The sequence below is a fragment of the Zhihengliuella salsuginis genome (assembly GCF_014651715.1).
Classification (GTDB): domain Bacteria; phylum Actinomycetota; class Actinomycetes; order Actinomycetales; family Micrococcaceae; genus Zhihengliuella; species Zhihengliuella salsuginis.
In genome coordinates this window covers 115,344-166,927 of the sequence record NZ_BMXK01000010.1, presented here as the reverse complement: position 1 = coordinate 166,927, position 51,584 = coordinate 115,344, and the positions used below count along the sequence as shown (strand labels likewise).

Annotated in this window: 43 protein-coding genes, 3 tRNA genes, 1 rRNA gene, 1 pseudogene and 2 riboswitches (1 of these 50 only partly in view); of the genes and pseudogenes, 33 read left to right on the top strand and 15 right to left on the bottom strand. The window is 69.4% G+C overall.

Annotation, left to right across the window (positions count from 1 at the left end):
• The first annotated feature begins 280 nt into the window (after nt 1-280).
• The 5 genes and pseudogenes from rrf to IE069_RS15795 all read left to right on the top strand — a co-directional run.
• A 5S ribosomal RNA gene (gene rrf, locus IE069_RS12420) occupies nt 281-397 on the top strand.
• Between the two features lie 134 nt (nt 398-531).
• On the top strand, nt 532-1,014 hold the full coding sequence (locus IE069_RS12415; RefSeq protein WP_189350880.1) for an SRPBCC domain-containing protein: 483 nt from the start codon (nt 532-534) through the stop codon (nt 1,012-1,014).
• A gap of 4 nt (nt 1,015-1,018) precedes the next feature.
• Nucleotides 1,019-2,419, top strand: a complete 1,401-nt coding sequence (locus IE069_RS12410; RefSeq protein WP_189350879.1) for an FAD-binding oxidoreductase — start codon at nt 1,019-1,021, stop codon at nt 2,417-2,419.
• Between the two features lie 94 nt (nt 2,420-2,513).
• Nucleotides 2,514-2,590 (top strand) — tRNA-Pro (locus tag IE069_RS12405).
• A 298-nt stretch (nt 2,591-2,888) separates the two neighbouring features.
• Nucleotides 2,889-3,020 (top strand): annotated as a pseudogene (locus IE069_RS15795) (hypothetical protein); the annotation flags it as partial.
• Between the two features lie 44 nt (nt 3,021-3,064).
• On the opposite strand, the gene IE069_RS12395 reads toward IE069_RS15795, so the two are convergent.
• Both IE069_RS12395 and IE069_RS12390 read right to left on the bottom strand, forming a co-directional pair.
• The gene (locus IE069_RS12395; RefSeq protein WP_189350878.1) at nt 3,065-4,081 is read right to left on the bottom strand and encodes a LacI family DNA-binding transcriptional regulator; all 1,017 of its coding nucleotides are present in this window, start codon (nt 4,079-4,081) and stop codon (nt 3,065-3,067) included.
• A 6-nt stretch (nt 4,082-4,087) separates the two neighbouring features.
• Nucleotides 4,088-5,836, bottom strand: coding sequence for a glycoside hydrolase family 13 protein (locus tag IE069_RS12390; protein WP_189350877.1), 1,749 nt, complete (start codon nt 5,834-5,836; stop codon nt 4,088-4,090).
• A 181-nt stretch (nt 5,837-6,017) separates the two neighbouring features.
• On the opposite strand from IE069_RS12390, the gene IE069_RS12385 reads away from it, so the two are divergent.
• From IE069_RS12385 to IE069_RS12370, 4 genes are read left to right on the top strand one after another with little or no spacing between them, the layout of a single operon-like run.
• Nucleotides 6,018-7,292, top strand: a complete 1,275-nt coding sequence (locus IE069_RS12385) for a sugar ABC transporter substrate-binding protein (protein ID WP_189350876.1) — start codon at nt 6,018-6,020, stop codon at nt 7,290-7,292.
• A 9-nt stretch (nt 7,293-7,301) separates the two neighbouring features.
• On the top strand, nt 7,302-8,927 hold the full coding sequence (locus IE069_RS12380; RefSeq protein ID WP_373287820.1) for an ABC transporter permease subunit: 1,626 nt from the start codon (nt 7,302-7,304) through the stop codon (nt 8,925-8,927).
• Nucleotides 8,928-8,983: 56 nt separating this feature from the next.
• Nucleotides 8,984-9,841, top strand: coding sequence for a sugar ABC transporter permease (locus IE069_RS12375; protein ID WP_229791132.1), 858 nt, complete (start codon nt 8,984-8,986; stop codon nt 9,839-9,841).
• 27 nt (nt 9,842-9,868) lie between these two features.
• Nucleotides 9,869-11,791, top strand: coding sequence for a glycoside hydrolase family 13 protein (locus tag IE069_RS12370; protein WP_189350874.1), 1,923 nt, complete (start codon nt 9,869-9,871; stop codon nt 11,789-11,791).
• Between the two features lie 166 nt (nt 11,792-11,957).
• On the opposite strand, the gene IE069_RS12365 is transcribed toward IE069_RS12370, so the two are convergent.
• The 3 genes from IE069_RS12365 to IE069_RS12355 are packed head-to-tail and all read right to left on the bottom strand — an operon-like array spanning nt 11,958 to nt 15,357.
• Complete coding sequence (locus IE069_RS12365) at nt 11,958-12,977, bottom strand: ABC transporter ATP-binding protein (protein WP_189350873.1); 1,020 nt, start codon at nt 12,975-12,977, stop codon at nt 11,958-11,960.
• A gap of 59 nt (nt 12,978-13,036) precedes the next feature.
• Nucleotides 13,037-13,822, bottom strand: a complete 786-nt coding sequence (gene otsB, locus IE069_RS12360; protein ID WP_229791130.1) for a trehalose-phosphatase — start codon at nt 13,820-13,822, stop codon at nt 13,037-13,039.
• An 8-nt stretch (nt 13,823-13,830) separates the two neighbouring features.
• Nucleotides 13,831-15,357 carry an alpha,alpha-trehalose-phosphate synthase (UDP-forming) gene (locus IE069_RS12355; protein ID WP_189350872.1) on the bottom strand — a complete coding sequence of 509 codons (1,527 nt, stop codon included), beginning with the start codon at nt 15,355-15,357 and terminating at the stop codon, nt 13,831-13,833.
• Nucleotides 15,358-15,466: 109 nt separating this feature from the next.
• Between IE069_RS12355 and IE069_RS12350 the strand changes: the two genes are divergently transcribed.
• Nucleotides 15,467-16,336, top strand: coding sequence for a DsbA family protein (locus IE069_RS12350; RefSeq protein WP_189350871.1), 870 nt, complete (start codon nt 15,467-15,469; stop codon nt 16,334-16,336).
• A gap of 71 nt (nt 16,337-16,407) precedes the next feature.
• Nucleotides 16,408-16,481: transfer RNA gene (locus tag IE069_RS12345), tRNA-Thr, on the top strand.
• Nucleotides 16,482-16,614: 133 nt separating this feature from the next.
• Here the strand turns inward: IE069_RS12345 and IE069_RS12340 are convergent.
• Both IE069_RS12340 and IE069_RS12335 read right to left on the bottom strand, forming a co-directional pair.
• Entirely contained in the window at nt 16,615-17,310 is a 696-nt protein-coding gene (locus tag IE069_RS12340; protein ID WP_189350870.1) for a potassium channel family protein, read from the bottom strand.
• The gene (locus tag IE069_RS12335; RefSeq protein ID WP_189350869.1) at nt 17,303-18,733 is read right to left on the bottom strand and encodes a TrkH family potassium uptake protein; all 1,431 of its coding nucleotides are present in this window, start codon (nt 18,731-18,733) and stop codon (nt 17,303-17,305) included. Before IE069_RS12335 ends, IE069_RS12340 begins: the two co-directional genes overlap by 8 nt.
• 152 nt (nt 18,734-18,885) lie before the next feature.
• Between IE069_RS12335 and IE069_RS12330 the strand changes: the two genes are divergently transcribed.
• A tRNA-Val gene (locus tag IE069_RS12330) sits at nt 18,886-18,962 on the top strand.
• Nucleotides 18,963-19,002: 40 nt separating this feature from the next.
• Here the strand turns inward: IE069_RS12330 and IE069_RS12325 are convergent.
• On the bottom strand, nt 19,003-20,046 hold the full coding sequence (locus IE069_RS12325) for an LLM class flavin-dependent oxidoreductase (protein WP_189350868.1): 1,044 nt from the start codon (nt 20,044-20,046) through the stop codon (nt 19,003-19,005).
• A gap of 130 nt (nt 20,047-20,176) precedes the next feature.
• Between IE069_RS12325 and IE069_RS12320 the strand changes: the two genes are divergently transcribed.
• Complete coding sequence (locus tag IE069_RS12320; RefSeq protein ID WP_189350867.1) at nt 20,177-22,207, top strand: threonine/serine exporter family protein; 2,031 nt, start codon at nt 20,177-20,179, stop codon at nt 22,205-22,207.
• Between the two features lie 5 nt (nt 22,208-22,212).
• Here the strand turns inward: IE069_RS12320 and IE069_RS12315 are convergent, their stop codons facing one another.
• Nucleotides 22,213-22,938, bottom strand: coding sequence for a uracil-DNA glycosylase (locus IE069_RS12315; protein ID WP_308425390.1), 726 nt, complete (start codon nt 22,936-22,938; stop codon nt 22,213-22,215).
• A 96-nt stretch (nt 22,939-23,034) separates the two neighbouring features.
• Here IE069_RS12315 and IE069_RS12310 point away from each other — a divergent pair, with 96 nt between their 5' ends.
• The 9 genes from IE069_RS12310 (at nt 23,035) to groL (ending at nt 33,534) form a co-directional block, all read left to right on the top strand.
• Nucleotides 23,035-23,382 carry a DUF3263 domain-containing protein gene (locus tag IE069_RS12310; RefSeq protein ID WP_189350865.1) on the top strand — a complete coding sequence of 116 codons (348 nt, stop codon included), beginning with the start codon at nt 23,035-23,037 and terminating at the stop codon, nt 23,380-23,382.
• Nucleotides 23,375-24,079 carry a LytR C-terminal domain-containing protein gene (locus tag IE069_RS12305; protein ID WP_189350864.1) on the top strand — a complete coding sequence of 235 codons (705 nt, stop codon included), beginning with the start codon at nt 23,375-23,377 and terminating at the stop codon, nt 24,077-24,079. Before IE069_RS12310 ends, IE069_RS12305 begins: the two co-directional genes overlap by 8 nt.
• Before the next feature lie 100 nt (nt 24,080-24,179).
• The gene (locus IE069_RS12300; protein WP_189350863.1) at nt 24,180-25,193 is read left to right on the top strand and encodes a LacI family DNA-binding transcriptional regulator; all 1,014 of its coding nucleotides are present in this window, start codon (nt 24,180-24,182) and stop codon (nt 25,191-25,193) included.
• 180 nt (nt 25,194-25,373) lie between these two features.
• On the top strand, nt 25,374-26,708 hold the full coding sequence (locus IE069_RS12295; protein ID WP_189350862.1) for an ABC transporter substrate-binding protein: 1,335 nt from the start codon (nt 25,374-25,376) through the stop codon (nt 26,706-26,708).
• 75 nt (nt 26,709-26,783) lie between these two features.
• Nucleotides 26,784-27,725, top strand: coding sequence for a carbohydrate ABC transporter permease (locus IE069_RS12290; protein ID WP_189350861.1), 942 nt, complete (start codon nt 26,784-26,786; stop codon nt 27,723-27,725).
• Entirely contained in the window at nt 27,725-28,603 is an 879-nt protein-coding gene (locus IE069_RS12285; protein ID WP_189350860.1) for a carbohydrate ABC transporter permease, read from the top strand. The genes IE069_RS12290 and IE069_RS12285 overlap by 1 nt, the downstream gene beginning before the upstream one ends.
• A gap of 95 nt (nt 28,604-28,698) precedes the next feature.
• The gene (arfA, locus tag IE069_RS12280; protein WP_189350859.1) at nt 28,699-30,210 is read left to right on the top strand and encodes an arabinosylfuranosidase ArfA; all 1,512 of its coding nucleotides are present in this window, start codon (nt 28,699-28,701) and stop codon (nt 30,208-30,210) included.
• A 174-nt stretch (nt 30,211-30,384) separates the two neighbouring features.
• Nucleotides 30,385-31,635 carry a D-arabinono-1,4-lactone oxidase gene (locus IE069_RS12275; protein ID WP_189350858.1) on the top strand — a complete coding sequence of 417 codons (1,251 nt, stop codon included), beginning with the start codon at nt 30,385-30,387 and terminating at the stop codon, nt 31,633-31,635.
• Between the two features lie 255 nt (nt 31,636-31,890).
• Nucleotides 31,891-33,534, top strand: a complete 1,644-nt coding sequence (gene groL / locus IE069_RS12270) for a chaperonin GroEL (RefSeq protein WP_189350857.1) — start codon at nt 31,891-31,893, stop codon at nt 33,532-33,534.
• Between the two features lie 106 nt (nt 33,535-33,640).
• Here groL and IE069_RS12265 read toward each other — a convergent pair whose 3' ends face one another.
• From IE069_RS12265 to IE069_RS12245, 5 genes are all read right to left on the bottom strand, one after another.
• Nucleotides 33,641-34,531 carry a DUF4031 domain-containing protein gene (locus IE069_RS12265; protein ID WP_189350856.1) on the bottom strand — a complete coding sequence of 297 codons (891 nt, stop codon included), beginning with the start codon at nt 34,529-34,531 and terminating at the stop codon, nt 33,641-33,643.
• Nucleotides 34,532-34,577: 46 nt separating this feature from the next.
• Nucleotides 34,578-34,868 (bottom strand): WXG100 family type VII secretion target, encoded by a 291-nt coding sequence (locus IE069_RS12260; protein WP_189350855.1) that lies wholly within the window; start codon nt 34,866-34,868, stop codon nt 34,578-34,580.
• Between the two features lie 120 nt (nt 34,869-34,988).
• Nucleotides 34,989-36,506, bottom strand: a complete 1,518-nt coding sequence (locus IE069_RS12255; RefSeq protein ID WP_308425389.1) for a sensor histidine kinase — start codon at nt 36,504-36,506, stop codon at nt 34,989-34,991.
• A gap of 24 nt (nt 36,507-36,530) precedes the next feature.
• Nucleotides 36,531-37,241 carry a response regulator transcription factor gene (locus IE069_RS12250; protein ID WP_189350853.1) on the bottom strand — a complete coding sequence of 237 codons (711 nt, stop codon included), beginning with the start codon at nt 37,239-37,241 and terminating at the stop codon, nt 36,531-36,533.
• Nucleotides 37,242-37,359: 118 nt separating this feature from the next.
• Nucleotides 37,360-37,587 (bottom strand): hypothetical protein, encoded by a 228-nt coding sequence (locus IE069_RS12245; protein WP_189350852.1) that lies wholly within the window; start codon nt 37,585-37,587, stop codon nt 37,360-37,362.
• Between the two features lie 192 nt (nt 37,588-37,779).
• Between IE069_RS12245 and IE069_RS12240 the strand changes: the two genes are divergently transcribed.
• Together IE069_RS12240 and IE069_RS12235 are read left to right on the top strand one after the other, a co-directional pair.
• Entirely contained in the window at nt 37,780-38,163 is a 384-nt protein-coding gene (locus IE069_RS12240; protein ID WP_189350851.1) for a cold-shock protein, read from the top strand.
• Nucleotides 38,164-38,166: 3 nt separating this feature from the next.
• Nucleotides 38,167-38,748: a DUF3027 domain-containing protein gene (locus IE069_RS12235; RefSeq protein WP_189350850.1), complete on the top strand. Its 582-nt coding sequence runs from the start codon at nt 38,167-38,169 to the stop codon at nt 38,746-38,748.
• A gap of 83 nt (nt 38,749-38,831) precedes the next feature.
• Here IE069_RS12235 and serC read toward each other — a convergent pair whose 3' ends face one another.
• Nucleotides 38,832-39,953 (bottom strand): phosphoserine transaminase, encoded by a 1,122-nt coding sequence (serC, locus tag IE069_RS12230; RefSeq protein ID WP_189350849.1) that lies wholly within the window; start codon nt 39,951-39,953, stop codon nt 38,832-38,834.
• Nucleotides 39,954-40,159: 206 nt separating this feature from the next.
• Between serC and IE069_RS12225 the strand changes: the two genes are divergently transcribed.
• From IE069_RS12225 to IE069_RS12185, 9 genes are all read left to right on the top strand, one after another.
• A complete protein-coding gene (locus IE069_RS12225; RefSeq protein WP_189350848.1) occupies nt 40,160-40,855 on the top strand; it encodes an iron-dependent transcriptional repressor DtxR in 696 nt (231 codons plus the stop codon).
• Between the two features lie 123 nt (nt 40,856-40,978).
• Nucleotides 40,979-41,171, top strand: a riboswitch (cyclic di-AMP (ydaO/yuaA leader).
• 1 nt (nt 41,172) lies between these two features.
• Complete coding sequence (locus tag IE069_RS12220) at nt 41,173-42,132, top strand: M23 family metallopeptidase (protein WP_229791129.1); 960 nt, start codon at nt 41,173-41,175, stop codon at nt 42,130-42,132.
• A gap of 146 nt (nt 42,133-42,278) precedes the next feature.
• Nucleotides 42,279-42,449: riboswitch (cyclic di-AMP (ydaO/yuaA leader) on the top strand.
• A gap of 3 nt (nt 42,450-42,452) precedes the next feature.
• Nucleotides 42,453-43,292 carry a C40 family peptidase gene (locus IE069_RS12215; RefSeq protein ID WP_189350847.1) on the top strand — a complete coding sequence of 280 codons (840 nt, stop codon included), beginning with the start codon at nt 42,453-42,455 and terminating at the stop codon, nt 43,290-43,292.
• 335 nt (nt 43,293-43,627) lie between these two features.
• Complete coding sequence (locus IE069_RS12210) at nt 43,628-44,125, top strand: HNH endonuclease (protein WP_189350846.1); 498 nt, start codon at nt 43,628-43,630, stop codon at nt 44,123-44,125.
• Nucleotides 44,092-45,195, top strand: a complete 1,104-nt coding sequence (locus IE069_RS12205; RefSeq protein WP_189350845.1) for a DUF6457 domain-containing protein — start codon at nt 44,092-44,094, stop codon at nt 45,193-45,195. The genes IE069_RS12210 and IE069_RS12205 overlap by 34 nt, the downstream gene beginning before the upstream one ends.
• Nucleotides 45,196-45,202: 7 nt before the next feature.
• Complete coding sequence (locus tag IE069_RS12200; protein WP_189350844.1) at nt 45,203-46,462, top strand: molybdopterin molybdotransferase MoeA; 1,260 nt, start codon at nt 45,203-45,205, stop codon at nt 46,460-46,462.
• Between the two features lie 36 nt (nt 46,463-46,498).
• The gene (gene fdhD / locus IE069_RS12195; RefSeq protein WP_189350843.1) at nt 46,499-47,386 is read left to right on the top strand and encodes a formate dehydrogenase accessory sulfurtransferase FdhD; all 888 of its coding nucleotides are present in this window, start codon (nt 46,499-46,501) and stop codon (nt 47,384-47,386) included.
• Nucleotides 47,379-49,706 (top strand): FdhF/YdeP family oxidoreductase, encoded by a 2,328-nt coding sequence (locus tag IE069_RS12190; RefSeq protein ID WP_189350842.1) that lies wholly within the window; start codon nt 47,379-47,381, stop codon nt 49,704-49,706. Before fdhD ends, IE069_RS12190 begins: the two co-directional genes overlap by 8 nt.
• 44 nt (nt 49,707-49,750) lie before the next feature.
• Nucleotides 49,751-51,584: the 5' portion of an ABC transporter ATP-binding protein gene (locus IE069_RS12185; protein ID WP_189350841.1), read on the top strand. Its footprint extends 17 nt past the window's final position; the window shows 1,834 of its 1,851 coding nt (coding positions 1-1,834); it begins with the start codon at nt 49,751-49,753; its stop codon lies beyond the right edge, outside the window.

The window sequence follows — 51,584 nt, the reverse complement described above, 5'->3', positions numbered from 1 at the left end:
CTCGTGAAGCTGACCCGTACTAATAGGCCGACAACTTACACCACAAACACCACTGCCCCACGCTTCAACTGTGGGGGTCACTGGTGGCAGGAATGCTACGCGTCCACTATGCGGTACCGAAACAACAACCATTGTTTCAGTGCGATAATTGAATAACCGTCACCACGGTCCCACCCATGATCATTGGGTTCGGGGTGTGGTGGCACCACAGTCACGACAAACGTGACCCATGGATTTCCCACCCCCGGCATGATGTGTCGGGTGGAGCGGGTACGAGGGTTACGGCGGTCATAGCGTGGGGGAAACGCCCGGTCCCATACCGAACCCGGAAGCTAAGACCCACAGCGCCGATGGTACTGCACTCGGGAGGGTGTGGGAGAGTAGGTCACCGCCGGACAACTATTACGGGACAGGCCCCGCAGCAGAGATGCTGCGGGGCCTGACCTGTTTAACACCACAAAGAACAGGCCCCGAACGCACGACGGATTCCGGGTATCTACCGTCGCACGGAGGCAGCGGTAGTGTGGACGGATGCAAGGACTTTTCTCACACGCTCCGACGCCCGACCCGGACCCGACACCCGACGAAGATTCCGGTCCGCTCCGCTTCACCGTCCGCGTCCCGGTCGCCGACGGCAAAGCCTTCGAAGGGTTCACCGAATACATCCACCTCTGGTGGCCCGCCGATGAATACTCGCGTTTCGGGTCCGGAACCCACATGTCGCTCGACCAGGACGGTCTCGCCGAAGAAACCGATTCCGGCGAACACTGCCAGTGGGCCAGCCTCCACGAAGCCACGGCGCCGACCCGCCTCGAGCTCCGGTGCACTTACGACTTCGAAGACCTCCCTCCCAGCCGCGTCGTCGTCACCTTCGTGGACGAAGGAGGCGAGACGGATGTGACGCTGACCCACGACCACCTGTCCGCCGGGGCGGACGGACGCCGGCAGTCGGAGGCGTACTCGTTTTGGGCGGAGATCCTCGGCCGATTCGGGCGCTTCATGGGCGCGGGTTGATCGCATGGTGAATCAGACATCCACAACGGATCCGGACCACGGCCCGGCGCTTCGGGCGCTGATCGATCCGGACGGCGCCGCCGGCAAGGTCGATCTCGATCAGGCGGTGCGCACCGCCTACAGCCGTGATTTCGGGCCCCGGCACGACGAGTTCGTCCCCGACGCCGTGATCTTCGCGGACAACGTCGCGGATGTCCAGGCCGTCCTCTCCTACGCCAACGAGCACTCCGTGCCCGTCATCGCCCGCGGTGCGGGGACAGGGGTCTCCGGGGGAGTGAACGCCAGCGAGGGCTGCATCGTCCTGAGCCTGGAGCGGATGAACGAGATCCTGGAGATCCGTCCCGACGACGAGGTCGCTGTGGTCCAACCCGGGGTCGTCAACGGGGACCTGGGTGACGCCGTGGCGGAGCACGGGTTGATGTACGCCCCTGACCCGGCGAGCTACCGCCAGGCGACAATCGGCGGGAACATCGCCACCAACGCCGGCGGGCTGCGGTGCGCCAAATACGGTGTCACCAGGGATTCCGTCCTGGGGCTCGACGTGGTGCTCGCCGACGGCACCCTCCTGCGCACGGGCAAGGGGACCTTCAAGGGAGTGGCCGGGTACGACCTGACCAGCCTCCTCGTGGGTTCCGAAGGGACACTCGGCGTCGTCGTCTCCGCGACGGTCAGGCTGCGTTATCTCAGTGCCGACTCCAGGTCGATCTCGGCATTGTTCCCCTCCATCGAGGATGCGGCCTCCGGCGTGCTGGCGATCGGGCGTCGGCGCGTTCAGCCGGCCATTATGGAATTCCTCGACGCCGGCACCATGGCCGTCATCGACGAGACCTTCGGAACGGATCTGTCACAGCGAGGCGGCGCTCTGCTGCTGGTGCGGACCGACGGGCACGGAGCTGCCATCGAGGAGGAGATCGTCCGGGGCGCGCTGTCAGAACTCGGCGCCGAGTTGAGTGAACCGGGCGACGATGTGGCTACCCGGCTGATCGAGATGCGCCGCGCCAGCCGCGGTGACATGCAGGACGACGCATACCGTGTGGGCGAGGACGTCGCCGTGCCCCGATCGCGACTGGTCGACTACGTGCACCGGCTCTCGACGATCGCCGCGAAACACGACGTCATGCTCCGAGTCGTGGCGCACGCCGGCGACGGCAACCTGCATCCCACCTTCTGGGTGGCACCCGAGGACGGGGCCGCGGGTCTCGAGCGGCTCGGTCAGGCACTCGATGCGTCTGTGCGTGCCGCGCTGGAGGCCGGCGGTACGATCACCGGCGAACACGGCATCGGCCAGTTCAAGCTGCGCTGGCTGCCCTGGGAGCAGCAGGAGGAGGTGCTCCAGCTCCAACGGCGCATCAAAGACGTCTTCGATCCCCGGGGCATCCTGAATCCCGGCAAGGGCATCGCCTAGAACACGGGCGTCTGGGGCCCGGACCGCGCTGCCGGGCCCCTCGATTAGGCGTTTGATTGGGCAACCGGTAAAGTAGATGAGGTCGCTGAGACACCGGGGTGTAGCGCAGCTTGGTAGCGCGCCTCGTTCGGGACGAGGAGGTCGCAGGTTCAAATCCTGTCACCCCGACCACGGTTGAAAGGGCCGGCTCTTCAGAGCCGGCCCTTTCTGCGTTCAAATCCGGGGGAGTGCAGCAGGGGCGGGATCGAAGGCAGCGGGAAGCGGCACGAGACGGCCCCCGGGGGCGGGGCAACTGAAATACCGGGTCCGGCGCATCGACCTCGGCAATGGCGAGCACTGCGACCTCGACGACACCTCGGGGCCGTACACCGACACGGCGGCCGAGATCGCCTGCGTCGCAGTCCGCGACGGGACCGATCCGGAATCCGCGGTCAAGGCCGGCATCCGGAACTCGGCGGTCTCCTCGTCGATGGGGGGAAGAGGTGAAAATGGTCTGGGCCGCCCGCTGGCGCCGGATGTCCTGGTGGACTTGTCGACTGGTGACAATATCCCTATGACCCGCGAGTGGATCCTGCCCAATGCACCTGTCCCGGTGGAAACCGTGCCGGTCTACCAGGCACTGGGGAAGGCGGTCGGCGGCACCGGTCAGGCGCGCGGGGCCGCCGTCGACGTCCTGGCCACGAACTCGGTCGGGAAGAAGCCCCGCGTCGGATCGCGGTCCAGCTCGCGTTCGCCGAGCAGCTGCAGGACCTTGCGGACGGCGGAAGCGCCTTGGCCGCGGGCGTCCTGGGCGATCGTGGTCAGGCCGAACAGCTCGCCGAGGTCGTGCCCGTCGATCCCGACCACCGATAGATCCCCGGGGACGGACAGCCCCAGATCGCGGGCGGCGAGGATGGCTCCGAAGGCCATCTCGTCCGATGCGCACACGACGGCCGTCGGCTGGCGGCGCGGGGCCGCCATCACGTTGCGCACCTTCCGGTAGCCGCCCTGGATCGTGAAGTCGGCGGTCAGGAGCCACTCCGGCCGCACCGGCAGGTTCGCCTGGTCGAGGGCGTACTCGTAACCGTCCTGGCGGGCGGAGGCGAGCTTGAAGTCGACCTCGAACTCCTCGGTGCCGCCCAGATAGGCGATCTCGCGGTGGCCGAGTCCGACCAGGTGCTCGGTCGCCATCGAGGCGAGGTTGAAGTCGTCGACCCGGATCGTGTCGATGTCGGGGATCAGTCCGCCGATCGCGACCACGGGTTTGCCCACGGACGCCAGCTGCTGGACCTCGTGGGGCTGCAGTTTGAGCGTCAGGGTGATGACACCGTCGAGCCGCTTGCGCAGCAAAAGGTCCCCGAAAACCGACTCGCGGTGCTGGTCCTGGCCTCCGGTGTTGTACAGCGTGAGGTCGTAGCCCGCCTCGATGAGCTCGTTCGTGATGCCCTCGAGCACCGTGGAGAAGAACCAGCGGCCCACGGTGGGGACCACGACGCCGATGTTCCGGCTGCGTCCGGAGGCGAGGGAGGACGCGTTGAACGAGACGACGTAGCCGAGCTCCTCCGCCGCGCGCTGCACCTTGGCGCGCGTCGATGCGGAGACCTTCCCGTTCCCGCTGAGGGCACGCGAGACCGTGGCCACGGAGACCCCCGCGCCGAGTGCGACATCCTTGATTCCCGCCATGGCGTTCTAGTGTTCCACGTCGAGCCATACGGCCGCGTCCGGCGCGAGCCGTCCGTCGGCGTCCACAGCCCCCGGAACGCTTTCCAGCAGGAGGCTGCCCGCCGGCAGCGCCGTCGGGGCGTCGCCCGAGTTGAGTACGACGACGGTCCGCCCGTTGCGGTAGGCCGTCACGTCGTCTGCCGATCCGGCGTCCGCCGCCAGCCAGGCGAGACCGCCCAGGCCGAGACCGCGTTCCGCGCGGACGGCGAGCCCGTTGCGGTAGAGCTCGAGCGTCGAGGCCGGATCGCCCGCCTGCACGTCGCGTGCGTAGCGGTCCCAGTTGCCGGGCTGCGGCAGCCACGCGCTGGACGTGGGCGTCCCGGCGTCGTCGTGTCCGGGGCCGCCGGGGCGGGTGCTGAATCCGAGCCCGGGGGCGCCGGCGACCCAGGGGAGCGGGACGCGGCAGCCGTCGCGCCCGACGCGCTCGCCGCCGGTCCGGAAGAAAGTGGGGTCCTGGCGGAACTCGTCGGGCAGGTCGAGGAAGTCGGGCAGGCCGAGCTCCTCGCCCTGGTAGAGGTACACGCCACCGGGCAGCGCGAGCGTGAAGAGGGACGCGGCGCGCGCACGGCGCAGCCCGAGGTCCTCGTCGGCGACGAGATCGGAGAGCTTCCCGCCCTCGTTGACGCGCCCGGTCATGCCGAGGCCGAACCGGGTCGAGTGGCGGGTGATGTCGTGGTTGGACAGGACCCAGGTGGTCGGGGCGCCCACGGCGTCGAAGGCCGCGAGCGAACGCTCGACGACGCTTCGGAACGACTCCGCACCCCAGGCCGCGCCGAGGTAGTCGAAGTTGAACGTCTGGTGCATCTCGTCCGGGCGCACCCAGTCGGCCATGGTCTCCACGGGGTGGGCGTTGGCCTCGCCGCAGAGGATGCGCTCGCCGTCGTACTCTTCGACCAGTTCGCGCCAGCTGCGGAAGACGTCGTGCACGGCGGCGCGGCCGAACATCGGCGCGTCGGAGAACGGGAAGCCCTCGATCGACCGGCCGTCGGGGCGTCCGCCCCAGTCGGGCAGGCCGGGCTCCTTGATGAGCGCGTGGGCGACGTCGACGCGGAAGCCGCCGGCCCCGCGGTCGAGCCAGAAGCGCAGGATGCGCTCGAACTCGGCGCGCACGGCGTCGCTGTCCCAGTTGAAGTCCGGCTGCGAGGAGTCGAAGAGGTGCAGGTACCACTGGCCGGGGGCGCCCTCGTCGTCCGTCGTGCGCGTCCAGGCGGGCCCGCCGAAATGGGACTGCCAGTTGTTGGGCGGCTCGGCGCCGTCCTCGCCGCGCCCGTCGCGGAAATGGAAGAGCTCGCGCTCGGGCGATCCCGGGGCGGCCGCGAGCGCGGCCTGGAAGAGGGGGTGCGCGTCGGAGCAGTGGTTGGGGACCAGGTCGACGATGATCTTCAGCCCGAGCCGGTCGCCTTCTGCGATGAGTGCGTCGAAGTCATCGAGCGTGCCGAACATCGGGTCCACATCGCAGTAATCGGAGACGTCGTAGCCGGCGTCCTTCTGCGGAGACCGGAAGAACGGGGAGAGCCAGACGGCGTCCACGCCGAGATCGGCGATGTGGTGAAGTTCCGCGGTGATGCCCGGCAGGTCACCCATGCCGTCGCCCGTGGAGTCCCGGAAGGAGCGAGGGTAGACCTGATAGATCACCGAACGGCGCCACCATTCGTCACCCGTGGAGGGGGCATGAACGAGGCGCTCGGCGGAGAGGGAGGCTGCTGGCTGCGACATGCGCACCATCGTACCCACCGAATCCCCATTGTGGAAGCGATTACATGTTTAGGGCTCACTATTTTCAGCGAACTTCGCAAGGTAGACGGAAGTCATGAAACCGTTTACACTCGTGTCACACATCACTCAGCAGTGCGAAACGTTCGTCCGCACCTGGGGAAGTCAACGAGAAAGGTTCACCATGAAGGTGCAGAATCTCCCCGGCACGACCCGCCGGGCATTCACCCTCACCGCCTTGGGCGCATCGGCGGCCATCGCCTTGGCCGCGTGCGGCGGCGGCTCGACCGAGTCGGCCGAGTCGGAGGCGCCCGCTGGCGGCGAGACCTCGGCCACGCTGACGATGTGGACCGACGCGGAGCGCGCGCCGGCCCTGAAGGACATCGCGGCACAGTTCAAGGAAGATCAGGGGATCGAGGTCGACCTCGTGATCAAGGACTTCGCCGCCGTGCGTGACGACTTCATCACGCAGGCGCCGACGGGCAAGGGCCCGGATGTGCTCGTGGCACCGCATGACTGGCTGGGCACCCTGGTTCAGAACGGCGTCATCGCCCCCGTGCAGCTCGGCGACAAGGCCGATGACTTCACCGAGGCCTCCGTGCAGGCCATGACCTACGAGGGCCAGGTGTACGGCGTGCCGTATGCCGTCGAGAACATCGCCCTGATCCGCAACACCGAGCTGGTGGGCGAGGCCCACGAGACGTTTGACGACGTCGTTGCAGCCGGTGAGGCCAGCGGCGCTGAGTTCCCGTTCCTAGTGGGCCTCGACCCCAAGCAGGCTGACCCGTACCACACGTACCCACTGCAGACCTCGTTTGGTGCGCCGGTCTTCGAGCAGGCCGAGGACGGTTCCTATGACGTCTCCCAGCTCGCCATGAATAACGACGGCGGCAAGGAGTTCGCGCAATTCCTCGCCGATAACGGCGACCAGGGCACCAAGGTGTTCAACTCGAACGTCACCGGTGACATCGCCAAGGAGAAGTTCCTCGCCGGCGAGGGCGCCTACTTCCTGACCGGCCCGTGGAACGTGCCGGCCATCGAGGAGGCCGGAATCGACTTCGCGATCGACCCGCTGCCGACCGCCGGCGGCGAAGCCGCGCAGCCGTTCATCGGCGTCAACGGCTTCCTGGTCTCCTCCTACTCGGAGAACGAACTGGCCGCGAACGAGTTCGTGGTGAACTACCTCAGCACCGAGGCCGCGCAGGATGCCCTGTTCGATCAGGGCGGCCGCCCGCCGGCGCTCATCTCCTCCTTCGAGAAGGCTGCCTCCGACCCGGTGATTGAGGCCTTCGGCGAGATCGGCACGAGCGGCGTGCCGATGCCGGCCGCCCCCGAGATGCAGGCCGTGTGGGCTGACTGGGGCGCCACCGAGCTCAACCTCATCAAGGGTAACGAGTCGGACCCGGCAGCTGCCTGGGAAGAAATGTCCAAGAACATCGAAGCAAAGTTCAACGGCTAGGTATAACGCGTGAACGGTGAATCAACCTCCACCCGGGGCGCCGTAGCGCCCGCGGCCGGTCCGAAGGGGACCGGCCGCGGGGGCCGCCGCCTGCCCACGAACCCCGACGGCATGATCGGGATCGTGGCCAAAATCCTCCTGCTGGGATTCGTCGACGCCATCGCGGCGTTCGCCCTGTTCCAGCTGGCGATCAACGGCGAGTGGCTGGTCTTTGCGGTCAGCCTGATCGTGACGATCGGCATCAACTGGATCTATCTGCGCCGCGGCGGCCTGCCCGCCAAGTATCTGGCGCCGGGGATCCTGTTCCTGCTGCTGTTCCAGGTGTTCGCGATGGTCTTTTCGACCTACATCGCGTTCACCAACTACGGCGATGGGCACAACTCGTCCAAAGAAGATGCCATCGACTCGATTCAGTTGTCCGCCTTGGAACGGGTCCCCGATTCACCGCAATACGCTGCCACCGTCCTTGACGACGGCGGCGAGCTCGCTCTGCTGGTGACCGATCCTGACGGCAACGTCAGCGTCGGCACCGCAGAGGAACCGCTCGAACCGGTGGAGTCGGCCCAGCTCGACTCCACCGGCAAGGCGGTCGGGCTCGACGGATACACGACCCTGGCCTTTGGCGACATCCTCGCCCGGCAGGGCGAGGTGGCCGACCTCGTGGTGCCGATCAGCGACAACCTCGACGACGGCACCCTCCAGACGCAGGACGGGTCCACCGCCTACGTCTTCAAGCCGCGGCTCGTCTACGACGAAGCCGCCGACACCTTTACCGATGTCAGCTCCGGGAAGGTCTACACCGACTCCGGGGAGGGCACCTTCCAAGCAGAGGACGGCAGCACGCTCGGCGTCGGCTGGAAGATCAACGTCGGCTTCGACAACTTCGTCCGCGCCTTCACCGACCAGAACCTCCGGGGACCGCTGCTCTCGGTCATCCTCTGGACGTTCGCCTTCGCCGGCATCTCCGTCGCCGCAACCTTCGCGCTCGGAATCTTCCTCGCCATCGCGTTCAACCGGGCGGACCTGAAGGGCAAACGGATCTACCGCATCCTCATGATCCTGCCGTACGCGTTCCCGGCGTTCCTGTCCGGCCTCGTCTGGTCCGGACTCATGAACGCCGAGTTCGGCTTCATCAACAACGCGATCCTCGGCGGAGCCTACATCCCGTGGCTGACGGACCCGGTGCTGTCGAAGATCTCCGTGCTGATCGTGAACATCTGGCTCGGCTACCCGTACATGTTCCTCGTCTGCACGGGCGCGCTGCAGTCGCTCCCGGAGGACGTGGAGGAAGCCGCCCGCATCGACGGCGCAGGCGCGTGGACCATCTTCCGGGTCATCAAGCTGCCGCTGCTGCTCGTCTCACTGGCCCCGCTGCTGATTTCCTCCTTCGCGTTCAACTTCAACAACTTCAACGTGATCTACATGCTCACCGGCGGTGGGCCGCGCTTCGACGACACGAATCTCGACATCGGTGCTACGGACATCCTCATCACGATGGTCTACAAGGTCGCCTTCGGCGGCGCCGGGCGCGACTACGGCTTGGCCAGCGCGCTGGCGATCATCATCTTCATCGTGGTCGGCGTCATCTCGGCCATCAGCTTCCGCAAGACCAAGGCTCTGGAGGAGATCAACTAATGAGCACCTCACAGACATCCACCCGCACGCCGGTGGAACACATCCCGCAGGTCAAGATGTCCTTCGGCCGCTGGTTCAAGGAGAAGGGCTGGCGCCACGTCGTCGCGATCGCCGCCACTCTCTTCTCGATCTTCCCGCTGGTCTACGTGCTCTCCGCGGCACTGAACCCCACCGGTACCATGGCGGGCACCACCAGCCTCTTCACCAACGTCGGCCTGCAGAACTTCGTGGACCTCTTCTCGGATCCCGATCGCCCGTTCGGCAAGTGGCTCATCAACACGCTCGTCATCGGGCTGACCGCCAGCGCCGGCACCGTCTTCCTGGGCGCATGCGCCGCGTATGCCTTCTCCCGCATGCGTTTCGCGGGCCGTCGCTTCAGCCTGTTGGCCCTCCTGCTGCTGCAGATGTTCCCGCAGCTGCTCGCCGTCGTCGCCCTGTTCCTGCTGCTGAACTACCTCGGTGACATCATCCCGGCCATCGGCCTGGGCACGTCACTCGGCCTCATCATGGTCTACCTCGGCGGCGCGCTCGGCGTGAACACCTACCTGATGTACGGGTTCTTCAACACGGTCCCGCAGTCCCTCGACGAGTCCGCCCGTATCGACGGCGCCTCCCACATGCAGGTCTTCTTCCGGATCATCCTGCCCCTGGTGACGCCGATCCTGGCAGTCGTCGGCCTGCTCGCGTTCATCGGTATCTCGAGCGACTTCGTCATCGCCTCTGTGGTGTTGACGGACCCGGATACGCAGACCCTCGCCGTGGGTCTGTATTCCTACGTGGCCCAGCAGCGCAGCGAGAACTGGGGGGTCTTCGCCGCCGGCGCCGTGCTCGCGGCCGTCCCGGTCATGGCCCTGTTCTTGTACCTGCAGCGTTACATCACCTCCGGCCTGACCTCTGGCAGTGTGAAGGGGTAACGCCCACCCAACTGCGAGGGGAATCGCATGAGTATCACGTCCCTGCAGAGCATTGCCCGCTGGCCGCATCACGATGGGTCCGCGCTCTGCGTCTCTAACGCGTTCCCCGAGCTGGGGGAGAAGGTCACCGTTCGGCTGCGCGTGCCGCGCAGCCTCGGCGAGGTTGACGGCGTCTGGTTGCGCAGCGTGCGCGACGGTGAACCCCACTACGACGCCGCCGCACCCGTGGGCGGCAGCGACGTCGTACCGTGGGATTGGTATAGCGCCGAGCTGAGCGTCATCAACCCCGTGCAGCGTTACCGCTGGGCGATTCGCCTCGGCGGGCGGACGCACTGGCTCAACGCGGCCGGCTTCTTCAACCGGGACGTGCGCGATGACCACGACTTCCGGGTCGTCGCGCTGGACCGCACGGTGGCGGACCCGACGCCCGATTGGGTACACCAGTCCGCCATGTACCAAGTGTTTCCGGACCGGTTTGCCCGCTCGGAGCAGGCGGACCTGCACCCGACGCCGGAGTGGGCGATCGCCTGCGACTGGGATACTAGCGAGGTGTTCGGGCGCAGCCCGGAGACCCCGTACCAGTTCTTCGGCGGCGACCTGCCCGGGATCACGGAGAAGCTGGACCATATTCAAGGGCTCGGCGCTACGGTGCTGTACCTGACGCCGATGTTCCCCGCGCGTTCCAACCACCGCTACGACGCCTCCGACTTTTCTGGGGTCGACCCGCTGCTCGGCGGGGACTCGGCGCTCGTCGAGCTGGTGGAGGCGGCGCACGCGCGGGGTCTGCGCGTGATCGGCGACCTCACCACCAACCACTCCGGAGACGCGCACGAGTGGTTCCGTGCGGCCCGCGCCAGCGCTGCTGCGCCCGAGGCCGAATACTACTACTTCGATGAGGACCACAAAAACTACGTGGCGTGGCTCGGCGTCGATTCTTTGCCCAAGTTCAATTGGAACTCGCAGAAGCTCCGGGAGCGGTTCGTCCTCGACGACGACTCGATGGTGGCGCGCTGGCTCAAGCCGCCGTTCAACTTTGATGGCTGGCGGATCGACGTCGGCAACATGACCGGCCGCCAGGGCCGCGACGATCTCAACCACGAGGTCGCCGCCCTGATCCGCCGCCGCCTCCACGAGGTCAAGCCGGACGCGATGCTGCTGGCCGAGTCGACGTGCGACGCCGCCGCAGACTTTCAGGGCGACACGTGGCAGGGCGCCATGACCTACACCAACTTCACGCGCCCGCTGTGGCACTGGCTCGCCGGTGACCACGAGCCGGCGGGGGAGCCCTGGTTCTTCGGCGTGCCGCCGGAGCGCGCCGAGCGGATCGACGGCGAGGACTTCCTAGCCACGCACCTGGATTTTGTGTCCGGGTTCCCGTGGACGGTGCGCCGGTGCAACATGAACGCGCTCGATACGCACGACACCGCCCGGGCCGCGCACGTGATGCGGCCGGGCGGGCAGGCGGTCGGCGTCGCCCTGCAGTACACGATGCCCGGCATCCCCATGGTGTTTATGGGGGACGAATTCGGGCTGACCGGGTGGAACGGCGAGGCCTCGCGCACGCCGATGCCCTGGAATGACCGGTCCCGCATCGGCGAAGACCTGCGCGGGCTGTACGGCGAGTTGGGGCGCGTGCGCTCGCAGAGCCCGGCCCTGCTCGACGGCGGCATCCGGTGGGTGCACGCCGGGTCTGACGTGCTGATCTTCGTCCGCGAGCACGCCGACGAGTCGGCGCTCGTGGTCGCGGCCCGGGACGATTTTGAGGTCACCCTCGACGCCGCCGTCGTCTCCCCGGCGAGCCCCGACGAGTGGCGGTTGGCCGCCACGGTGCAGGACAGGGCGGGGCAGGGCGGCGTCGTGGTGGAGCACGACGACGGCGCCGTCACCTTGCGCGGGCGGGGCGGGCCGGACGCAGCCGTGTGGCTGCTGCCGGGCGTCGAGCATCCGTAGGGCAAGGGGCCCGCGAACGCGCCCCGGCCCGCGCACATCACAAGCGGGGGCACACAACAAGAGGGGTTACCATCCAGTGGACGGTAACCCCTCTTGCGCTGTCTGCTCTGCCGCGTGCCTGACGCTATCTGGTGCGGCCCGAGCAGGCGTTTCTACGGGTCAGCGCTTAGTCGATGCGCTTGCCGGTGGCGTTGTCGAAGCGGTGGATGCGCTCCTCGATGGCGTGGACGTGGATGGTGTCGCCCGGGCGGACCGGAGTGCGGCCCTCGAGGCGGACGACGAACTCCTTGTCCTCGCCGTTGATCTTGGTGCGGCCGTAGGCGAACGCGTCGGCGCCGAGCTCCTCGAGCACGTCGACCTCGACGGCCCAGGCGTGCTTGCTGGTGGCGACCTCGGCTTCGGAGGCCTGCACGAGGTTCTCCGGGCGGACGCCGATGGTCTGCGTACCCTCGTCGATCAGGTTCATGGCCGGGGAGCCGATGAAGCCGGCGACGAAGACGTTCTCCGGGCGGTCGTACAGGTTGTTCGGGGTGTCGACCTGCTGCAGGAGGCCGTCCTTGAGGACCGCGACGCGGTCGCCCATGGTCATGGCCTCGACCTGGTCGTGGGTGACGTAGACGGTGGTGACGCCCAGGCGGCGGGTCAGCGAGGCGATCTGCGTACGTGTCTGGACGCGCAGCTTGGCATCCAGGTTCGACAGCGGCTCATCCATGAGGAAGACCTGGGGGGAGCGGACGATCGCGCGGCCCATGGCGACACGCTGGCGCTGACCGCCGGAGAGGGCCTTCGGCTTGCGGTCCAGGTAGGCAGTGAGGTCGAGGAGCTTCGCGGCCTCCTCGATGCGCTCGCGGCGCTCGACCTTGTCGACTCCGGCGATCTTCAGCGCGAAGCCCATGTTGTCCGCGACGGACATGTGCGGGTACAGCGCGTAGTTCTGGAAGACCATGGCGATGTCACGGTCCTTCGGGGCGACGTCGGTGACGTCGCGGTCTCCGATGAGAATGCGGCCGGCGTTCACGTCCTCGAGGCCTGCGAGCATGCGCAGCGTGGTGGACTTGCCGCAGCCGGACGGGCCGACCAGAACCAGGAATTCGCCGTCCTGGACCTCGAGGTTCAGCGAGTCGACCGCGGGGGTCGTGCTGCCCGGGTACAGACGGGTGGTGCTGTCAAAATTTACAGATGCCATGATTTTGTTGTGTTCCCTTCACGGGCAGGTACGTGCCCGACGATCCGTTGTGATAGGTGTCACAACCTTCTCACAGAAGTGAGCAGATTCAAAAACTCCGTCACATCCGCCAACGTGCCGACGCGGAATTCGGCGCCCGTCTCCCCGCCGCCGACCTTCAATCCCAGATCGTCGGGCCCGAGGGTGGAGAACGCGTGCTCATCAGTCACGTCGTCGCCGGCGAAGACCACGGTTCCGGCCCCGCTGACGCGCCGCAGCCAGTCGAGCCCGACGCCCTTGTCCACCCGGACGACGGCGGCCTCGAGCACGGCCTTCCCCTCCGTCACGTGGATCCCGGGCGTGCCGTCCAGCGCGGCGCGGGCCCCGGACAGTGCGGCCTCGCCGTCGGCGGTCGAACACTGCCGCACATGCAGGACGACGCCGGACGGCTTGTGCTCCAGCCGTGCGCCGGCGAACGCCGCGGTGATGTCCCGCAGTGCCGCGGTCGCCGCCGCCAGCAGGGTCTCCTGCCCGTCCGTCAGGGTGAGCGGCTCATCCCCGGTCTCCGGGCTGTACCGCTCGGCTCCGTGGCTGCCGACCAGCAGCACGTGCTCCGGCGGCCTGGCGACCAGGCGCAGGCTCTCCAGATGGCGCCCGGAGAGCAGCGCCGTCGTCGTACGCGGTTCGGCACCGGCGGCGCCGGGTTCGGCGAGGCGGGCCAGCGCCTCCGCCGAGCCCGGCAGCGCGCGGGCGTCCTCCGGGCGGTCCACGAACGGGGCCAGCGTCCCGTCGAAGTCCAGGGCCACGAGCAGGTGGGGGACCGCGGCGAGGTTCTCGACGGCGGCGCGGAGTTCGTCGGGCAGCATCGCGGCTCCTATTCGGCGTCCTTGGGGCGGGTCCGGTCCGCCTCCGCGTGGCCGGCACGCTCCTCGTCGGCGCGGTTGCGGGCATCCAGGGACAGCTCGGCATCCGTCTTGGCCAGCGACTCGAGGAACTTGCGCGACCAGCGCGCCACATCGTTGGTGGAAATCTGGCGGCGCATGATCCGCATGCGCCGGGTCGCCTCGGGCTCCGGCAGGTGGATCGCCTCGACGATCTTGTCCTTGAGCTCGTCGATGTCGTGCGGGTTGACCAGGAAGGCGTGCTTGAGCTGGTCGGCGGCACCGGCGAACTCGGAGAGGATGAGTGCGCCCTTGTTGTCGACGTGGGCGGCGATGTACTCCTTCGCCACCAGGTTCATGCCGTCGCGCAGGGCCGTCACCAGCATGACGTCGGCGGCCAGGTAGAGGGCCACCATCTCCTCGAAGGGATAGGAGTGGTGCAGGTAGCGGATCGCCGTGTGGGCGACCGTGTCGTGCTCGCCGTTGATCCGGCCGACCGTCAGCTCGATCTCGTCGCGGAGCCGCATGTACTCGCCGACGCGCTCGCGGCTGGGGCTCGCGACCTGGACGAGCGCCGCGCCGCCGACCTCGAGACGGCCGTCGTCGATGAGTTCGCCGAAGGCCTTCAGGCGGTGGCGGATGCCCTTGGTGTAGTCGAGCCGGTCCACGCCGAGCAGGACGACGTCCGGGTTGCCGAGGCCGCGCCGGATCTCCTTGGCGCGGGCCTGGATCTCCGGGTCCTTGGCCATGCGGGAGATCTGCGCGGTGTCGATCGAGATCGGGTGCGACTCGGCGCGCGCGATGCGCTGCGGGTAGCCGTTGCCGTCCTGGACGTGGATCTGCTGGCCGCGGACCGTGAACCCGAGGACGCGGCGGACCGCACGCAGGAAGTTGGACGCGTCCGACGGGCGCTGGAAGCCGATCAGGTCGGCGCCGAGGAGGCCCTCGAGCACGCGCTTGCGCCAGGGGAGCTGAGCGAACAGGTCGACGGACGGGAACGGGATGTGGTTGAAGAAGCCGATCTTCAGGTCGGGGCGGGCGTCGCGGAGCAGCTTGGGGACCAGCTGCAGCTGGTAGTCCTGCACCCAGACGGTGGCGCCCTCGGCGGCGGTCGCGGCCGTCGCCTCGGCGAACCGCCGGTTCACGGTTTTGTAGCTGTCCCACCAGTTCCGATGGAACTCCGGGGCCACGATCACGTCGTGGTAGAGGGGCCACAGGGTCGAGTTGGAGAACCCCTCGTAGTAGAGGTTCACCTCGTCTGCGGACAGCGGGACGGGGACGATCGAGATGCCGTTGTTGTCGAAAGGGGCGACTTCCTCGTCCGGAGCGCCGTGCCAGCCGACCCATGCGCCGTCGGCGTTCTCCATGACGGGGGCGAGTGCGGTGACGAGCCCGCCCGGAGCTCGTTTCCACGACGACTCGCCGGATTCGCCGGTCACGCGGTCGACCGGGAGCCGGTTCGCGACCACCACGAATTCGTACGTTGCGTTGCCGGTCGTTCCGTCGGCAGTGGGGGACATGTGTCTCTCCTTCGGTGTGTGGATCAAGCACTGTCTCTTTGAGCCTATAGTGTCCTCTAAAATAGCGATGACATCTTTCGTCGTCGTCGACAGAAAAGGACACTGCCGCATGGCTGCTTCCTCGAACCGTCCCACCAAGGCCGAACGGACTTCCTCAGCGCGCGAGGCCGCCCGCAAACTCCACGAAGAGCAGGCGGCCGCTGCGAAGCGGAAGTCGCTGTTCGTGAAGCTGGGCGTCATCGGCGCGATGGTGCTCGTCATCGCGCTCGTCGTCATGATCGTCGTGCAGCAGCGCACCGCGGAGGTCCCGGAATCCGGGGCGATCCCTGAAGGCGGCAACGAGCACGGCGGCATCGTCCTCGTCTCCGACGGCGACGGCGGCGTGACCGTCGACCCGGAACTCACCGGAGACCGCACCATCACCGTGAACGACGCCGGCGAAGCGGCCGAGCCGGGCACGCCGCCGGCCCCGCGCGGCCTGGACGACTCGGGCGACCCGGCCGAGCTCGTCGTCTACGTGGACGTGAACTGCGTGCACTGCTCCAGTTTCGAGCAGCAGTACTCGGACCAGCTCAAGGAGTGGGTCGCCAGCGGTGACGTGGTCCTCGAATACCGCAACATCGCCTTCCTCGACGGGAACTCGTCCACGAACTTCTCCTCGCGTGGGGCCAATGCGCTGGCCTGCGTGGCCAACGAGGCCCCCGAAGCGTACATGGACTACGCGGCAGCGGTCTTCGGCCACTACAGCGAGGGCGAGATGACGAACGCGGAGCTGGCCGCGATGGCCGCGGACAATGGGGCCGAAGGCCTCGAGGGCTGCATCGATTCCATGAAGTACCGCCCCTTCGCGGCCTTCGCCACGGCGGCGGCCAGCGCCGATGCCGTCCCCGGCACGCCGAGCACGTGGCTCAACGGCGAGGAGTGGGACCAGGCCGCCAACCCGGACCTCGTGGCCTGGGTCGAAGAGGCCATCGGCTGATCCGTCCCGTGGATTCTAGGTTGCCGGGGTTTCTCGGCTAATCTGGATTCGTTGCCCGCGAGGGCAGCGAGGCCCCCTTAGCTCAGCTGGCCAGAGCATCTGTCTTGTAAACAGAGGGTCGCCGGTTCGAATCCGGCAGGGGGCTCTCCGAGCACAAGCCCCGGTGGGGACTGCATGCAGTCCCCACCGGGGCTTCGTCGTGTCCGGCCGACCCGGCTTCGCGGCGCCGCGAAGCGCGCGCCGGTGCTGGGAGGCCGTGCGCCGCCGTCGTACCCCGGCTACGGCAGGCGGGAGAACGACTCCGTGGCGGCGCGGCCGCCCTCGATGAGGATCTCGTCGCCGTCGCGCAGGACAGTGTGCGGCCGGGTCGGCTGCCAGCGCCCGCCGAGCGGCTTCGCGGCGACGACCGTGATCTTGTATTTGGCGTCGAGGTCGAGGACGTCGAGGGGGCGGTCCTGGCCCGCCTGCGGTGCGCGCGTGCGGACCAGGACGAAGTCCGCGTCGAGCTCGACGTAGTCGCGGATGCCGCCCTGGACCAGGTGGGCGACCCGGCGGCCCATGTCGCGCTCCGGTCGCACGACGTGGTGGACGCCGAGCTGGTCGAGGATCTCTCCGTGGGGTTCGCTGATCGCCTTCGCCCAGATGGCCGGCCTGTCGAACTTGAGCAGGCGGGACGCCGTCAGGATGCTGGCCTCGAGGTCGGAGCCGATGGCCAGGACGACGACGTCGAGCTCGTGCACGGCCAACTGCCGGAGGGCCTCCTCCTGGGTGGAGTCGGCACGGACCACATGGGTGAGCAGGCCGTTGAAGGACTGGACCCGGTCGGCGCTCGCGTCGATGCCGAGGACCTCGGTGCCGGCCGACTCCAGTTCGAGTGCCAGGGCGCCGCCGAAGCGGCCCAGGCCGATGACCGCGACCGTACGCGACTTGCCCGCGGCGTCGCCGCCGTGGGGCGAGAGAAATGACTTAGCCAATGAGAGGCCTCTCCTTCGGGTATTCGAAATGGGTCTTGCGGTGGCGGACGGCGAGCGAAGTCGCCAAGGTGACCGGGCCGAGACGGCCGAGGAACATCAGGAAGATGATGACGACCTGGCCGGCCGCGGGGAGGTCGGCGGTGATACCGGTGGACAGGCCGACGGTCGCGTAGGCGGAGACGACCTCGAAGAGGATGCGCTCCTGGCCGAAGTCGGTGATGAGCATGAGGAAGACGGTGGAGGCCATGATGGCCGCCAGCGAGAGCAGCACCACGGAGATCGCCTGGCGGTGCACCGACCGGGAGAGCCGTTTGTGGAAGATGTTGACGGCGCTCTCGCCCCGGATCTCGGCCCACAGGATGAAGAACAGGACGGCGAACGTGGTGATCTTCAGCCCGCCCGCGGTCCCGGCCGGGCCGCCGCCGATGAACATCAGGATGTCCGTGGCGAGCCACGAGACCGGGTGCAGCTCGGCGATGTCCACGCTGTTGAATCCGGCGGTTCGGGACATGGTCGAGTGGAAGAACGCGGCGAGCAGCCGGTCCGCGCCGTCGAGGTTGCCGATCGCGGCGCGGTTGGTCCACTCGACCAGCGCGAAGAACACGGTCCCGGCGGTCAGCAGGATGGCGGTCCCCCAGAGCACGATCTTGGTGTGCATGCTCCAGTGGTGCGGCCGTCTGAAGCGCTTGCGCAGCTCGAGGATCACCGGGAATCCGAGCCCGCCGGTGATGACGGCGCCGGCGATCGTCAGCGAGACGATCCAATCTCCCGCATAGCGCATGAGGCTGTCCGAGTAGAGCGCGAATCCGGCGTTGTTGAACGCGGAGATCGAGTGGAAGACCCCGTTCCACGCCGCCTGCGGCAGCGTCTCGTCATACCCGAGCCAGAACCTCAGGAACAGTACGACGGCGGCCGTCGCCTCCGTCAGCAGGCTCACCTTGACGATCCCGATCAGCAGGGCCCGGATGTCGCCGAAGTCCTGGTGCTTGGTCTCCGCCGCGGTCATGACGCGGGTGCGCAGATTGAGCTTGCCCATGATGAAGACGCCGAGCAGGGCGCTGAAGGACATGACGCCGAAGCCGCCGAGCTGGATCAGGGTCGCGATGACGCCCTCCCCGAAGCCAGACCAGTAGGTGGGTGTGTCGACGACGATCAGGCCGGTCACGCAGAGGGCGCTGGTGGCGGTGAACCAGGCCTCGAGGAAGGTCGCGCCGCCTTCGCCCGGCGTGGCGGCCGGCAGCATCAGCAGGAACGTCCCGGCGAACATGGCCGTGAGGAAACCGGCGGCGATGGCCTGGGCCGGATTGCGGGGTCTGAGGGTGCGGCGGACCTGGCGCTGGGTGGCGGCAGCCGACCGGAGACCGGGATCGAGCCGTCGTCCGAATGCTCTGAGTATCCGCGCGAGGCGGAGCCGAACGAGCATGTCGGTAGCCTACGCCTCCTTGTCGGCGGTTCTGACGCCCGTCCTGCGCCAGTCACGGGCGAACGGCCGAACGCCCGGCGTCTCGGGCCGATTTGGCCGCCCGGCGCCGGCGGGTTAAGATGTTCTGGTGCCCGTTGACGGCACAGCGGCACGGATCTTTAGCTCAGTTGGTTAGAGCGTTCGCCTCACACGCGAAAGGTCGCTGGTTCGAGTCCAGTAAGATCCACCAACGAAGAATGGCCCCGGTCCACGGACCGGGGCCATTCTTGTCATCGTCCTTGATCCGCCATCATGTCGTGCACGAGAGGGGCCACCTTGTCGCCGAGCAGCTCGATGCTGCGTGCGATGCGGTCGTGGGGGAGCGTGCCGTTGCTCATCTTCACATCCACCCGCTCGAGGTCGAGGCTCGTGGCCACGCGCGCGATCTTGCGCGCGACGGTCTCCGGTGCACCCACCAGCAGGTTGCCGTCCTCGCCGATCGCCGCCTCGAACTGGCCGCGCCCGTAGCCGCGCCAGCCGCGCTCGCGGCCCATCTTCGACATCAGTGCGAAGAAGTGCGGCCACAGCAGTTCCCGGGCCTCCTCGTCGGTGTCGGCCACGAAGCCGAGCAGATGTGCCGCGACGGGCTGCGGTTCGTGCCCGAACTCGGCCAGCTCCTTCCGGTAGAGGCGCGCGAGCGGTGCGAACGCCAACGGGTCGCCGCCGATGATCGCGAGCATCAGGGGCAGGTTGTGCCGGGCGGCGCGGACAGCGGAGTGGGCGCTGCCGCCGACGCCGACCCAGGCGCGCATGCCGTTCTCGGTCTTCGGGTAGACATCCTGGCCGCTGAGTCCGGACCGCGTGGAGCCGGCCCAGGTGGTCGGTTGTTCCTTCAACAGCTTCGCCGTGAGGGCGAGCTTCTCCTCGAAGAGGACCTCGTAGTCGTCCAGGTCGTAGCCGAACAACGGGAAGGACTCGACGAAGGAGCCGCGGCCCAGGATCATCTCGGCGCGGCCGTTCGAGATCCCGTCGAGTGTCGCGAAGCGCTGGAAGACGCGGACCGGGTCGTCGGAACTGAGTACGGTGACTGCGGACCCCAGCCGGATGCGGTCGGTGCGGGCGGCGATGGCCGACAGGACGACCTCGGGGGCCGAGACCGCGTAGTCGGGTCGGTGGTGTTCGCCCACTCCGAAGAAGTCGAGGCCCGACTGGTCGGCGATGACGCCCTCCTCGACGACGTGCCGCAGTACGCGCGAGTGCGCCGCGCCGACGGTGTCCGCCTCCACGTTGATGTCGCCGAACGTGTCGACGCCGAGCTGCAGTTTCCCACTCATCGAGCCCTCCCTAAAGTATGCGTTTGCATCTAATAACGGTGTGGTGAAGGTATCTATTCCCGGCATGTCCGCAGCCCTGCCCCCGGTTGTACAGTGGGGTTTTGAAGCGAGAATCTGGGGAGGTGACTGGGTGAGCAGGACGCAGCCGTTCGAGCCCGAACCGTCGGGTGACGAGGCGTCGATGGACGAGACCGATTCGGCGGGGGAGGCGCGTCCGCAGACGGATGCCTATCCGGTGGCGGCGTCGATGCCGCGCGTCACGACCGCCCAGATCGACAACCCGTTCGCACCTCCGACCGACGCCACTCCCGTCCATACCGGGCCCGCCCAGCCGGGCGTCGATCCCTACACCCGCCCGGTCGCCCAGGTGCCCGTGGCCGGCACCGACGCGTCCGCCGCGCCGGGGCCGCGGACCGCCCCCCTGACTCAGGCGGACCAGGCCGAGGCCGACGAGCGCTCCCAGGCGGAGATCGAACGCGACGCCCTGAACTACGGACACGGCGTGACGGCCACGGACGGCCCCGACGTCGAGGCTGTCACCGGCGCGCTCGAGGCCCGGGCGCCGACAGCGGAGCGCCCGGCCGGCGGGAGCGCGTTCACCCCTCCGACAGAAGCACCCGGGCGCAGCAGGCGCCGCACCCGGCGCGGTCCGCCCACCGCCCCGACGACGCCGATCCGCTCCCCGCGGGGTCCGCGCACGACGACGGTCCCCGCCGTCCGACTGCCGTTCGGGCGGCAGGAGCGGCGGGCGACGTGGGCGCCCTCGCCCGGTGCCAAGAAGGTCTTCTCGAAGATCCTGGCGACCGAGCACCCGCCGACCCAGGCGTTCTCGGTCGTGGACCGTCTCGTGGGCAGCCCCTACGCCAACCCGATGGTCCAGGTCGGCATGGCCGGAGAGAACACCCGGGAGACCCTCGAGTTCACGTTGGACCTGGCCGAGACCATGTTCCGCTTCGGTGCCGGCGCGCTCGAGGCCGAGACCAGCATCATCGCGGTCACGGCGTCCTTCGGCCTGCGCAACGTCGACGTCGACATCACCAATCAGTCCATCCACATCAACTACTCCGGAGACGACCAGGTCCCGATCAGCCTGCTGCGGGTCGTCCGCTCCTGGACGAGCAACTACGCAGGCCTCGCGCTCGTGCACCAGCTGGTGGCAGACATCGTCGCCGGAGACGTCACCCGCCGCGAGGCCATCGACCAGCTCGGGGAGGTCATCGGCCAGCCGAAGCCGTTCCCGCGGTGGGTGGCCGACATCGCCGGCGGAATCTTCAGCGGCGGGTTCGTGCTCTTCATCGGCGGCAGCTGGCTCGGCGCGCTGATCGCCCTGCTGTCGTTCACGTGCGTGTGGCAGGTCCTCAAGATCTCGGGCAAGTGGCGCATCCCGGAGTTCTTCTCCGTGGCACTGGCCTCGCTTTTCATCACCGCGACCGCGCTGCTCCTGTGGCAGCTGAGCGTGCCTATCTCCCCGGCGGTCGTCGTCGCCGGCGGAATCATGCTGCTGCTGCCGAGCACACGACTGGTCTCGAGCGTCCAGGACGCCATCAACGGCTTCCCGGTGACCGCCGCAGGGCGTCTCTTCTCGGCCCTGCTGGTCTTCGGCGGCATCTTCGCCGGCATCATCACGGGCCTGGTGGTCGGCGACCTCTTGGGCGTCGGGAACATCAACGTCGCGGAGATCCCGACGGTCGGCTACCCGACGTGGCTCATGGCGGCCTTCGTCGGCATCGCGATCTTCAGCGCGTCGATCTTCGAGCAGAGCGCGCCCCGCCTGCTGCTGCCGACGGCGGGCGTCGCCCTGCTCGGCTACGGTTCACTGCTGGTGGTGCTCGCCATCGGGGTGGGGGAGCGGCTGGCCCCGGCCGCGGCGGCGGTCGTCATCGGCACCGCCGGGCGCTGGGTGGCCCTGCGGCTCGGCGCGCCGCAGCTGGTCGTCGCCGTCCCGGCGATGATGTTCCTGCTGCCCGGGCTCACGATCTTCCGCGCCATGTACGGCATCACGATGGAGTCCGGCGACTTCCTCCTCGGCCTCAGCGAGATCTTCAACGCCTTCGGCATCATCCTGGCGATCGCCGGCGGCATCGTGCTCGGCGACACCATCGCCCGCCCGCTGACCAAGGGCTGGAACACGCACGAGCGGCGGCGTATCCGCCGCCGCTGACGCGATCAGAACAGGGTGTCCGCCACCGCGCCGCCGGGGTCCGACGGCGGCAGGGTCCAGTCGACGGGTTCGGCGCCGCGGCTGCGCAGGAACTCGTCGGCCCGGCTGAAGGGCCGCGATCCGAAGAACCCGCGCCGCGCCGAGAGCGGGGACGGGTGCGCGGAGGCGAGCACCGCCGTCGTGCCGCGCTCCTCCCCGGAGGCCAGCAGCGGACGCGCCTTCTGCGCGTCCTTGCCCCACAGGATCGCGACGAGCGGGGAGCCGGTGTTCGCGCTGTGCTCGGCGACCGCGCGCACGGCCGCCTCCGTGATGCGCTCCCAGCCGAGACCACGGTGCGATCCGGCCTCCCCTGCCGCCACGGTCAGCACCCGGTTGAGCAGCAGCACACCCTGATCGGCCCAGGCGGAGAGGTCGCCGTGGTCCGGCGGGGCGATGCCGAGGTCGTCGCGCAGCTCGGCGTAGATGTTGCCGAGCGAGCGCGGCAGCGGGCGGACGTGGGAGTCGACGGCGAACGAGAGGCCGATCGCGTGCCCGGGCGTCGGGTAGGGGTCCTGGCCCAGGACGACGACGCGGGTCGCGGCCAGCGGGAGCGCGAAGGCCCGCAGGACGTCCGGAGCGGCGGGCAGGACGGCCTCCCCGGCCGCGCGGCGGGCCTCGATCCGCGCCTGGACCGCGTCCAGGTCGTCGGCGACGGGGGCGAGCGCGTGCTTCCAGTCCTCTGCCATCTGCATGACGTCCATTATGGCGGCGCGGGACGGCCGCGGGCCGCAACCGGGGGCGCGTGCGACTAAACTGGAGGATCCGTGTTCGGCGTGGGAGGGGGGAGAATGTCCAGAGGTGAACTCGGCGAGGTCGAGCAGCGCATGCTGGCGCTCGAGAAGCTGCACTTCAAATACGCCGGCGCCAAGGAGCAGGAGATCCGGGCCCGCTTCGACATCAGCCCCACGCACTACTACCAGCTGCTGAATGTGCTCATCGACACCGATGATGCCCTCGCCTGGGATCCGATGCTGGTCCGCCGGTTGCGTAGACTACGTTCGACGCGTCGCCGCGTCGCCACCCGGCGGGGGAGTGCCGCCGGTAGAGTCGATGTGAGAAGCAACGACAGCCGCACCACCGATTCCGGCGCCGCCTCGCGTAGCGCAGACGCTTCATCGAAGGAAGGTCATGAGTAAGTATCCGAGCGACGAGTTCGATCGTGTCCCCGAATACACCGACCGCCAGGGGGTGCACCGGCTCGAAGCCGGCATGGCCCCGGTGCGTCGTGGCGGGCTGTGGCCGATCCTGATCTTCGGCGTCGCCGCGATCCTCATCGGCCTGGTGGCCTTCTTCCTGCTCCGACCCACCTTCGGCGGGGAGCAGCAGGCCGCGCCGAGCACGGCGTCCTCCTCCGCGAGCGTCTCGGCCTCCGCGTCCGGCAGCGCGGACGACGGCGGGGCATCGGGATCGGCCGACGAGTCGGCCGGCGCCGGCGAATCCGATGCCTCCGCATCCGGCGATCCGGACGTCGCCGACGAGTCCGATGCCGCAGACGTCGTGGACGAGTCGCCCGGGGCCGACGCCAGCGAGGACTCCGCCGCCGACGAGTCCGAGGGCGTGCTCGACCGCAGCCTGCCCGTCGGCGTCTACAACGGCTCGGGGATCGGCGGCCTGGCCGGATCCAATTCCGCGACCCTCCGCTCGGCCGGCTATTCGCAGGTCACCTCCGGCAACTGGACCCGTCCGGTGGAGCCGAGCGTCGTCTACTACAACAACGACTGGGCTGCCGCGACGGCCCGCGATGTCGCGAACGAGCTGGGCATCGGGACCATCTACCAGACGGAGAACATCCCCACCGAGATCTCGGTCGTGCTCGGCGGCGCCGGGAGATAGCCGCCCCGCGTCCCCGTCGGCGCGCGGCCCGGCGGGCCGACCCGGATGAGGGAGTGCAACGTCGTATATTGATCGCACCTGCAACGGAAGGGGAGTAGCCGTGGCTGCCACGCTGCACGATGTCGCCCGGCTGGCCGGGGTGTCGATCAAGACCGTCTCCAACGTCATCAACGAGCGGCCGAACGTCGGCAGCGCCACGCGCGCGCGGGTCGAGGCCGCCATCGCCGAGCTCGGATACACCCCCAACCTGACTGCCCGCGGGCTCCGCTCGGGACGCAAGGGCGCGATCACCCTGGCCGTGCCCGACCTGGCCCTGAGCTACTTCGCCGAGCTGGCGGCCGAGGTGATCGCGGCCGCGGAGGCCGCCGGCGTCGTCGTGCTGATCGAACAGACGGGCGGCGACCGCCAGCGCGAGCTGGCCCTGCTGAAGAGCCCGCGCCTGAACATGACCGACGGGCTCGTCTTCTCGCCGCTCGGCATGGGGCAGGAGGATGCGGGAGCGCTCGAGGTGGCGTACCCGCTGGTGATCCTGGGCGAGCGGATCTTCGACGGCCCGACCGACCACGTGACGATGCGGAACGTGGCCGCGGCCCGGGAGGCGACCGGGTACCTCCTTGAATCCGGGCGCACCCGTATCGCGGTCGTGGGCGCCCACGAGGGCGAGGTCGTCGGGTCGGCCGGGCTGCGCCTGAGGGGTTACCGCGAGGCCCTCGAGGCGGCCGGGGTCGCCTACGACCAGGAGCTGATCGCCTATTCCGGCCTCTGGCACCGCGCCAACGGCGCCACGTGCATGCGCGACCTCCTGGCCCGTGGAGTGGAGTTCGACGCCGTCTTCGGCCTGAACGACACGCTCGCCCTGGGCGCCATGCGCGTCCTGCAGGAGGCGGGCATGACAGTCCCGGGAGACGTCGCGGTCATGGGGTTCGACGACCTCGAGGAGGCGCCTTACTCCATCCCGTCGCTGACGACGGTCGACCCGGGACGCGGCTGGATCGCCCGGACCGCGGTGAAGACGCTGCTGCAGCGCATCGCCGACGGCGGGCAGGACCGGGCCCCCGAGACGCGGCTGGCGGAATTCGAGATCCGCCGGCGGGAGTCGACCGCCACCGCGTGAAGCGGCTCACGAAAATCTCTTGACATCGGTTCGGGGTGCGTTCACTATTGTCGGTACAACGTTTACAGTACAACGTTGTACCTGTGGGCGGGAGGGGCCGGGCGACCGGGCTCGACGGAGGGCGCGCAGCGTGCGGCCGCCAGGGACAACGATGTTTCCACCTTGAGAGGAAGTAGAGCCATGAAGTCGAGGACTTCGAGGGTTGTCGCCGCATCGGCGATCGCGACCCTGTCGGCTGCCGGCCTGGCCGCCTGCGGCGAGTCGCAGGAGGCGAGCTGCACCAACGAGATCATCAACGAGGACGCGACCCAGGTGTCGGTCTGGGCGTGGTACCCCGCATTCGACCAGGTGGTCGACCACTTCAACGAGACGCACGACGACGTCCAGGTCTGCTGGACCAACGCCGGCCAGGGCAACGACGAGTACACCAAGTTCTCCACGGCGATCGAGGCCGGTTCGGGCGCCCCCGACGTCATCATGCTCGAGGCCGAGGTGCTCTCCAGCTTCACGATCCGCGACGCGCTCGTGGACCTGGGCGGGTACGGCGTGGACGAGATCGCGGGCAACTACACCGAGGGTGCGTGGAGCGACGTCTCCAGCGGCGATTCCGTTTACGCGGTCCCGGTCGACGGCGGCCCCATGGGCATGCTGTACCGCCAGGACATCCTCGACGAATACGGCATCGCCCCGCCCGCCACCTGGGACGAGTTCCGCACCGCGGCGGAGGAGCTCGAGGCCCAGGGGGCGCCGGGCGTGCTGGCCAACTTCCCGACCAACGGCCGGGCCTTCAACCAGGCGCTGTTCGCCCAGGCGGGCTCCGAACCGTTCGTCTACGACTCCTCCAACCCGCAGGAGATCGGCATCGAGGTGAACGACGACGCGGCCGGCGACGTGCTGGGCTACTGGCAGGGCCTCGTGGACGACGGGCTCGTCGCCGCCGACGACGCCTTCACCGCCGACTACAACACCAAGCTGGTCGACGGCACCTACGCGATCTACCTGGCCGCGGCCTGGGGGCCGGGCTACCTGCAGGGGCTGTCCGACACGGACCCGGACGCCGAGTGGCGCGCCGCGCCGCTGCCGCAGTGGGATGCGGAGAACCCGGTCCAGGTGAACTGGGGCGGATCGACCTTCGCCGTCACCGAGCAGGCCGAGGACAAGGAAGCCTCCGCCCTGGTGGCCAAGGAGATCTTCGGCAACGAGGAGGCCTGGAAGATCGGCGTCGAGGAGGCGGCGCTGTTCCCGCTGTGGACGCCGATGCTCGAATCGGACTACTTCCGCGACCTGGAATACGAGTTCTTCGGCGGGCAGAAGATCAACGACGAGGTCTTCCTGGACGCCGCGCAGGGGTACGAGGGGTTCACCTTCAGCCCGTTCCAGAACTACGCGTACGACCAGCTGACGGAGGAGCTCTTCGAGATGACCGAGGGCAACAAGGACGCGGAAGCGGCCCTGGACGATCTCCAGACGAGCCTCGAGACGTACGCCGCGGAGCAGGGCTTCACCCTGAAGTAGCCGGCCGCGGCGGGGAACGGTCCCGGACCCCGCCGCGCCGCCCTCCCGGCAGACCCATCGACTAGGAGAACCACTATGACCACCCAGGCCACGGAGCTGGACCCGGAGACGAGCCGCAGGCTCGCCACGTCCGGATCGCTCCTCGTGCGGCGCCGCCAGCGCTGGGGATGGCTGTTCGTCTCGCCCTTCCTGCTGATCTTCGCGCTCTTTCTGATCATCCCGCTCGGCTACGCGTTCCGGATGAGCCTGTTCACCTCCACCCTGGCGGCGGGCACCGAATTCACGGGCCTCGCCAACTACACGCGCGCCTTCACGGATCCGCTGTTCCTCGAGGGGATGCTGCGCGTCCTCGCCTACGGCGCCGTCATGATCCCGACCCAGCTGATCATCGCAATCGTCGCAGCCCTCGTTCTCGACACCCTGACCAGCTGGGCGTCGAAGGTCACCCGCCTGCTGATCTTCGTCCCGTACGCCGTCCCCGTCGTCATCGGCGCGCTGATGTGGAGCTTCCTCTACAGCCCCCGCTTCGGGCCCGGTGCCACGATCTTCGACGCCTTCGGGCTGGAGGCGCCGAATCTCCTCGGACCGGACACGATCTTCTTCTCGCTGGTCAACATCGTGACCTGGCAGTGGGCCGGCTACTACATGGTGGTCATCTACGCCGCGCTGCGCTCGATCGACCCGTCGATCTACGAGGCAGCGCGGATCGACGGCGCCAACGGACTGCAGACCGCCCTGCGGATCAAGATCCCGATGATCTCCTCCTCGATGGTCATGGTGGTCACGTTCGCCCTGATCGGCACGCTGCAGTTCTTCACCGAGCCCGTCGTGATGCAGAGCATCGCCCAGGGCTCCATCGACGCCGCCTACACGCCCAACATGTACGCGTTCTCTCTGGCCTTCAGTTACAGCCAGTTCAACTACGCGTCGGCGATCGCGTTCTCGCTGGGCATCCTGGTGTTCATCGGGTCCTTCCTGTTCCTGTTCCTCACGCGCAAGCAGAGCGGTCTGAAGTGATGTCCACTCCCGTCCACACGAGCACACGACGCCCCCGCGGCAAGCGGCGCATCGGAGCCCACGCGTTCCTGATCATCCTGGCGTTCTACTTCGTCATCCCGATCTGGTGGCTCCTCGTGGCCGCCACGAAGGACACCGCCGGACTCTTCGGCAGCCCGGCCTTCTGGTTCTCCGGGGATTTCGCCTTCGTCGAGAACATCGCGGGGCTCTTCGAGCACCAGGGCGGCATCTACTGGCGCTGGCTCGGCAACTCGTTCCTGTACGCCTTCACCGCCGGAGCCGGCGCGACGATTGTCGCCGTGCTGGCCGGATACGGCTTCGCCAAGTTCCGGTTCCGCGGGTCCGGGCCGCTCTTCACGCTCATTCTCGGGTCCGTCATGGTGCCGCTGACGGCGCTCGTGATCCCGACCTTCGTCCTGCTCAGCGACTACGGCATCATCAACACGCCGTGGGCGGTCATCCTGCCGTCGCTGCTGAACCCCTTCGGCGTCTACCTGATGCGGGTCTACACGCAGGACGCCATCCCCGACGAGATCATGGAGGCCTCGCGCATCGACGGCGCCGGGGAGGTCCGCACCTTCTTCACCGTGGTGCTGCCCATGCTGCGCCCCGCCGTCGTGACCGTGCTGCTCCTGTCGATCGTCGTGACCTGGAACAACTTCTTCCTGCCGCTGGCGGTCCTGACCGATCCGGAGCTGCTTCCCGTCACGGTCGGCCTCAACCGCTGGACCGCGCTCTCCAACGCGGGGGCCGGCGGCGAGCAGGTCTGGAACCTCATCACCTCGGGCGCGTTCATCTCGATCGTCCCGCTGATCCTCTCGTTCCTCTTCCTGCAGCGGTACTGGCAGGGCGGCCTCGCCACCGGCGCCGTCAAGTAGTCCGCAGCACCCGATCCACCCGGTGAACGCGCCGGCCCCCGCGGCTGGCGCGGCCTCCACCACTGCCCACCACCACACGTCACGAAAGCGAAACCATGACCGACGCATCCTTGACCGTCGACCCGCACTACGCCGTCGGAGAAGTCCGACGCCGCATTTTCGGCGGGTTCGTCGAGCACCTCGGCCGCCACATCTACGAGGGCATCTACGAGCCCGGCCACCCCACCGCCGACGCGGACGGCTTCCGCCAGGACGTCATCGAGCTCGTCCGCGAGCTCGGCGTCTCCACGATCCGCTACCCGGGCGGCAACTTCGTCTCCGGCTTCCAATGGGAGGACAGTGTGGGTCCGCGCGAGGAGCGTCCGCGCCGCCTCGACCTGGCCTGGCACTCGACCGAGACCAACGAGGTCGGCCTGCACGAGTTCTCCGGCTGGCTCGAGAAGGTGGGCAGCGACCTGATGCTCGCGGTCAACCTCGGCACGCGCGGCACCAAGGAGGCGGTCGAGCTGCTCGAATACGCCAACCTGCCCTCGGGCACCGCCCGGGCCGAGCAGCGCATCGCCCACGGGCGGACGGATCCGTTCGGCGTGAAGATGTGGTGCCTCGGAAACGAGATGGACGGTCCCTGGCAGGTCGGCCACCGCTCGGCGGAGGACTACGGCAAGATCGCCTCCCAGACCGCCAAGGCCATGCGCATGCTGGACCCCGGCCTCGAGCTGGTCGCCTGCGGTTCCTCGAGCGCCCACATGCCCACCTTCGGCGAGTGGGAGCGCACCGTGCTCACCCACACCTACGACGACGTCGACTACATCTCCTGCCACGCGTACTACGAGGAGAAGGACGGGGACATCGGCTCGTTCCTCGCCTCCGCCGTCGACATGGACCGGTTCATCGAGACCGTCGTCGCCACGGCCGACCACGTCGGAGCCGTCCGCGGGTCGTCGAAGAAGATCAACATCGCCTTCGACGAGTGGAACGTCTGGTACCAGACCCGCTTCGAGAACGTCGACAAGATCGAGGGCCTCGACAACTGGCCGATCGCGCCGCGCCTGCTGGAGGACGTCTACTCCGTGGCGGACGCCGTCGTCTTCGGCAACCTCATGATCTCGCTGCTCAACCACGCCGACCGTGTCACCAGCGCCTCCCTGGCGCAGCTCGTCAACGTGATCGGGCCGATCATGACCGAGCCGTCCGGCCCGGCCTGGCGGCAGACGACGTTCTTCCCGTTCGCGCTGACGTCGCGGCTGGCCACCGGGCGCGCGCTCCAGCTGAAGCTGGATGCGCCGACGTACGTCTCCGAGCAGTACGGGCAGGTCCCGCTCGTCGACGCGGCGGCCACGTACGACGACGAGGCGAACCGCGCGGCCGTCTTCCTGGTCAACCGCAGCACCGACGAGCCCGTGACCCTGACGGCCGACGTCGCGCTGCTGGGGGAGGCCGGGATCCTGGAGAGCCACACGCTCGCCGACGAGGACCGCGACGCGAAGAACACCCTCGAGGACCCGACCCGCGTGGGCACCCGGGAGAACACGAGCGCGCGCCTGGAGGACGGGACGCTGACCATCACGCTGCCGCCGGTGTCGTGGACGGCGCTCTCGCTCGGCTGAGTCCAGCGCGGGCCGGGGCGCCGTCGCGCTCCGGGGGTGCGGCGGACCCGCCGGACCGCAGGTCTACCGGGACCGCACCCCAGTTGGTAATGTTTCATTACCAACATCTCGGTGGGAGACTCGGCAGCAAGGGCCGGCGGTGAGCGCCGTCGGACGCGAGAGGAAGCAGGACGCATGGAAGCCAACTGGGCCGGAAACCTGACCTACAGCGCGCAGCGCATCGTCCACCCCGCAGACCGGGCGGAGCTGGTCCGGGCGCTCGCCGGCGACGGGGAGGTGCGGGTCGTCGGCAGCCGGCACTCGTTCAACGGGATCACCGACACGGCCGGGACGCTGATCGCGACCGACCGTCTCCCGGCCGGGGTCGAGGTCGACGGCTCCGCCGGTTCGGTCCGCGTGGGCGGCGGCGTACGCTACGGCGACCTCGCCGCGCTGCTGGCCGGGCGCGGGCTCGCCCTGGGCAATCTCGCCTCCCTGCCGCACATCTCCGTGGCCGGGGCCATCGCCACCGGGACCCACGGCTCCGGCGACCGGCTCGGTTCGCTGGCCACCTCGGTCCGGGCGCTGACGCTGCTCACCCCGGGCGGCGACGAGGTGCGCTACGAACGCGGCGACGAGGACTTCGGCGGCGCAGTTGTGCACCTGGGCGCCCTCGGCGTCGTCGTGGAGGTGGAGCTCGACGTCGAACCCGCCTACGACGTGGCGCAGACGGTCTACGAGCGCCTCGGGTGGGATACCGCGGTGGAGCATCTCGACGCCATCACCTCGAGCGCCACGAGCGTCAGCCTGTTCACGGACTGGGGGCCCGCGGACGAGGTCGGCCAGATCTGGACGAAGCAGCGCTCCGACGCGGGCGAACCCCCGGCGGCCGCCCTGCTCCCCCGGCTCGGCGCGACCCTCGCGGACGGCCCGCGGCACCCCGTCCCGGGCGGCGACACCCGGGCCAGCACCGAGCAGGGAGGGGCGGCGGGCAACTGGGCGGACCGGCTGCCGCACTTCCGGCTCGAATTCACCCCGTCCAACGGAGACGAGCTCCAGTCGGAGTACTTCGTGCCGCGCGCCGACGCCCCGGCCGCGATCGACGCGTTGCGTTCGCTGGGAGAGGAGATCAGCCCGCTGCTGCAGATCGGCGAGGTGCGGACGGTCCGGGCCGACGACCTGTGGCTCAGCCCGGCCTGCGGCCAGGACACGGTGGCGTTCCACTTCACGTGGGTGCCCGACCAGCCCGCGGTCGAGTCGCTGCTGGTGAAGATGGAGCGGGTCCTGCCGTCCAGCGTGCGCCCCCACTGGGGCAAGCTCTGGCAGATGGAGCCGGCCGACGTCGTCGCGCGCTTCGAGAACTGGGACCGGTTCGCCGCCCTGCGGGCGCAGCTCGACCCCGAGCGCCGTCTCGTCAACGACTTCCTGCGCCGATTCGGCCTCTAAGCTCTGAGGTGGATGCACTTGCACTCTCAGTGCGAGAGTGCCAATAATTGGTTTAGCACTCTGAAGCCTCGACTGCTAGACCGGCCGGTCTCGACCGGCGGTCCGGCTCGGGCGACGGGGTGAACCGTGGATTGAGTCAGCGAGGGTGCTCGCGCTCGCGTTCCGAACAACGCGAGCGAAGAGGCCCGTCCGTCGCGGGCGCTGGCATCACTTCACTTCCACCGCTTGAATGTCCCGAAAGGACCACACGCCACCATGGCCAAGATGATTGCATTTGACGAGGAAGCTCGCCGCGGCCTCGAGCGCGGCCTGAACACCCTTGCCGACGCGGTGAAGGTGACGCTGGGCCCGCGCGGCCGCAACGTCGTGCTCGAGAAGAAGTGGGGCGCGCCGACCATCACCAATGACGGTGTTTCGATCGCCAAGGAGATCGAGCTCGACGAGCCGTACGAGAAGATCGGCGCCGAGCTGGTCAAGGAGGTCGCCAAGAAGACGGACGACGTCGCCGGTGACGGTACGACCACCGCGACCGTTCTGGCCCAGGCCCTCGTGAAGGAAGGCCTGCGCAACGTAGCCGCCGGCGCCGACCCGCTGTCCCTGAAGCGCGGCATCGAGAAGGCCGTCGCCGCCGTGACCGAGGAGCTGCTGGCTTCCTCGAAGGAGATCGAAACCAAGGAGCAGATCGCTGCTACCGCCTCGATCTCCGCCGGCGACACCCAGATCGGCGACCTGATCGCCGAGGCCCTCGACAAGGTGGGCAAGGAAGGCGTCATCACGGTCGAGGAGTCCAACACCTTCGGGCTGGATCTCGAGCTGACCGAGGGCATGCGCTTCGACAAGGGCTACATCTCGGCCTACTTCGTCTCCGACTCCGAGCGCCAGGAGACGGTGCTCGAGGATCCCTACATCCTGATCGTCAACTCGAAGATCTCCAACATCAAGGACATGGTCTCCATCCTGGAGAAGGTCATGCAGTCGGGCAAGCCGCTCATGATCATCGCCGAGGACGTCGAGGGCGAGGCCCTGGCCACTCTGGTTCTGAACAAGATCCAGGGCCGCTTCAAGTCCGTCGCCGTCAAGGCGCCGGGCTTCGGCGACCGCCGCAAGGCCATGCTGGCCGACATCGCCATCCTGACCGGCGGCCAGGTCATCTCCGAGGAGGTCGGCCTCTCCATGGAGACCGCCTCGCTGGATCTGCTGGGCCAGGCCCGCAAGGTCGTCATCACCAAGGACGAGACCACCATCGTCGAGGGCGCAGGCTCCGCCGAGGAGATCGCCGGTCGCGTCAGCCAGATCCGCGCCGAGATCGCCAACACCGACTCGGACTACGACCGCGAGAAGCTCCAGGAGCGCCTCGCCAAGCTGGCCGGCGGCGTCGCCGTCATCAAGGCCGGTGCCGCGACCGAGGTCGAGCTCAAGGAGCGCAAGCACCGCATCGAGGATGCCGTGCGCAACGCCAAGGCCGCAGTGGAAGAGGGCATCGTCGCCGGCGGCGGCGTGGCCCTGATCCAGGCCGGCGCACGTGCGTTCGGCAAGCTGGAGCTCACGGGCGACGAGGCAACCGGCGCGAACATCGTCAAGGTTGCCATCTCGGCCCCGCTGAAGCAGATCGCCTTCAACGCCGGCCTCGAGCCGGGCGTCGTCGCCGACAAGGTCAAGGGCCTCGAGCCCGGCTTCGGCCTGAACGCCGCGACCGGCGAGTACGAGGACCTGCTGGCCGCGGGCGTGAACGACCCGGTGAAGGTCACGCGCTCCGCACTGCAGAACGCGGCGTCCATCGCCGGCCTGTTCCTCACCACCGAGGCCGTCGTGGCCGACAAGCCGGAGAAGAACGCTCCGGCCGGCGGCGGCGACGACATGGGCGGCATGGGTGGCATGGGCGGAATGGGCGGCTTCTAAGCCCCACCGCTCGTACGCACCGAGCTGACAGCGCGAGGCCGCGGCACCATCTGGTGCCGCGGCCTCGCTGCGTTCGGCTGCGGCCGCCCCGGCCGCAGGGTGGGGTCTAGCCGCTGAGGCCCTCCAGCTCGCGGGCCAGGTTCGCGCGTGCGGCCTCCTCCCACCGGCGCCGGCCGTCCGCCGTGCCGTAGAGCGGATCCAGCGCCAGCAGCTGTCGCACGACGCCGGCACGGCCGCGCTTGAAGTCAGCATCGCCGATGTGTGCATAGTCCCGCCGGACGTCGTCGACGTACCGCAGGTACTGCGGCCAGGGCCGGGCGAGGACCTCGAGGTCCGCATCGCAGAGGATGCGGCCCGCCTCGTCGTCGGGCGCGGGGGAGTGCGTCTCCGTCACGAGGACCAGCCGCTGGACCTCGTCCAGCTCGGGGCCGTCGAGCACGCCGCCCAGGAGGGTGCGCACGAGGCCGGCCGAAGCGCGTTCGTCGTCCCCCGGGGACCCCTCGTACACGGCGTCGTGGAACCACGCGGCCAGGCGGACGGGCCGGAGTCCGGCACCTGCCCGCCCGCTGCCGTCGGCCAGCAGGTCCACGGCGCTGAGCACCGCCAGGAGGTGGCCGCGTCCGTGGTAGTTCCGATGCGGCTCGGACCACCGGGCCAGCAGGTCGGCGCCCGCCTCCGGGCTTCCGGGCATCAGGCGCCGCCAGCGCTCGGTGAGCGCGCGGTCCAGCTTCTCCGGCCGTTGCCGGGCGGGTACTCGGAGGCCCGAGCCGACCAGCCGGCGGACCAGTTCGGTTCCGGACACCGGGACCGCCCCGCGGGCGACGAGATCGTCGTAGCGGCGCTGCGCGACGTCGTAGTGGTCCCGGTCGAAGGCGCGCTCCGGAATGCCGGCTGCGGCCGCGAAGGCGTGCAGCTCCTCGAGCGAGGCATCCGAGACGAGATGCGAGAAGACGGTTCCGTGCGCCGGCCAGAGCGGCGGGTCGATCAAGATGGACACGCCTTCAGCCTAGCGCCGCCCGGTCGCTCTGCCGCGGACTGCAGGTTCAATAGGTGAACATGGACGCGTTGGAGGTCTCGGCGTCGTCGTACTGGTGCGAGGCGCGGCCGAGCGCCGTGTTGATGTTCGTCAGGGATTCCTCGACGCGGAGCTGGGTGGCGCGCCAGTCCGCGACGACCGCCTGGAAGTTCGCGGCCGCGGCTCCCCGCCACGTGCCCTCGAGGTCCTGCAGGCTGGCCTGCATGGTATTGACCTCGGCGCGGAGCCGCTCGATGGTGCCCTGCACGGACTGCGCCTTCGCGCGCATGTCGGAGGTGTCGGCGGTGAACATGCTCATGATCTGCCCCTTGGCTCGTTCTGCGGGCGGAAGGACCCGCCCGGCGGGGCCGGTCCGGCCCCGCGTCTCGAGCCTAGGGAGGGGCCGCCGCCGGCGGCCGGGCCGGCGGGCGGCTGTGGATCAGGCGGTCGAATCACCGTGGTGTGGACGGGAAGTCGGTTCGTCGGCGTCGTCTGACGGCGCCTCCTCGAGCGGCAGCCGGATCGACATGGTCGTGCCTCCGCCGGATGTCTCGGTGAGGACGATCGAGCCGTCGTGCTGCGCGGCGATGGCCGCGACGATCGCGAGGCCGAGGCCCGTGCCGCCGGTCTCGCGCTGACGCGAGGAATCCGCGCGGTAGAAGCGCTCGAAGACGCGCGCGGCGTCCTCCTCGGAGATGCCCGGGCCGTGGTCGCGGACCTCCAGCACCGCGTCCGACCGGCCGTCGATCACGGGCAGCGTGCCGACGGCGATCTCGATCGGCGTCCCGTCGGGCGTGTAGCGCAGGGCGTTGGTCATCAGGTTCACCACGACCTGCCGCAGGCGCGATTCGTCGCCGCTCGTCGGCGCCGCGACGGGGATCCCGCCGTCGAGCCCGACGAGCCGGACCTCGCGGTCCGGCGCGTTCACCTGGGCGTCCTCCACAGCGTCGCTGCCCAGGTGCAGCAGATCGATCTGCACGCGTTCCAGCGGGCGCTGCTCGTCCAGCCGCGCCAGCGTGAGGAGGTCCTCCACGAGCTGGCCCATCCGCTTGGCCTCGCCCTCGATGCGGCCCATGGCCGAATCGAGGTGCTCCCGCTCGGCCAGGCCGCCGTGCCGGTATAGCTCCGAGTACCCCTGGATCGTCACCAGCGGGGTGCGCAGCTCGTGCGAGGCGTCCTGGACGAACCGGCGCATCTTCCGCTCGGAGGCCGCCTGCGAGCGGAACGCGTGCTCGATGTGGGCGAGCATGGCGTTCAGTGCCCGGGAGAGCCGGCCGACCTCGGTGTCGTGCGGGTACTCCTCGACACGGCGCGAGAGGTCGCCGGCGGCGATCGCCGCCGCCGTGCGCTCCACGCGGATCAACGGGCGGAACGCACGCGTCGTGATGCCGTAGGCGACGAGCGACATGATGAGCGTGGCCAGCATGCCGGAGGTGACCATCGATCCGGCGGCGTCGGTGACCGTGTCGTCGACCTCGGCCAGCGGCAGCGCGATCGTGATGTACCCGTTGCCGTTGACCATCTCGATCATCCGGTAGCGCCAGCCGTCGGACTCGGGCAGGGTGCCCTCGGTCGTGAACGCGACGTTGTGCACCGCCTCGACTTCCTCGACCGTGTGCTTCTCGATGACGGGCTTGTCGGCGCCCTCGACCCCCGGCAGCTCGGCGAGGATCTCGCCGTCCTTGTCCCGCAGGGTGCTGTGGAAGCGGGTGAGCTGGAGGTTGGTCCACATCCGGAACGACTCCGGGTCCGTGTCCCCCTCCGTGTAGATCGCGTAGAGCAGGTTCGCCATCGGGCTCGAGTTGCTCGCCAGGTCCGTGTCCATCTGGTCGACCATGGTCACGCGCAGCGAGAACGACGCGGTGAGCACGGTCGCGACCACACCCAGCGTCATCAGCACGGCCATGAGCGCCACCAGCTTGGAGCGGAGCGAGATCTGGCGGAAGAGTCGAGTCATCGAGCCCATCCTACGATGCGGGCCCTAGCGGCGTTCGGCGGAGCGCAGCACGTAGCCCACGCCGCGCTTGGTCTGGATCATCGGGGTCCAGTCCTCCTGCGCGTCGATCTTGCGGCGGAGGTAGGAGATGTAGGACTCGACGATCGAGGCGTCGCCGTTGAAGTCGTACTCCCACACGTGGTCGAGGATCTGCGCCTTGGAGAGGACGCGGTTCGGGTTCATCATCAGGTACCGCAGGAGCTTGAATTCGGTAGGGGACAGGTCCACTACGACGCCGGCGCGGCGCACCTCGTGCGCGTCGTCGTCCAGTTCGAGGTCGTCGACGCGGATGACCGCGGCCTCGTCCTCGAACGGCTGGGTGCGGCGCAGCACGGCGCGGATGCGGGCCACGACCTCGTCGAGGCTGAACGGCTTGGTGACGTAGTCGTCGCCGCCGACGGTCAGGCCCGTGACCTTGTCCTCCGTGCCGTCGCGGGCGGTCAGGAACAGGACCGGGAAGTGGCGGCCGGCTGCGCGGAGCTTGCGGGTCACTGCGAAGCCGTCGAGATCGGGCAGCATGACGTCCAGGACGGCGAGGTCGGGCTGTTCGCGCTCGGCGACCTCGAGGGCTTCGCGCCCGCTCCCGGCGGCGAAGACCTCGAACCCGGCGAAGCGCAGGGACGTGGAGAGGAGCTCGCGGATGTTCGGTTCGTCGTCGACGACCAGCAGGCGGGCCTCAGGTGTTTTCTCAGTCATGCTTCCCAGTGTGATCGCCGAGTCTGGGAGTCGCCTGAGTGTTTCTTGATTGGGTTGCGCGCCCGGCCCGAGCGTCGGCGGGGGAGTCGCCGTGTGGGGGAGCCGCGTCGTGGTGCCGTCAGGACCGGCGGCGGGCCCGCAGGTTGAGGATCAGGCCCAGCACCATCAGGCCGAATGCGAGCGGCAGGCCGTACAGCCCGATCCAGTAGAGGGCCGCCCAGGCGGGTCCGCTGGCCGCATAGGACACCAGGATGGCTGCCAGGCAGAGCAGGGAGACGATCGCCGCGGCGGCCGCCATCGTCAGGACCCACCGGGAGGCGGTCGGGGATTCGTCGCGCTTCTTCACCGCTTAAAGGTACACAGCGGGGTTCCGGGGGCAAAGTCCTGAAACTTGTGTTCTTGACGTACTCTAGAGAGACAGACTTCCCCAGCTCGGGACGCCCTGAGCGCGATCGACCGCGCCGGCGCCGCTGGGAATCCGGTGCGGGGCACCTTTCGACCCGGTGCACCGCCGAATGCGAGAACGAGGTAAGAAGAAGTGCCTGTAGGCAAAGTCAAGTGGTACGAACCGACGAAGGGATTCGGATTCCTCGTCGCGGAGGACGGCCAGGAAGTGTACCTTCCCGCGTCGGCACTGCCCTCCGGTGTCAAAGAAGTGCGCGCCGGGACCCGGATGGAATTCGGCATCGCCGAGGGCCGCAAGGGAGCCCAGGCGCTGTCCGTCAGGATCCTGGACAAGGCGCCGTCCGTGGCGCGCGCCAAGCGCAAGCCGGCCGAGCAGCAGGCCGTCATCGTCGAGGACCTGATCCGGCTCCTCGACGGGATCTCCGACGGCCTGCGCAACGGCCGCTACCCCGAGAAGCGCCAGAGCGCCAAGATCGCGACCGTGCTCCGCGCCGTCGCAGACGACCTGGACGCCTAGGCCATGACGCGTACCCCGAAACTGGACGCAGTGCTGGCCGCGGACGTGGCCGCCGCACGCGGAGCGCTCGTGCCGCTCGTGCCCGAGGCGCAGGTCGGCGCGCATCTGGGCGTCAGCGCGGAGGGGGACCGGCTCGTCCTCCACCGGTTCGAGGCCAGGGTCCGCGGCTATGCGGGCTGGCACTGGTACGTCACGCTGGCCCGCGGCCCCCGCGTCAAGAGCGCCACCGTGTGCGACTCGGGACTGGTCCCGGGCGAGCGCGCGCTCCTGGCGCCGGCCTGGGTGCCGTGGGCCGAACGCGTCGCGCCGGAGGAACTGGCCGAGCAGAAGGCACGCGACGAGGCCGAGGCCGCGGCCGCGCAGGAACCCGCAGCCGAAGCGACCGGCAGCTCCGAAGCCCCGGCCGTCGGCGACGACGGCCAGGAAGCGGACGCCGCCGGAGACGAGCAGACGCCCGAACAGGACGCACAGGACGACGCCGCGCCCGCCGGGGCCGTAGACGGGGACGAGGAGTCGGAGGGGGACGGCCAGACCCGGCCCCGCCGCCGCCGTCGTCCGCGCCGCCGGCCCCGCTCGGCGTCGTAGGACGCGGCAGGGGAACAGCTTCACACCAGAACGCCCGGGCCGCACCTCAGGTGCGACCCGGGCGTTCCGCCGTTGCGGGACCCCTAGAGGTTCTCGAGGACGTAGTCGATGCAGTTCGTCAGGGCCGTGACGTCGTCCGGCTCGATCGCGACGAACGTCGCCACGCGCAGCTGGTTGCGGCCCAGCTTCCGGTACGGCTCGGTGTCCACGACGCCGTTGGCGCGCAGGGCCTTGGAGATCGCGGCGGCGTCGACCGACTCGTCGAAGTCGATCGTGGCGATGACGTTCGAGCGGTCCTGGGCGTTGACCACGTACGGGGTCGCAACCGACGACGCCTCGGCCCACCCGTAGATGCGCGAGGCAGAATCCGCGGTGCGGGCCGTCGCCCAGTCCAGACCGCCGTTGGAGAGCATCCACTTGACCTGGTCGTCCAGGGTGACGAGGGTCGACAGACTCGGGGTGTTGTACGTCTGGTTCTTGGCAGAGTTGTCGATCGCCGTCTTCAGGTTCAGGAAATCCGGGACCCAGCGGCCGGTCGACGCGACCCGCTCGGCGCGCTCGAGCGCGGCCGGGGAGAACAGTGCCAGCCAGAGGCCGCCGTCGGACGCGAAGTTCTTCTGCGGGGCGAAGTAGTAGACGTCCGTCTCCGAGACATCGACGTCCAGGCCGCCGGCGGCGCTGGTGGCGTCGACGACGACGAGCGAACCCTCATCGGCCCCGGCGACGCGCTTCACCGGAGCGGCAACGCCCGTCGAGGTCTCGTTCTGCGGCCACGCGTAGACGTCGACGCCTTCCTCGGCGACCGGGTCGGGTCGGGTGCCCGGCTCGGCCGTGATGATCGACGAGTCGGCGAGGAACGGGGCGGTGTTGGTGGCCTTGGCGAACTTCGAACCGAACTCGCCGAAGGACAGGTGCTGGGCCTTGTTCTCCACCAGGCCGAACGATGCGGTGTCCCAGAAAGCGGTCGAACCGCCGACACCCATGACCACCTGGTAGCCCTCGGGAGCCTTGAAGAGGTCGAGCAGGCCCTCCTGCACGGATTTCACCAGGTTCTTCACCGGGGCCTGGCGGTGGGAGGTGCCCAGGATGGAGGTCCCGGCGGCGAGCAGCGCGTCCAGTTGGCCGCGGCGGACCTTGGACGGGCCGGCCCCGAACCGCCCGTCGGCCGGCAACAGGTTCTCGGGGATGGTCAGGTGTTCGCTCACGTTGGCTCCTGCGGTAGGTGATCGCCGTTCGAGGCCGGTCGCGGCCGGCTCTTGTCATGCGCGCGTGGCACAGGTGCCGCGCACGCGCTGCTTCCATGTTCACCCAGCGCGAGGTCCAAACCTGAACCCGGGAAGGATTGTTAACGCGGGGTAGAGTAAGAACCAGTTCCAATACACCCTTCGAATGCCCTCTGGGAGCCACCTGCGTGACTGACCTGATCGATACAACAGAGATGTACTTGAGGACCATTCTGGAACTCGAGGAGGAGCGGATCACGCCCCTGCGGGCGCGCATCGCGGAGCGGTTGGGGCATTCGGGCCCGACCGTGTCGCAGACGGTCGCGCGCATGGAGCGCGACGGCCTCCTCGTGGTCTCGAAAGACCGTCATCTCGAACTGACCGGCGCCGGCCGCCAGCTGGCGACCGAGGTCATGCGCAAGCACCGCCTGGCCGAGCGGTTGCTCGCCGACGTGATCGGGCTCGACTGGGAGTACGTGCACGACGAGGCGTGCCGCTGGGAGCACGTCATGAGCGAACGCGTCGAGCGGAGGCTCTTCGACCTGCTGGGCCAGCCGTCCGAGTCGCCGTACGGGAACCCGATCCCCGGCCTGGATGCCCTGGGCGGTCCCGTCGGCGCCGACTTCGGCCGCGGGGTCCAGAACCTCGACGACGCGTTGACCGGCGGCGAGGCCGGGCCCGTGAAGGTCCTGCGTCTGGCCGAGACCATCCAGGTCGACCCGGTGCTGCTGGGGCAGCTCAACGAAGGCGGGATCCGCCCGGGCGCCACGGTCACGCTGGAGCGCGCCGGCGAGTACGTCGTCGTCCGCGTCGAGGGGGTCGAGGGGGCGCTCGAGCTGCCCGCCGAGGTCAGCGCCCACGTCTTCGTGGAGGCCGGCGAATAACGGAATCGGCCGTGACGGGGAAAACGATAACGGAATTGTAACTTTGTAGCGTCTCCGTTACTGTTGGTAACAGCTGGGACTAGTCCTAGCCATCGGATTCCGAGTTCGCCGAGCTCTGCCGTCGGGATCCGTGAACCGAACACTTTCCGGCAGAGGCGGGGGAACCATCTATCGCGGGAGCGAAGCGCACGGGTCGGACCTGTGCCGCGCGACCCAGGGGTGAAGTCAGTCAATCTCCAAGTTGGGGGAGTGGCGGCCGGGTGCATCTCACACCCGAATCCGACAGCTAACTTCGCAGGCATCCGAGAGGTAATCGATTGACTGAGAACATGTCCCACGGCCGCGATGCGGCCCGGGACGACGATGCGGGCGCCGAGGCGCCCCTCCGTCGTCCGCGCGGCGCCGAACGCCGCCGTCTGCAAGCAGACACGGGAGAGCAGGAGCGAGTCGCGCCGGCGGATCCCGCCTATGTCGGGCACCGCTACAAGAGCGGCCTGCGCTACACCGGAGTCGAGGCCTCCCAGCTGGACGAGCTGGCAGCCAGGGCCGCCGAGGCCGAGCCGGAAGCAGCGGCCCCCGTGGTCGACTTGGAAGAGCGTCGTCAGGCGCCGTCGCCGAGCCGGATGCGCGTCGCCGCCAGCCACAAGATCGCCGCCGCCGCGGCCGTTTCCGGCCTCGCACTGACGGCCGCGTGGCCGCAGGTGGGCGATCCCGGCCAGGAGGCACGCGCCAAGGCGGAGGTCCAGGCGACCGTGGAGGACGTCGTCGTGGCCGAGTCCGACGACTTCGATATCGAACTCGCCTCCGTGAAGAGCTCCTTCACCGAGGAGGACCACCTGGACCAGGTGATGACGGCCGCCAGCGGCGACGTCACGAAGGTCGAGACCGCGGGTGTGCTCGCGCAGCCGCTCGACACGGTCCGCATCACCTCCCGCTTCGGCTACCGGGCGAACCCGTGGGGTGGAGCCGGCATGGTCAGCCACATCGGCCAGGACTACGGCATCGCCTGCGGTACGCCGGTCAAGGCTGCCGCGGCCGGAACCGTCGTCCAGGCAGGCTACGCGGGCCACTCCGGCAACCGCGTCCGCGTCGACCACGGCAACGGCCTCGAGACGACCTACAACCACAACACGTCGTTGAAGGTGTCAGTCGGCCAGACCGTCGAGCGCGGCGACGTCGTCTCCCTGGCCGGGACGACCGGCAACTCTACCGGTTGCCACCTGCACTTCGAGGTCCTCGTCGACGGCACCGCCGTCGATCCGGCTGGTTGGTTGTAGTTTCAATCCGGCGAGACCGGAAAAATATCGTTCCGTGACCTTAACGTGACATTCGGTCCGGATTCGTATACCGTTGACATCGTGCCGGGCCCCGTATGGGCTCAGCACCCTCGGACGGAGTGTTCAACACTGCCGCCGACCGAGGCCCGTTCGTTACAAACACGCTTGGCAGTGGCGGGGGAACCAAACACAGGATCCAAGAGATCTTGAGGGCCACGGCCCTTGGGGTTAAGCGATCGGAACAGAACCTGTTCCGGCCGCCGGGTGACTCCCACTCGAACCCGACAGCTCACCTCGTAGACATAGGGAGAGGTATAACTTTGTCCAAGCGCCATGCACTCGGTCGCCACCGCGCGGCTCCAGTACGCAGCAACCCGCTCGAGGGTGTTTCCAAAGCCGTAGCGTCCAACGCCGGCTCCGTCGGCCGCCAGGCCGCCGTCATCGCCGCAGCATCCGGCCTCGTCCTCACCATGGGCGTCCCGGCACAGGCCAACCCGGTGGCCCGCGAGGCCGCCAGCGCCCCGGTCGAGACCCTCCCGGTCGAGCGCACCGCAGTCTCCGCAGTGACCGTCTCCGCGAAGGCCGTCGAAGACTTCGAGGTCGAGCGCGTTGTCATCGAGGCGGCCCCGGCCCCCGAGCCCGAGCCGGTCGTCGTGGCCGTCGCCGAAGAGGTCGAGGAAGTCGAGGACGAGGCGCAGTACGCCGCCACGACCCGCGAGAACGTGAACGAGGGCGCGAGCGCCGCCGCAGCGCCGGCCGCCGAGGCCGCACCGGAGCCCGAGCCGGTCGTCGAGGCCGCCGCCAGCGGCACCGGTGCCGCGATCGCAGCCATGGCCGCCCAGTACCAGGGCACCCCCTACGTCTGGGGCGGAAGCTCGCCGTCCGGCTGGGACTGCTCCGGCTTCGTCCAGTGGATCTACGCGCAGCACGGCATCTCCGTCGCCCGCGGCACCTCCAACATCCTGGCCTCCAGCCAGTTCGTCCGCACGTCCTCGCCGAAGCTGGGCGACCTCGTCTTCCAGAACGGCGGAGGCCACGTCGGCATCTACATCGGCAACGGCCAGATCATCGGCGCCCAGAACCCCTCGGTCGGCACCGTCATCCGCCCGGCCGACAGCGTCTACGGCCCGCTCTACGGCTACTACACGCTGGCCGGCTAACACCGGCGACCGGCCCCGCGCCGGTACGCGGCAGTCATCTGCCGCAACCTCTCTCCACTGGCCCGTCCGCGCAACCCGCGGACGGGCCAGCGGCGTTTAACGAGGGGTCGGGACCCGGGGAAGTCGTGGCTGAACGGCGGCGAACCGCCAGATGACGGCGAGGCGCACCGGGGGTGACGGCCCGCCGAATTCGCGTACGACACGCCCCGGCGCGTGGTGCAGGACACATCACCGGCGCGGCGGCACCGTTAGGCTGGATGACGGAAGAGCCACGTCGTACGCCGTGGGGGAAGCACCATCGACGCCCGCGGCGAGCAGGACCGTGAGGAACGCGTATGCGAACCCTAGTACTGAATGCTGGATACGAGCCCCTAGCGGTGGTGACATTCCGCCGCGCGCTGCTCCTCGTCCTGACGGGGAAGGCCAGCATCCTCGCCGAGGACCCCGACCCCGTCGTCGGACCCAGCGACGTCGTCTCCCGGCCCTCCGTCATCCTCCTCAACCGCTACGTGCGAGTCCCCTACCGCAGCCCGGCCCATGTCACCCGTCGGGGCGTCCTGCGGCGCGACGGCCACACCTGCGCCTACTGCGGGCGCCACGCGTCGACCGTCGACCACATCCACCCCCGGTCGCTCGGGGGCGCGGACTCCTGGGAGAACCTCGTCGCGTGCTGCCTGACATGCAATGGGAAGAAGGGCAACCGGACCCTCCGGCAGCTAGGGTGGAAGCTGAAATTCCAGCCCGTCGCCCCGCACGGGCCGGCCTGCTACATCTCGGAACTGGAGCGCCCGGCAGAAGCATGGAACGAATTCCTGAGCACCGAGGCGGCCTGAGGGCCGCGATCGTCCTCGCCGGCGGTCGCGGCTCGCGGCTCGGCGGCGCCGACAAGGCGGCCCTGACGTACGACGGCGCCAGCCTCCTCGACCGCGCCGTCGCCGCCCTCGCGTCCCCGCCCGCCGCCACGAGCGGTGCGTCCCCGCCCGCCGCCACGAGCGGTGCGCCGGCGGCCGGCCGGGCAGTCGACGTGATCGCCGTCGTCGGGCCTTCCGGCCTGCGCGACCGGGTGGACCGGCTCGCCGCGGTCCACGGAGTCAGGATCCTCCTCACCCGCGAGACACCCGCGTTCGCGGGTCCCGCCGCGGCCGTCGGCGCCGGGATCGACGCCCTGGACGGCGCGGGGGAATGGGCACCGGAAGACGCCGGGCTCTGCGTCGTCCTGGCGGTCGACTACGCCCGGCCGGAGCGGATCCTCGCGGTCCTCCGCCGCGCGGAGGAGGGCTCCGCGGCGGGTGCCGACGCAGAACCGGGCCGGGAGGCATGGGTGCCGCGCGACGTCGACGGGTGGGACCAGCCGCTCGCGTCGCTCTGGGACCGCGCCGCCCTGCGCCGCGCCGTCGGCGAACTGCGTCGCGAGGGGACGCTCGCGAATGCGTCGATGAGGGCACTGCTTGGTAAAGTCGGTGTGGCCCACCTGACAACGGCGGAGCCCGCCGGGGCGGACCCCGCCGAGCTCTTCGCCGACGTCGACACGTGGGACGACGCCGCACGCGCCGGGATCACGGCGCCAGCCGCGCCCGAGAAGAAGGCACCGCAGGAGGACGACATGGAAGCCGAGAAAACACCGGGCACCGGCCGGGGCGAGCACCCCGAGCTCGACGCGTGGGCCCGCGAATTGACGTCGGCCTACGGGCTCGAGGACGCGCCCGTCGACATCGAGCGCATCCTCTCCCTCGCCGGCGAGGCCGCCCACGCCATCGTGCGTCCGGCGGCGCCCCTGACGACCTACATCGCCGGCTACGCGGCCGGGCTCGCGGCTGCACGCTCGGAGGCGGGCGGGGAGAACGCCGCCGCCGAGGCCGACGCCCTCGCCCGCCGTGCCATCGCCGACCGCGCGGAGGGGTAGCGCTCCCGTGAGCGACCGGAGACCGCCGGAGGCCCCTCCCCGCCCGGCCGCAGGAAACGCCGCCTGGCCCGCCGCCCGCGAAACCGCCCACCTCGCGGGCCGGCAGTTGATCGATACCGCCGACGAGCCCGTGCGCCAGCCCGTCGGGCTGGAGGACGCACTCGGCCACGTCCTCTCCGCGGACGTCCACGCGACGAATGAGATCCCCCACTTCGCCGCCTCCGCCATGGACGGCTGGGCCGTCGCCGGCGATGGCCCGTGGCAGGTGCTGGACGGCGACGCGAGAACGACGACGTCGCTGTCACCGGGGGAGGGCGTCGTCATCGTCACCGGGTCGCCGCTGCCCGGCGGCGCCACCGCCGTGCTGCGGCGCGAGCGGGGGCGCCTCGCCGACGCTCCCCGTGGTGGCGGCACCGGGGAGGCCCGCCGGCTGCTGCATGCGACGGAACCGGTCGGGCACCTCGCCGACATCCGTCCAGCCGGCCGGGAGGCCCATGCCGGCGAGCGGTTGTTCTCCGCGGGCACGTTCTTGACTCCCGGCCACCTCGCGGCCGCCGCCGTGGCCGGACTCGACGAGCTGCCGACCCTGCGCGTCCCGCGGGTCGGACTGGTACTGACCGGCGACGAGGTCGTCACGGCGGGCCTCCCGGGCCACGGGCTCGTCCGGGACGCCTTCGGGCCGGTCCTGCCCGCCGCGGTCCGCGGGCTCGGCGGAACCGTCGTGGACAGTACCCGGATCGGAGACGACCACGCCGCGACCGTGCGGGCGCTGGGAGCCGGCGGCGTCGACGTCGTCATCGCGACCGGCGGCACCGGACACTCGGGCGCGGACCACATCCGCCCGGCGCTGGCCGAGCTCGGCGCGGAGTTGCTCGTCGACCAGATCGCGATGCGCCCGGGCCACCCCGCGCTGCTCGCGCGCCGTTGCGACGGGGCGCTGGTCATCGCGCTGCCGGGAAATCCGCTGGCCGCGATGGCGGCCCTCGTCACGCTCGGCGGCCCCGTGCTCGCCGGAGCGACGGCCCGCTCGCTGCCCGTCCTGCGGCGGGCCCGGTCGACCGAGCGGTTCGATCCGCTGCCGGGCCGCTACCGGCTGGTCCCCGCCCGGCTCGACGGCGACGAGAGCGGCGTGCGTGCGAGCGCTGCCACCCACCGGGGCCCCGCCATGCTGCGCGGGCTCGCCGACTCGTCGTGCTTCCTGGCCGTCCCGCCGGAAGGGCTCTCCCCGGGCGACGGCGTCGACTGCGTGCCCCTGCCCTGGACCTGAACCACCCCCCCCCCCAACCGACCCGAAGGGAGCCCGATGGGCCGCAAGACCACCCGCCGCCGCATCATCCGGCTGAGCGCCGACGGTGGCGAACGCCGCCGCGAGGACACTCTGGCGGCCGAGGAGCCGCTCGAGATCCGCCTCGGTATTCCCGACGTGCCGGGCAGCGGGCAGACGGCGTTCACCGTCACGATGCGCACGCCGGGCGACGACTTCGACCTGGTCGCCGGCTTCCTCACCGGCGAGGGCGTCATCGCGTCCGCGGACGATCTGGTGAGCATGCGCTTCTGCGCCGGCGAGGACGAGTCCGGCCGCCAGACGTTCAACGTCGTCGAGGCGCAGCTGGCGCCTACCGCCCACGCCCCGACGCCGGGACAGCAGCGCAACGTCACGACCACGAGCGCGTGCGGCATCTGCGGGACCGCATCGATCGACGCCGTCGGCAAGTCCGCGCGGCTGCCGCTGGCGCCCGCACCGGAGGACGGGGACGACGACGCCGGGCGGCTGCCGCTCGACGTCCTCCTCGCGCTGCCCGACCTCCTGCGCGAGCGGCAGGAGATCTTCTCCCGCACCGGCGGGGTCCACGCCGCCGGGCTGTTCGACTACGAGGGCAACCTGCTCTGCCTGCGCGAGGACGTCGGGAGGCACAACGCCGTCGACAAGGTCGTCGGGTGGGCGCTGCGCGAGAGGCTGCTCCCGTCGCACGGCACGGTGCTCCAGGTGTCCGGCCGGGCCTCGTTCGAACTGGTCCAGAAAACCCGCATGGCGGGGATCAATATTCTCTCCGCAGTGAGCGCGCCGTCGTCACTTGCCGTAGAACTCGCCGAATCCGAGCAAGTCACTGTCGCCGGGTTCAGCCGGGGGAGTAGCGTTAACGTCTACACGCATCCGGAACGGATCGCCATCAGGAGGAACGATGCATAAACCAGCGCCTGTCGAGGACATCAACGAGGATGACCTCGACGTCAAGGCACCGAAGACGTCCGCGGCGGGAGTCAAGGCCGTCATGGTGGCCCTTGAGCGCGGCGTCGCCCAGGCCGGAGTCAGCCGGACCGTGCGCTCGATGCTGCAGGTCAACCAGCCGCACGGCGTCGACTGCCCGGGCTGCGCCTGGCCGGAAACCATCAAGGGGCGCCGCAAGACGGCCGAATTCTGCGAGAACGGCGCCAAGGCGCTCGCCGAGGAGAGCACCCTGCGCACCGCCGACCGCGACTGGTGGGCCGCCCACCCGATCAGCGAGCTGCGCGGGAAGACCGAGTACTGGCTCGGCAACCAGGGCCGCATCACCGAGCCGATGATGATCACCGCCGGCGAAGACCACTACCGGCCGATCAGCTGGAACGAGGCCTTCACGACGATCGCCGAGCACATCCACGCGACGACGCCGGACAAGTGCGCGTTCTACACGTCGGGCCGCACCGCGAACGAGACCGCATTCATGTACCAGCTCTTCGCGCGCAGTCTCGGCACCAACAACCTGCCCGACTGTTCCAACATGTGCCACGAGTCCTCCGGGTCCGCCATGACCCCGACGATCGGCATCGGCAAGGGCACGGTCTCCCTCGAGGACTTCGACCACGCCGACGTCATCATGATCGTCGGCCAGAACCCCGGTACCAATCACCCGCGCATGCTCTCCGCGCTCGCCGAGGCCCGCGAGCGGGGGGCGAAAGTCATCGCCGTGAACCCGCTGCCCGAGGCCGGGCTGATGAACTTCAAGGACCCGCAGAAGATCAACGGGGTCGTCGGGTCCGGCGATCGGATCTCCGACGAGTTCCTGCAGATCAAGGTCGGCGGCGACCTGGCCCTGTTCCAGGCCCTCGGCCACCTGCTGCTGCAGGAGGAGGAGCGCGCGCCGGGGACCGTCGTCGACCACGACTTCCTTGCGGAGAACACCGAGGGCTTCGATGTCTACCGCGAGGCCCGCAGCGTCATCGACTGGGACGCCACCGAGGAGGCCACCGGCCTCTCGCGGCTGGAGATCGCCACGGTCGCCAATCTGCTGGCCAAGTCCAAGGGCACGATCATCTGCTGGGCGCTGGGGCTGACGCAGCAGCCGCACTCGGTCGACACGATCCGGGAGATCGTCAACCTTCTGCTTCTGCAGGGCAACTTCGGCAAGCCCGGGGCGGGGGCGTGCCCCGTGCGCGGGCACTCCAACGTGCAGGGCGACCGGACGATGGGCATCTGGGAGAAGCCGCCGGAGCACTGGCTCGCCCGACTCGATGCGGAGTTCGGAATCGAGAGCCCGCGCGAGCACGGTCACGATTCGGTCGAGACCCAGCAGGCCTTCGAGAACGGAGACGTCGACGTGTTCGTCTCGATGGGCGGGAACTTCTCGCTCGCCTGCTCCGACACCGAGGCGATCGAAGCCGGCATGATGCGCGCCGGACTCACCGTCCACATCTCGACGAAGCCGAACCGCTCGCACGTCGTGCACGGCAAGACGTCGATCATCCTGCCGACGCTGGGCCGCACGGACCGCGACGACAAGCATCCCTCCGGACCGCAGTTCCTCTCGGTCGAGGACTCGATGTCGGTCGTCAAGTCCACGCAGGGCCGTCTGGCCCCCGTCTCCGATCACCTGCTTGCCGAGCCCGTCATCGTGGCGCGCATGGCCGCTGCGGTACTCGGCGAGGACCACCCGGTGGACTGGAAGGCCATGGCCGAGGACTACGACGTCATCCGCGACCACATCTCGCGTGTGGTGCCCGGGTTCGAGGACTTCAACGCCCGCGTGCGCCGGCGCAACGGTTTCGTGCTGCCGAATCCGCCGCGTGACACCCGCAGTTTCGCCACGGAGTCCGGCCGGGCCCACTTCACGATCAGCCCGCTCGAGTACCTCATGGCCCCCGAGGGGCACCTGATCCTGCAGACGATGCGAAGCCACGACCAGTACAACACGACGTTCTACGGCCAGGACGACCGCTACCGCGGCATCAAGGGCGGCCGCCGGGTCATCCTCGTGCACCCGGACGACCTGGTCGAACTCGGGTTCGAGGACCGGCAGCTCGTCGACGTGATCTCCTCGTTCGCCGGCACCGAGCGGCGGGCGAACCGCTTCCGCCTCGTCGGCTACCCGACGGCGCGCGGGTGCGCGGCCGCCTACTACCCGGAGGCCAACGGGCTCGTGCACCGCGAACTCGTCGCCCGCGAGTCCAACACTCCCGGCTACAAGGCGATGATGGTCCGGTTCGTCCCGCACACGGAGGAGCCGTCGAGCACGTTCGACGACCGGTCCTGACCCGGATGTCCTGATGCGGGCGGCGGAGGGTATCGTGCCTTGATGTGAGTATGGAGCACGCGGCCTACGGGTCGCTCTACCGCCTGACCAAGGACAAACAGCAGCCGATCACGCCGGGAACCCCGTCGCGCGTGCTGCGCTTCGCGCGCGCCTACCGGGGGCGCCTGATCGCGTTCATCGCGGTCTCGATCGTCGCCGCGGTCCTCGCGGTCGCGACGCCGGTGCTCGCCGGCCGGGTCGTCGACGCCATCGTCGCCGACGGCCCGCTGTCGCTCATCGGCTGGCTGGCCGGGCTCATCGCGCTCGTCGCGCTCGCCGAGACGGGCGTCTCGGTGCTCTCCCGGTGGCTGTCCTCGTCGCTGGGGGAGCAGGTCATCTTCGACCTGCGCACCCAGGTGTTCGACCACGTGCAGCGGATGCCGGTCGCGTTCTTCACGCGGACCCGGACGGGTGCGCTGGTCTCGCGCCTGAACAACGACGTGCTCGGCGCCCAGGCGGCGTTCGCCGGCACCCTCTCCTCGGTGGTGAGCAACGCCGTCGCACTGGTGCTGACCGCGGCGGTCATGCTGTCGACGAGCTGGCAGGTGACCCTGCTGGCGGTGATCATGCTGCCCGTGTTCCTGATCCCCGCGCGCCGGATGGGGCGCGTGATCGCGGGTCTGCGGCGCGAGGCCGCCGAGCACAACGCCAGCATGGGCACGCAGATGACGGAGCGGTTCTCCGCCCCCGGGGCGACGCTCGTGAAGCTTTTCGGCCGCCCCGAGGCCGAGTCGGCCGATTTCGCCTCCCGGGCTGCCCGCGTGCGGGACATCGGGGTCAAGACCTCGATGCGCCAGTTCTACTTCGTCGCCGCGCTGACGCTCGTCGCGGCCCTCGCGCTGGCCCTGGTCTACGGTCTGGGCGGCTACTACGCGCTGCGCGGCGAGCTCGCCGCGGGTGACGTGGTGACGCTCGCGCTGCTGCTGACCCGCCTGTACGTCCCGCTGACCGGGCTCGCCAACGCGCGGGTGGAGATCATGAGCGCCCTGGTCAGCTTCGACCGCGTGTTCGAGATCCTCGACCTGAAGCCGATGATCGCCGAGCGCGAGGACCCGTCGGTGGTGCCCGCCGGGCCCGTGGGCATCCGGTTCGACGACGTCCGCTTCGCCTACCCGAGCGCGGATGCGGTCTCGCTGGCCTCCCTGGAGGACGTCTCCGTCCTCGACCACCGCGGCGGCGAGGAGGTGCTGCACGGCGTCGACTTCGAGGTCCCGGCCGGTCAGACGTTCGCCCTCGTGGGATCCTCCGGCGCCGGGAAGTCGACGATCGCCCAGCTGCTCACGCGCCTGTACGACGTGGAGTCGGGCGCCGTCCGCCTGGGCGGTACCGACGTGCGGGACGTCTCCTTCGCCGAACTCCGGTCCACCATCGGGATGGTGACGCAGGACGGCCACCTCTTCCACGACTCGATCGGCGCGAACCTGCGGCTGGCCGCCCCCGAAGCAAGCGACGAGCAGGTCTGGGAGGCCCTGCGCCGGGCCCGGCTCGGCGACGTCATCTCGGCGCTGCCGGACGGCCTCGAGACCATGGTCGGGGAGCGCGGCTACCGGCTCTCGGGCGGTGAGCGCCAGCGGATGACCATCGCCCGGCTGCTGCTGGCCGCCCCGCGGGTCGTCGTGCTCGACGAGGCGACAGCGGCGCTGGACAGCACCAACGAGGCCGCGGTCCAGGCCGCCCTCACCGAAGCCCTCCAGGGCCGGACGGCCGTGGTGATCGCCCACCGGCTCTCGACTGTGCGCTCGGCCGACCAGATCCTCGTCGTCGACGCCGGCCGCATCGTCGAGCGCGGGACGCACGAGGAGCTGCTCGCAGCGGACGGGCGGTACGCGCAGTTCTACC

Bases quoted from the DNA above. Each gene is read 5' to 3' on its own strand.
- IE069_RS12415 (WP_189350880.1), top strand. From the start codon at position 532: ATGCAAGGACTTTTCTCACACGCTCCGACGCCCGACCCGGACCCGACA.
- IE069_RS12410 (WP_189350879.1), top strand. From the start codon at position 1,019: ATGGTGAATCAGACATCCACAACGGATCCGGACCACGGCCCGGCGCTT.
- IE069_RS12395 (WP_189350878.1), bottom strand. From the start codon at position 4,081: ATGGCGGGAATCAAGGATGTCGCACTCGGCGCGGGGGTCTCCGTGGCC.
- IE069_RS12390 (WP_189350877.1), bottom strand. From the start codon at position 5,836: ATGTCGCAGCCAGCAGCCTCCCTCTCCGCCGAGCGCCTCGTTCATGCC.
- IE069_RS12385 (WP_189350876.1), top strand. From the start codon at position 6,018: ATGAAGGTGCAGAATCTCCCCGGCACGACCCGCCGGGCATTCACCCTC.
- IE069_RS12375 (WP_229791132.1), top strand. From the start codon at position 8,984: ATGTCCTTCGGCCGCTGGTTCAAGGAGAAGGGCTGGCGCCACGTCGTC.
- IE069_RS12370 (WP_189350874.1), top strand. From the start codon at position 9,869: ATGAGTATCACGTCCCTGCAGAGCATTGCCCGCTGGCCGCATCACGAT.
- IE069_RS12365 (WP_189350873.1), bottom strand. From the start codon at position 12,977: ATGGCATCTGTAAATTTTGACAGCACCACCCGTCTGTACCCGGGCAGC.
- otsB (WP_229791130.1), bottom strand. From the start codon at position 13,822: ATGCTGCCCGACGAACTCCGCGCCGCCGTCGAGAACCTCGCCGCGGTC.
- IE069_RS12355 (WP_189350872.1), bottom strand. From the start codon at position 15,357: ATGTCCCCCACTGCCGACGGAACGACCGGCAACGCAACGTACGAATTC.
- IE069_RS12350 (WP_189350871.1), top strand. From the start codon at position 15,467: ATGGCTGCTTCCTCGAACCGTCCCACCAAGGCCGAACGGACTTCCTCA.
- IE069_RS12335 (WP_189350869.1), bottom strand. From the start codon at position 18,733: ATGCTCGTTCGGCTCCGCCTCGCGCGGATACTCAGAGCATTCGGACGA.
- IE069_RS12325 (WP_189350868.1), bottom strand. From the start codon at position 20,046: ATGAGTGGGAAACTGCAGCTCGGCGTCGACACGTTCGGCGACATCAAC.
- IE069_RS12315 (WP_308425390.1), bottom strand. From the start codon at position 22,938: ATGCAGATGGCAGAGGACTGGAAGCACGCGCTCGCCCCCGTCGCCGAC.
- IE069_RS12310 (WP_189350865.1), top strand. From the start codon at position 23,035: ATGTCCAGAGGTGAACTCGGCGAGGTCGAGCAGCGCATGCTGGCGCTC.
- IE069_RS12305 (WP_189350864.1), top strand. From the start codon at position 23,375: ATGAGTAAGTATCCGAGCGACGAGTTCGATCGTGTCCCCGAATACACC.
- IE069_RS12295 (WP_189350862.1), top strand. From the start codon at position 25,374: ATGAAGTCGAGGACTTCGAGGGTTGTCGCCGCATCGGCGATCGCGACC.
- IE069_RS12290 (WP_189350861.1), top strand. From the start codon at position 26,784: ATGACCACCCAGGCCACGGAGCTGGACCCGGAGACGAGCCGCAGGCTC.
- IE069_RS12285 (WP_189350860.1), top strand. From the start codon at position 27,725: ATGTCCACTCCCGTCCACACGAGCACACGACGCCCCCGCGGCAAGCGG.
- arfA (WP_189350859.1), top strand. From the start codon at position 28,699: ATGACCGACGCATCCTTGACCGTCGACCCGCACTACGCCGTCGGAGAA.
- IE069_RS12275 (WP_189350858.1), top strand. From the start codon at position 30,385: ATGGAAGCCAACTGGGCCGGAAACCTGACCTACAGCGCGCAGCGCATC.
- groL (WP_189350857.1), top strand. From the start codon at position 31,891: ATGGCCAAGATGATTGCATTTGACGAGGAAGCTCGCCGCGGCCTCGAG.
- IE069_RS12260 (WP_189350855.1), bottom strand. From the start codon at position 34,868: ATGAGCATGTTCACCGCCGACACCTCCGACATGCGCGCGAAGGCGCAG.
- IE069_RS12255 (WP_308425389.1), bottom strand. From the start codon at position 36,506: ATGACTCGACTCTTCCGCCAGATCTCGCTCCGCTCCAAGCTGGTGGCG.
- IE069_RS12250 (WP_189350853.1), bottom strand. From the start codon at position 37,241: ATGACTGAGAAAACACCTGAGGCCCGCCTGCTGGTCGTCGACGACGAA.
- IE069_RS12235 (WP_189350850.1), top strand. From the start codon at position 38,167: ATGACGCGTACCCCGAAACTGGACGCAGTGCTGGCCGCGGACGTGGCC.
- IE069_RS12210 (WP_189350846.1), top strand. From the start codon at position 43,628: ATGCGAACCCTAGTACTGAATGCTGGATACGAGCCCCTAGCGGTGGTG.
- IE069_RS12205 (WP_189350845.1), top strand. From the start codon at position 44,092: ATGGAACGAATTCCTGAGCACCGAGGCGGCCTGAGGGCCGCGATCGTC.
- fdhD (WP_189350843.1), top strand. From the start codon at position 46,499: ATGGGCCGCAAGACCACCCGCCGCCGCATCATCCGGCTGAGCGCCGAC.
- IE069_RS12190 (WP_189350842.1), top strand. From the start codon at position 47,379: ATGCATAAACCAGCGCCTGTCGAGGACATCAACGAGGATGACCTCGAC.